Below are 57671 nucleotides of genomic sequence, written 5' to 3'. Positions count from 1 at the left end.
TGCGCTCCGCCAGCAGGGCGGTGTCGTAGGCGAGCTCGGCATCTTCAGGGTCCTGCTTTTGCAACTCGGCCTGCAGCGCGTAGGCCTGGGCATTTTGATTGGCATCGCGCAGCAGCTGCACTTCGGCCAGGCGCTTGAGCCGCTGCTGGCTGGGGCCGCTGGCGGGCACGGCCTCGATGAGGGCGCGGGCTTCCTTGAGCTTGCCCTGGCGCGCGAGCAGGGCGGCACGGCGCGCCTGCACGCTCAGCAGGTTGGGCGCGTCGTCGATGCGGCGCAGCAGGGCGTCGGCCTCGGCGAACTTGCCCCGCTTTTCTGCAATCTGGGACTGCAGCAGGTAGTACTGGGACTGGGCCGCACTGCGCGCCACACCGGCGGGAATCTGCGGCACGAGCTTGCCAAAGCGCTCGGTGGACGCCTGGGCTGCATCCACGTCGTTGGACTGCAGCTGCAGCGCGGCCAGGGTGGCCCAGGCTTCGGCGTAGTCGGGGGAATCCACGGTGATGGAGACCAGCTGCTGGCGGGCCTCGTCCATGCGCTGCTGGCCCAGCAGCACGCGGGCATAGGCCATGCGCATCTGGGCTGAAGGGTTCTTGGCCAGGTAGCGTTTGACGATGGGCTCCGCCTCGGGCATGCCGGCTTCCAGCAGCTCCATGGACAGCAGGGCCACGGGGCCGGTATCGGGTGTCAGTGCCTGTGCCTTTTGCACGGCCTGCATGGCGGCAGCCTTCTGCCCGGCGCCCAGGCGCATGTGGCCGATGGTGGCCCAGGCCAGGGGGCCGCTGGCGGGGTTGTCGGTCTCGCCAGCCATGGCCTGCTCGACCACATCGGCGGCCAGGGCCTTGTCGCTGGCGTTGTTGTAGAGCTGGGTGATGCCCAGGTAGGTGGCGGGCTTGGAGGGCGCAGGCGTGGCCTCGATCTCGCGCTTGAGATAGCTGCCGGTATCGGCGATGCGGTTCAGTGCCACCAAGATCTGGAGCACGAAGCGGTTGGCGTCGCGGGACTGGGGAAAGGCGTCCAGCCAGGCGCGGGCATTGGCCAGTGCGCGTTCACCTGAGCGCGACTGCAGCGCCAGCTCGGTGCCGCGCCGGTACAACTGCTCGCTGCCGCTGGTGCGTGCGGCCTCCATCATCATGGCCTGGGCGTCGCCCAGCGCACCTTCGCTGGCGGCGATCTCGCCGACCAGGATCTCGTAGAACAGCTCGGCGTTGAGGGCGGCGCGATCGTCCTCCGCAGAGGCGGCGGCGGACGAGGGAGGTTCGGGGGATTCCGTCTCGATGGTGGCTGCGGTCTTGCCTGGGAGTGCCCAGGCAGTGGCGGAACCCATGGCCAGGGCTGCTGCCACGGCAAGTCCCTGAAGGCGAAGGCGATGATCCATCGAACCATAATAATCGAAGCCCAGACCACATTTCGCACAACTACAGCACAACCCGGATCGCATGCCTGAATTGCCAGAAGTAGAAGTCACGCGGCGCGCTTTTGCCGCGCAGATCGCCGGAGCGCGCATTGAATCCGTGGCCTTGGGCAAGCCCTTGCGCTGGCCGTTGGGCATTGCCCCCGAGCTGCTGGCCGGGCGCGATGTGCACGGCGTGCGTCGGCGCGGCAAGTATCTGCTGATGGAGCTGAGCGAGGGCCTGCTGATGCTGCACCTGGGCATGTCGGGCAGCCTGCGTTTCGTGGCCCCCCATGAAGCACCGCTGGGGCCTGCAGGGACGCATGACCATTTCGACCTGCAGACCAGCAAGGGCCTGCTGCGGCTGCACGATCCGCGGCGCTTTGGTGCGGTGATGTATGTGGCGGCCGAGAGCGATCCCTGGGCGCGCAGGCTGCTGGACCATCTGGGGATGGAGCCGCTGGATGACAGTTTCTCGTTCGAGACCTTCCGGGCCGGCCTGAAGGCCAGCCGCACGCCCATCAAGCAATTGCTGCTGAACGGCAGCGTGGTCGTGGGCGTGGGCAATATCTATGCGTCCGAGGTGCTGTTCATGGCGCGCATCGCGCCCACGCAGCCGGCCTGCGAGGTCGGGCCGCGCAAGGTGCGCCGGTTGTTCGAGGAGATCCGCCGCGTGCTGGCCCTCGCGGTGGAGCAGGGCGGCACGACGCTGCGCGATTTCTCCGCGCCCGACGGCATGGCCGGCCACTTCCAGCTGCAGGCCAAGGTCTATGGCCGCGAAGGCCTGCCCTGCACGCACTGCGGCTCGCCCGTGCAAATGCTGCGCCAGGGGCAGCGCAGCACCTACTTCTGCGCGCGGTGCCAGAAGGCGGGATGATCGCTTCAAAAAACGGAGCGAATGCTCAACGTCTCGTAACGCCTGTTGCGGCTGCATTGCAGCAGGTCTCGCGAAGCATTTGCAGAAAACGCCTGTTTCTTCAAATTTCAGGCACCAGCCACCGCAGATTGATGGTGAAATATTGTTTCATTTGTAAATAAACGATATTTTGCCCTTAATCCCCCCGCTCCAGGGGCCGGCCTTGGGGCGCCGCAGCAGGCAAAACGGGGCGACGGTGCTATATTTTGAAGAGAACAGGCATCACGCTTGCGGCGCAATGTCGAGGCGATCACTAGGCATCGGCAGACATTGGCGATGCAATGGCGGGGGAAACACGTGGGACCATCATTCAACGAGCAATTCGACCAGCACGGCGCATGGCGCCGCGGCTTTGCGCAGCAATTGCATGCGCTGCGCGAATGGCTGCAGTCCCAGGAGCTGCTGGATGTCGCAGTGCAGGAGCGGCTGCAGCGGCTGGAAGCCCAGGTGCGTGGCGACAAGGTCATGGTGGCCTTCGTGGCCGAGTTCTCGCGCGGCAAGTCCGAGCTGATCAATGCGGTCTTCTTCGCCCACTATGGCCGCCGCCTCATGCCGGCCAGCGCAGGGCGCACGACCATGTGCCCCGCCGAGCTGGGCTGGGAAGCCGAGCTGCAGCCCAGCCTGCGCCTGCTGCCCATCGATACGCGCGAATCGCTGGAAAGCCTGGGCCAGTGGCGCGCCCGTCCCGAGGCCTGGCTGCAGCTGCCGCTCGACGTGAACAATGCCCAGCAGATCGCCGACACGCTGGCCAAGGTGGCCGAAGTGCGCAAGGTTTCCGTGGAACTGGCGCGGACCTGGGGTTTCTGGCATGACGAGGACCAGGGCGGCAATCCCTTCGTGGATGAGCAGGGCCTGGTGGAGGTGCCCATGTGGCGCCATGCGCTGATCAACATGCCCCATCCCCTGCTCAAGCAGGGTCTGGTCATTCTGGATACGCCCGGCCTGAATGCCGTGGGCGCCGAGCCCGAGCTGACCGTCAACCTGATCCCCCAGGCCCATGCCGTGGTCTTCGTTCTGGCGGCCGATACCGGCGTGACCAAGTCCGATCTGGCCATCTGGCGCGACCATGTGCTGCCGCCCGATGTGGCTTCGGGCCAGCATGCGCTGGCCGACTCCCGCCTCGTGGTGCTCAACAAGATAGACACGCTCTGGGACAGCCTGAGTTCCGCGTCGCAGGTGCAGGCCCAACTGCAGCGCCAGCGCCAGGAGTCGGCACAGATGCTGGGCCTGCCCATGGAGCGGGTGCTGCCCGTGTCGGCGCAAAAGGGTCTGGTGGCCAAGGTCTCCAGCAACGATGCGCTGCTGCAGGCCAGCGGACTGCCCGTTTTCGAGAACATGCTGGCCGAGGGCATCATGGGCCAGCGCCAGAAGGTGCTGCAGACGGCCGTCAGGGCCAATGTGCAGCAGTTGCAGGTCGAGGTGGAGCGCGTGCTCAACATCCGCCGCCGCGACCTGGACGACCAGATGGCCGAGCTGCGCAGCCTGCGCGGCAAGAATGCCAGCGTCATCGCCTCCATGCGCCACCGCATCGAGAGCGAGCAGCAGGATTTCGATGCCAGCGCCGCCAGGATCCAGGCCGTGCGGCTGGTGCACATGCGCATGCTGCGCGACATCTTCCGCCAGTTGGGTTCCAGCGCGCTCAAGCAGGAACTGGTCGATCTCAAGGATGCGCTGGAGCAGCGCGGCCTGAAGCTGGGCGCCCGCAAGGTCTATGCCGAAACCTTCGAGCGCCTGCGCACCGTGGCGACCCGCGCCCAGGCGCAGGCCGGAGAGATCCAGTCCATGCTGGGCGCGACCTTCAAGGAACTCAATGCCGAGTTCGGCTTCTCGCTGCAGGCTCCGGCCCAGCTGGAACTGGCCGAGTTCGGCGGCGACCTGCAGCGCATCGAGGCCAGCTACACCCAGTACCTGGGCCTGGGCCACGCGCTCAGGCGCAGCAATCCTGCGTTTGCGCAGCGCCTGATCAAGGCGCTGGCGATGCGGTTGCGCACGGTGTTCGAGTCTGCGGCCAACGACGTGGACATGTGGAGCAAATCCGCCACGGCCCAGCTCGATGCCCAATTGAAGGAGCGCAAGCGCAGCTTTGCCCGCCGCATCGAAGCGGTGGACCGCATACAGAATGCGGCCTCGGGCCTGGTGGAGCGCATTGCCGAGATCGAGACCGCCGACGAACAGCTCACGGCCTTGCAGCTGCAGCTGGGGCAGGCCACCATGGAACTGCTGCAACCCCTGTCCCCGACGCCCGCCTTCCCCGGCCTGGCAAAGGCTGCGCAGGAAACTTCACTGACTGCTTGATATCTTGACCTTTCCCTCGATTGCCACGCCCATCGTGCAGTGGCAGGCGTCGCATGGACGCAATCACCTGCCCTGGCAGCAGACGCGCGATCCCTACCGTGTCTGGCTCTCCGAAATCATGCTGCAGCAGACCCAGGTGAGTACCGTGCTGGGCTACTACCAGCGCTTTCTCGATGCCTTCCCCGATGTCGCCAGCCTGGCGGCTGCACCGCAGGACGCGGTGCTGGCGCTGTGGAGCGGCCTGGGCTACTACAGCCGCGCGCGCAACCTGCACCGCTGTGCCCAGGCCGTGGTCGAGGACTGGGGTGGTGCCTTTCCCGGCAGGGCCGAGGATCTGGCCACGCTGCCCGGCATAGGCCGGTCCACGGCGGGCGCCATCGCCTCCTTTTGCTTTTCCGAGCGTGTGCCCATCCTCGATGCCAACGTGCGGCGCGTGCTCACGCGCGTGCTGGCCTTCGATGCCGATCTGGCTGTTGCGAGGAATGAGCGCGAACTGTGGGACCTGGCCCAGCAGCTGTGCCCCACCGAGGACCTGCAGCAGGCCATGCCCCGTTATACCCAGGGCCTGATGGACCTGGGTGCCACCATCTGCACGCCGCGCAAGCCCAGCTGCCTGGTCTGTCCGCTGCAGCCGCAGTGCCGGGCAGCCCGCTTTGGCAATCCCGAAAACTATCCCGTGCGAACGCGCAAGCTCAAGCGCAGTTCCGAGGCCTGGTGGCTGCTGATCGCCGTGGACGGGCAGGGCCGCGTCTGGCTGGAGCGCCGTCCGCAGCAGGGCATCTGGGCGGGGCTTTATGCGCCACCCGTGTTCAACGGGCGCGAGGCACTGGAGCAGGCGGTGGCACAGCATTGGCCAGGAACGGCGCCCCTGGACTGGACCGATCTGCCCGCCTTCCTGCATGTGCTCACCCACCGCGATCTGCACCTGCATCCGGTGCGCGTGCGCGTGCAGGGCGGCGGCATCGATGCCGCCCCGCCGGACGGCCAGGGCTGCTGGGCCGATGCCGGAGCCTGGGCCGACATGGGCCTGCCAGCCCCCGTGCGCAAGCTGCTGGATGCGCAATTTGCGGGCTGAGGCCACGGCCGGCCCGGCTGGCTAGAACCTGCGGCGCGGCAGCAGCAGGGCGCATCGCAGCAGCATCCAGGCCAGCCACTGTTCCCGTGCGCCGGGCGTGCGCCTGGCGCGTGCGGTGGCGTCGGCAATGTGCAGGCGCAGGGAGCCAAGGGCATGGCGGTCCCCGCTTTGCACGGCCTGTTGCCAGGCCTGTTCGCAGCGCTGGCGCTCCAGCGCCTGATTGTCCGGGCTGCGGATATCGCTGATGGCGGTGATGGTGCTCATGGCTGCAGCGCTCCCACGGTGGGTGGGGTGCCCGCGTCTTCACTGGAGCGGTCGCCATCCTGCCGGCCGAAGGCATACCAGTCCACATGCCGCGTGCAGACCATGATCAGGGCCAGCACCGCGAACAGCGCGATCGATCCCACGATGAGCGCGCTTTGCTCCAGTTGCAGCAGCACGTACAGCAGGCCGTAGAGTGCGGCGATGCCCGCCGCAAACGGCAGGCCGCGGCGCAGGCTGCCCAGGATGTGGCTGGCGTAGTAGGCCAGCAGCAGCACGCAGGCCGAGGCGGCAATGCCGTAGGCGCTGGCAAATCCCATGTGCTCCGACAGGCTGATCAGCAGCAGGAAGAAGCTGCACAGCGCCGATCCCACCAGCAGGTACTGGATGGGATGCACGCGCAGCTGCTTGAGCACCTCGAACAGGCCGACGGCCACGAAGGTCAGCACCACGAAGAGCAGGCCGTACTTGGTGGCGCGGTCGCTCAACGAGTAGGCGTTGATGGGGTCCACGAAGTCGGTGTCCAGCGATTCCAGGCAAGGGCCGCTGTTGGGGGCATGGGCGGTGGCCGCGTATTCCTCCATGTCGCGGCGGCCGGGCTGGCACAGCGGCTGCTGGTCGGTGAAGGCCTGGCGTGCGGACGAGGCCAGGGCCGAGAGGTTCCAGCTGGCTTCGAAGCCCTTGTCGCTGATCTCCCGCCGGTTGGGCAGAAAGCTGCCACCGAACGAGGGATGGGGCCAGTCGGCCGACAACTGGACCTGGCTGTGGCTGCCTAGCGGCACGAAGGCCAGCTTTTCGGTGCCCACCAGTTCCAGGGCAATCTTCAGTTCAAGGGGCCCGTCCTTCTTGAGCAGGGCCGGCGCCAGTTCCGCCTGCAGGCCCTGCGAGTAGCGCTCCAGTGATGTGCCGGGGCCCACGTCCAGGCTCTTGCCATCGGCTTCGATGGTGGCCGAGCGTATGCCGCGCGGATCGGTGAGCGACAGCGCCACGCGCAGTGCGCCGCAGCGCACGGTCTGGTTGGCCGCCGTGTCGATGGAGGGCTTTTCCAGGTACTGGGCGGCGTTCGTGAAGCTGGCGCTGATGCTGTCCTGCATGGCATAGGTGCTGACCTGGTGCAGGCCGCGCGAGCGCTCCTCCATGCGCGCCGTGGCCTGGTGGCGCAGTTGGTCGGGCAGCAGCATGCGCTGGAACTGGCGCGTGGTCCATTCGGTCTTGCTGCCTTTTTCCAAGCCCGTGGTCTCGGTGCAGTTTTGCACCAGCACCGGGCCCATCAGCGTCTGGCGGCCAGCCAGGCTGGCGACCACGCCCTGCACGGCGTTGTCGCGGTTGCGTATGCGGTCCCGCACCACGTCGTGTATCAGGCCCAGGCCCAGCATCAAAAGGCCCAGCATGACCAGCAGGGCCACGCCTTTGGCAAGCAGTCGGTTCTTCATTCCACATCCCGTTCGTTGATCGTGGATGCAGTCTGGGCGGGGGCTGTGTGGCCGGAATGAAGTGTGTGAAGCGGGTGTGAAGTCGGATTCGCAGGGCCGATATGGGGGCGTCAGTGTGCCCGCAGTGGCCAGTTCAGCGTGACACGCAGCCCGGGCTGGGCGTTGGTGGCCTGCATGCTGCCGCCGTGCAGCAGCATGATGCGCAGCACGATGGACAGGCCCAGTCCCGTGCCACTGCGCTCCCCGTTGGGGCGGGGGGTGGTGAAAAAGCGCTCGCCCAGCCGGCCGAGTAGCGCCTCGGGCACGCCGGGGCCGTGGTCACGCACGCTGACGCGGCCGGGCTCCAGGTCCACGTGGATGCTGCTGCCCTCTGGGGCGAAGTCGATGGCGTTGCTCAGCAGGTTGCTCAGGGCCAGCACCACCAGGTCCTGCTCCCAGGGGCCGCTGCTGTCCTGGCCTCGCAGTACCAGCTGGATGCGGCGCTGGTGCGCTGCGCTGTGGACTTGCGCCATGGCCTGTTCGGCACAGGCCTGCAGGCTGCAGGCCGTGTGCGGGTGCAGGGCGCGGCGCTGCTCCAGCTGGCTCAGGCGCAGCAACTGGTCCACGAGGTTTTGCAGGCGCTGGCATTGGTCCACCACCTGGCGCGCGAACAGTTCGCGGTCGGCCGATGGCAGGTCTTCCTGCAGCAGCTCGCCTGCGCCCCGGATGGCAGCCACGGGGCTCTTGAGCTCGTGCGTGAGGGCGCGCACATAGCCTTCGATGTAGTCGCGCCCTTCCAGGCGGCTGCGCATGTTTTCCATGGCGCGGGCCAGTTCGCCCAGCTCGCCGGGCATGCGCGGGGCTTCGGGCATGGGCGGGGCGGTGGTGGGCGAGGCGGCCTCGTTGAGCGTGGGCGCCTGTACCTGCTGGGCATAGCTGCGCAGGCGCCGCACATGGATGACCAGCCACCAGGTGACGGCAAATCCCACGCCGGCCGACAGCAGCAGGAACAGCAGGCCGCCGCGCAGCATCTTGCTTTCCGCGCTGTCCACGATCTTCTGCACCGAGTGGGCAGGCTTGGAGGCGGTGAGCACGCCCGCCACGCGGCCATCGACCACGATGGGTGCCGAGACATACATGACGCTGCTGGCCTCGTCGCTCTGCACCTCGCGCGTGGTGCGTGCGCCGTATTCGCCGCGCAGCGTGCGGTACACGTCGCGCCAGCGCGAGTAGTCGGCGCCCTGGTCCAGCCCGGCGGAGTCGAACAGCACCAGGCCCTTCTGGTCCGTGACGGTGACGCGCATGTCCAGGCTGGTCTTGCGTGTGTCCCAGATCCAGACCTTGACGGTCTGGTTGGCATAGGCCTGCATGTGGTGCGCGAAGCGGCTGTCCGCGGGGCTTTGCTGCAGCACGCCGCTGGCCATGTCGTCGCTGGCCAGCGCGGCCAGGGCGTAGGCGGTCTCGACCAGCGTGTCCTCGGTCACCTTGCGCACGCTGGGCTTGACTTCGACCATGAAGACGCGCAGCACGAAGAATGCGGCCAGGCCGTTGATGACGAAAAAAGCGAAGAACAGCCGCAGTCCGAGGCGCATGGCGTGCTGCGGTGGCTCAGCCCGGCAGCGTCAGGCTGTAGCCCATGCCGCGGTGGGTGGTGATGAAGTCCTGCTGCGGCGCCTGGGCGCGCAGCTTGGCGCGCAGGGTCTTGACGTGCGTATCCACGGTGCGGTCCGTGCTGTCGCTGTCCTGGCCCCAGATGCTGTCGAGCAGGAACTCGCGGCTGAGGATGCGCCCGGGGCGCTCCAGCAGGCAGCGCAGCAACTGGTACTCGCGCCGCGTCAGCTCCAGGGGCACGCCCTGCATGCGCACGCGCTGGCCTTGCGTATCGACGCTGAACAGGGCATCGGCCGGCGCTGCGCTGGCCGTTGGCGCGGGCTGCAGGCGCTGCGCACGGCGCAGCAGGGCGCGGGTGCGGGCCACCAGCTCGCGCGGGCTGAAAGGCTTGGTCAGGTAGTCATCGGCGCCCAGTTCCAGACCCAGCACGCGGTCCATTTCCTCGCCGCGTGCGCTGAGCACCAGCAGCGGCACGGCGGCACCGGCCTGGCGCAGCTCGCGGCACCAGTCCAGGCCGTTGCCATCGGGCAGGCCCACGTCCAGCAGCAGGGCATCGGGCGGCTGCGCCTGCCATTGCGCGCGTGCATCGGCCAGCTGCAGGCAGTGGCGCACGGCGATGCCGTCGCGCTCCAGCGCATAGCAGACGGTGCGCGCGATGGCGGGGTCGTCCTCCACCAGCAACACACGCGGGGCGTTCGTCATCGGCAAGCCTTGCATCGCAGTGTTCCGGAGGCGGGGCCTGGCGCTCAGACGTCGTGCGCAAGCAAGTCGGCAGGCTTGAGCGTGGGCCGGCTGTCCAGCGAGCGGTGCCGGCACAGCGTGGGCCAGCGCGGGGCAAAGTGCCGCGCCAGTTCCTCGACCAGGAAGACCGAGCGGTGCTGGCCCCCCGTGCAGCCGATGGCCACGGTGACATAGCTGCGGTGGTTGCTGGCCATCATGTCCAGCCAGGACTCCAGGAACTGCTGGATGTCTCGGCGCATCTGGTCCACGCCGGGCTGCTGGCGCAGGAACTCGGCCACGGGCGCGTCCATGCCGGTCAGCGGGCGCAGCTGGGGTTCGTAGTGCGGGTTGGGCAGCATGCGCACATCGAACACATAGTCGGAATCCGAGGGCAGGCCGTGCTTGAAGCCGAAGGACTGGAAGACCAGCGTCATCTGGCCCACCGGGGCCGCAATCAGCTCCTTGATATAGCTTTGCAGCTGGGACGAGCGCAGGTGGCTGGTGTCGATGACATGCGACTTCTCGCGCAGGTCGCCCAGCAGCTCGCGCTCGGTTTCTATGTCCTGGACCAGGGCGCGGCGGCCTTCGGCGACCGGCCCCTGCGACAGCGGATGGCGGCGCCGGGTTTCGGAGAAGCGCCGCACCAGGGTGCCCGTGGTGGCGTCCAGAAAGACCAGATGGGGCACGACGCCCTGGCGCTGCAGCCGTTCCAGCTGGCCGGGCAGGTGGGGCAGTCCGCCGGCGCTGCGCGCATCCATGGCAATGGCCACCTTGTTGCTGTGGCGGCCGTGCTCCAGTTCGACGAAGGCGGACAGCAGCTCGGGGGGCAGGTTGTCCACGCAGTAGTAGCCGGCATCCTCCAGCGCATGCAGGGCGACGGATTTGCCCGATCCGGACATCCCGGTGATCAGCACGATCTCAAGCGACATGGCATCAGCCTCCATTGGTATTGCGCGCGCCGTTGGCCGCGCGTCCCGGCTTGGACCGTGTGCGGTCGGCATCGGCCTGGGGCCGCTGCCGGCCGGCCCGTCGCGGGGGTGGGCGGGGTGCAGGTGCCTGGCGCGCCATGGCCAGCATTTCGCGGGCATGGGCCATCGTGGTTTCGGACTGGCGCTCGCCACCCAGCATGCGCGCCAGCTCTGCCTCGCGTGCGGCGCTATCCAGCGGCTGCACGGTGCTGAGCGTGCCTTGCCTTGCGCGCTGCTTGGCCACCAGATAGTGCTGGTCGGCGCAGGCGGCAACCTGCGGCAGATGGGTGACGGACAGCACCTGCCGCGATCGGCCCAGTGCGTGCATGAGGCGGCCCACGGTTTCGGCGACGGCGCCGCCCACGCCCGAGTCCACCTCGTCGAAGATCAGCGTGCCGGCCTCGCCGAGCTCGCTGGTGGTCACGGCAATCGCCAGCGAAATGCGCGACAGCTCGCCGCCCGATGCCACCTTGGCAATCGGCTTGGGACTGGCCCCAGGATGGCCGGCGACCAGGAAGGCCACGCTGTCCACGCCAAAGGCACCGGGGGAGTCGGCCGTGGACAGGGCGGCCTCGAACAGGCCGCCTTCCATGCCCAGGCCCTGCATGGCCTGGGTGATGGCGCGCGACAGGCGCGGCGCGGCCAGGGCGCGCTGCTGCGACAGCACCCGGGCGCTGGCCTGGTAATGCTGCTGCGCGGATTGCTCGGCAGCATGCAGGGCCTCGATGTCCACGGCGGCGTCCAGCTGCTGCAGCTCCTGGCGCCAGCCGGCCAGCAGTGCCGGCAGTTCATCGGGCGTGCGGCGGTAGCGGCGCGCCAGCTGCATCCACAGCGACAGGCGTTCATCGAGCTCGGCCAGGCGCTCGGGGTCCAGGTCGGCGCGGCGCAGATAGCTTTGCAGCGAATGGCGCGCATCCTGCGCCTGGGCCATGCATGAGGCCAGCACGTCGGCAATGTTCTGGAAGTCGGGCTCCAGGTGCTCCTGGTTCTGGATCAGGTGGCTGGCGCGGCCCAGCGGAGTGATCACGCCGGCCTCGTCGTCCTCCAGCATCTGCAGCGTGGTCTGGGCGGTGTCGATCAGGGTCTGGGCGTGCGACAGGCGCGTGTGCTGGGCATTGAGCTCGTCCCACTCGTCGGCCTGCGGGGCCAGCTTGTCGAGTTCGGTGATCTGCCACTGCAGCCGCTCGCGCTCGCGCTGCAGGCTGTCCTGAGCGGATTGCGCATGCTGCAGCGCCTGCCGGGCCTGGGACCAACGGCTCCAGCAGCCCTGGACCTCGCGGCTGTCGATGCCCGCATAGGCGTCCAGCAGCGCGCGCGCCGCATCGGGCCGCGTGAGGCTTTGCCAGGCATGCTGGCCGTGGATGTCGATCAATTGCTCACCCAGGGCGCGCAGCTGCGTGGCCGTGGCTGGTGTGCCGTTGATCCAGGCGCGGCTGCGGCCCTGGGTGTCCACCGTGCGCCGCAGCAGCAGGCCGCTGTCCTCGCAGGCCAGGCCTGCGGCCTCCAGCCAGGGGCGCAGCCGCGCGCAGCCGTCGAACTCCACGCAGATGTCGGCCTGGGTGCAGCCTTCGCGCACCACGTCGGCGTCGGCGCGGGCGCCCAGGGCCAGCTGCAATGCGTCGATCAGGATGGATTTGCCGGCGCCGGTCTCGCCGGTCAGCACGGTGAAGCCCGCATGCCAGTCCAGATCCAGGGCCTGCACGATCACGAAGTCGCGCAGCACGATGCGCTTGAGCGCCATGGTCAGGCGCCTCCCTCGTTCCAGCCCAGTTTCTTGCGCAGCGTGGCGAAGTAGTTCCAGCCCTTGGGATGCAGAAAGCGCACGCTGTGGTGGGCGCGGCTCACGAGGATGCGGTCGCCGTGCTGCAGCGAGGCCAGGGACTGCATGTCGAAATTGGCGCTGACATCGCGCCCGGCCACGACCTCGATCGTGACCTCGTTGGCATCGGACAGCACGATGGGGCGGTTGGACAGGTTGTGCGGCGCAATGGGTGCCATGACCCAGGCGGGGATGGAGGGGTGCATCATCGGCCCGCCGGCGGACAGCGCATAGGCCGTGGAGCCCGTGGGCGTGGCCACGATCAGGCCGTCGGCGCGCTGGTTGGAGACAAAGCGGCCGCCCACCTCGATGCGCAGCTCCACCATGCCCGAGGTGCCGCCGCGGTTGACCACCACGTCGTTCATGGCCAGGGCCTCGAACACGCACTGGCCGTCGCGGATCACGCGGGCGCACATCAGAGGACGCAGGTCCTCCTCGTATTCGCCCTGCAGCATGGGCGTGAGCGTGGCCTCGAAGTCCTCCAGCGCGATGTCGGTGACAAAGCCCAGGCGGCCCTGGTTCACCCCGATCAGGGGCGTTCCGTATTGCGCCAGGTGCCGGCTCACGCCGAGCATGGTGCCGTCGCCGCCGACGACCAGGCCCAGGTCGCAATGCCTGCCCAGGCCATCGACATCGAGGGTGGGGTAGTCTGTGAGCCCTGCGTGCAGGGCCGATTGGGTATCAAGCACGACTTCGCAGCCCTGGCGCCTGAGGAAGTCCGCAATGCGCTCAAGCGCGTTGCTGGCATTCTCGGACGGGGCGCTTGCGCTGGGAGCGTGGTACTTCCCGATCAAGGCAACGTGGCGAAACGTGGACGTCATTTCTGGAAATTACATCATTAAAATCATCACATGCTCGACGAACGTGCCAAGTTGTTGCTCAAAGCGCTGATCGAGCGTTATATCGCTGACGGCCAGCCTGTGGGCTCGCGAACCCTGTCGCGTGCGTCGGGGCTTGAATTGTCGCCTGCCACGATACGCAATGTGATGGCTGACCTCGAAGACCTGGGGTTGATCATCAGCCCGCACACCTCGGCGGGCCGCATTCCGACCGCCCGGGGCTACCGGCTGTTCGTGGACACCATGCTCACTGCAGACCGTGCCGATATCGTGACGCCCGAGCTCGCGCCCGAGCAGCCGCAGAAAGTCATCGCCAACGCCGCCAACCTGCTGTCCAGCCTTTCCCAGTTCGTGGGCGTGGTGCTGGTGCCGCGCCGCACCTCGGTGTTCAAGCACATCGAATTCGTGCGGCTGTCGGAGCGGCGCTTTCTGGTCATCATCGTATCGCCCGACGGTGACGTGCAAAACCGCGTCATCTTCACCGACGTGGACTACTCGTCCTCGCAGCTGATCGAAGCCTCCAACTTCCTCAACAGCCACTACGCGGGCCTGGCCATGGAAGAGGTGCGCGAGCGCCTCAAGGGCGAGGTGGAGCTGCTGCGCGGCGAGGTGGCCACGCTCATGCAGGCGGCCGTCAACATCGGCACGGAGGCCATGACCAGCGCCCAGGAGGACGTGGTCATCGCGGGCGAGCGCAACCTGCTGTCGGTCAGCGATTTCTCCAGCGACATGGGCAATCTGCGCCGCGCCTTCGACCTGTTCGAGCAAAAGACCCAGATCCTCAGGCTGCTGGATTTTTCCAGCCAGGCGGAAGGCGTGCGCATCTACATCGGCGGTGAAAGCCAGGTCGTGCCTTTCGAGGAGCTGTCCGTGGTCAGCGCGCCCTACGAGCTCGACGGCAAGGTGGTGGGTACGCTGGGCGTGATCGGGCCCACCCGCATGCACTACGACCGCATGATCCAGATCGTGGACATCACCTCCAAGCTCGTCAGCAATGCGCTGAGTCACAAGCGCTGAGTCCTGCGGGTTAGGCTCTACAATAGTTGTTTGCCATGGCCTGCATCCGTGCTGCCTTGGTGAATCAGGGGCCTTAGCTCATGCTTGGTTAGAGCAGCGGACTCATAATCCGTTGGTGCCCAGTTCGACTCTGGGAGGCCCTACCATCCATTGGTATGAAAAGCCTGCCGCCTTTCCGGGCGGCAGGCTTTTTTGCTGGGTGCACGGCGCTGCATGGCGATGCCATCGCCCGGTTGCCAGGGAATGCGGTCGCCGGGTTTTTTGCAGAAATATGGCGCTTTTGTCCGGGAGCCCCAAAACCCGCTGCTACAATGCGAAGCGTTGCGGCTGTAGCTCAGCTGGATAGAGTACTTGGCTACGAACCAAGGGGTCGTGGGTTCGATTCCTGCCAGCCGCACCAAAAAACGCAAAGCCCTGAAGTTGAAAGACTTCAGGGCTTTTTCGTTTTCTGCATCTGCATCCGCATCCCTGGGATGCCAGTCAGGCCTGTTCCGCTTTCGGCAGCACGATGCTGAAGGCGCTGCCCTGGCCGGGCGTGCTTTCTATCTCAAGCTGCCCGCCATGTCGGGCGGCCACGGTGCGCACGAAGGCCAGGCCCAGGCCCACGCCGTCGAGGTGCTGGTGGTGGTCCAGGCGCTCGAACGGCTGGCTCAGCCGGGCGACGGCCTTACCATCCATGCCGGGCCCGTGGTCCCGGATGGTGATGCGGCAATGGCCTGCGTCCTGCTGCAGCAGGCATTGCACCGTGGCGGGGTTTGCCTGATCTGCGCGCGCTCCGTATTTGATGGCGTTGCCGATCAGGTTGACGGCCGCGCGGTGGAGCATGCCCGCATCGCCCAGCACGGGGCATTCCTGTTCGGGCAGGTGGAACTCCAGCTGCACGTGGGCCGCAGAGGCCTGGGCCCAGCAGCTTTCCACGGCCTGGTCCAGCACCAGGCCCAGGTCCAGCCGTTCCCGGCGCAGCGCCTGCTGCTGGGCGCGTGCCAGGTGCACGAAATCGTCGGCCAGCTGCAGGGAGGCCTGGGCATAGCCTTCGATGCGCGGCAGCAGGAGGCCGAGGTCGGGCGCCTGTACGGCGCCGCGCTGCATCTCCAGCAAGGTGATGATGGATGCCACGGGCGCACGGATGTCGTGCGAGATGAACTGCATGGCCAGGTCGCGCTGGGCCTGGGCGCTGCGCAGATCGCTGATATCGACCAGGGTGATCAGCCAGCCCGTGGTCGGCGGTGCCTCGAAGGTCTGGGTCAGCAGCATCAGGCTGCGTCCCATGGGGTCGCGCCCCTCGCTGCTGGGCGGCAGGCCGTGGGTGGCAAGTGCCTCGGGCGTGAGCAAGGGCTGGCCGGCGGATGCGCCGGCTGCCGTCTCCAGTGCCCGCAGACCATCGAGCAGCCGGGGCAGGGCATCGCCGGCCCTGAGGCCATGCCCCAGGCTGCGTGCATAGGCGTGGGCTGCGGCATTGGCCAGCAGCACATGGCCCTGCCGGTCGCAGACAAAGGTGGGCGAGGGCAGCTGGCGCAGGCTTTCGCTGACGAAATGGTGCAGGGCGCGCAGTTGGCGCGAAGCCTGCTCCACGGCCGCGATGCGCTGGTCCAGCAGGTCGCCGCCCAGGCGCAGCGCGGTGGGCAGGCCCTGCCCCTGCAGGTCGCGCAGTTCCAGCGCCAGAAAGCGCGCGGCGGCGCGCAGGCGCAGCCAGCTCCATAGCGGATAGGCCAGGGCCAGGCCCAGCAGGCCGGCTGCAGGCGCCGTCTGCACCTGCCACAGGCGCGGTGCAAGCCCGGCCAGCGAAAGGCAGGCCAGGGCCAGCAGCGCGCAGGCCAGCATGCCGCCCGACGGGCCCAGCCAGGCCAGGGCCAGCAGGGCCAGCAGCACGGCTGCCGCATTGAGCGCGCGGTTGAGCGTGGCCGACGCGGGATGCACATGCGAGCCCTGCAGGCTGCCGTTGAGCACATGGGCCAGCATCTCCACGCTGGAGATGGGCCGCGCGCTGGTGCCCAGCGGTGCGGTGAAGCGGCTGCCCAGGCCGGTGGCCGTCGTGCCGATGAGCACGTATTTGCCGCGGAATGCCGCTGCAGGAATGCGGCCGCGCAGCACGTCGATGTAGGAATAGGTGGTGAAGGGCGAGCGGTCCCTGGCGCCTTGCTCCGGCCTGGCCTGTGCAAAGGCAATGATCTCCTGCTGGCGGCGTTGCCAGGAGGGCGAGTCGGGGTCCATGGGCGGCACGGGCTCCGGGCGGGCGCATGCGCGGCCGTTCTCGCCCACGCAGTGCAGGGCCAGCGCCATGTGCCACCAGGGCTGCTGCGCACTGCCTTCTATGGCATGGAAGCCGCGCACCGCGCCATCGGCGTCCACGGGCAGCTGGGTATGGCCCAGCGCCGCTGCGGCCTGTGCGAAGGCCGGCAGCGGGCCGCTGCCTGGCGCCACGGGCAAGACGGTGCGGCCGCTGCGCTGCAGAACGCGCGCCAGCAGCAGGTCGTCGCCGGGGTAGTCCAGGTCTTCCTCGCTGAGCATCACGTCCAGGCCTATGGCGCGCGGCGGTGCCTGGCTGATGCGTTCCAGCAGGCCGGCGTGCAATGCGCGGCGCCAGGGCCAGCGGCCAATGGCGTCGATGCTGGCATCGTCGATGGCGACGATGACGATGTCCTGCGATGCCTTGGGGCGGTGCAGCCAGCTGGCCGTGTCCTGTACGAAGCCGTTGATGCGGTCGAGCTGCCCGTCGCCGCTGAGCCAGAACACCAGGGACAGCAGGCCCGCCGCTAGCAGCAGCCAGTCTCGCCGCAGTCCACGGCCACGCGCAGGCGCTGGCTGCGCCGGCGTGGCGGGGCTGTCAGGCAGAGGCGGCTGGGTGGACAAGCGCGGTCAGGGAATGAACGGGCACGGCTACTGGCGCTGCAGGCGCTCTCCGTTGCCCGAATGCATCATCTCGCCGCTGGCATCGACGATCCAGCTGCCGGTGCGGAACTGGCGCGCGGCCGAGAAATCGCTGCGCAGGCCGTTGGCATCCTCGATCTGCAGGCGCAGGTAGTAGCTGCCTGCGGGCAGCTCCTCGGTGCTCCACTGCGGCTGGTCGGTCCAGAGGTCCACCAGCGGCGCGGTGAACTCCTGGTCGCGAGCCACCATGACGTGGTAGCGCTGGCCGGGCTCGCCGCTCCAGCGGATCTGGCGGCTGCCTTCGGCCGGGCCGTCGCCCATCTGCAGCGCGCTGGCCGAGGGCTGGGGAGGAACGGCCGCCAGTTGCATGGCCTGGGCGGCGGCAAATGGGCCCTGGTCGGGCTGTCCATCGGCCAGCGTGCGAATGCTGGCGGCACGCCAGAGATAGCGTCCGGCCGGCAGGCGGGCCAGCGTGGTGGCGGGCAGTGTGCAGTCTTTCAGGTCGCGTGCATCGATGGCGGGTTCGGCAAAGCCGGCCTGCACATCGGTAGAGACGACCTGGATGCGGTAGCGCGCGGCGCCCACGACCTGGGTGCATTGCAGGCTGGCGCGGCCCAGGCCCACGGTGGCGTCGGCCTGGGGGGATTCATACAGCGGCGGCACGGGATGGGCCTTGACGCGCAGGGCGCGGCGGCTGGCGGCGCCCGGAATGCCCTGGGCATCGATGCCGCGCAGGGACAGCACGTAATCGCCGTCCTCCACGCCCGCCAGGCGCAGCGGCGATGCCGTGGCCTGGAAGCTGGCGCTGCGCAGCACCTGGGTCATGTCCGCATCGCGCGACAGCTGTAGCTGGTAGCGCACGGCGCCCGGCAAGCCAGGCAGGGGCAGGCTTATCCAGTTGGCGTCTTCCGCCAGCGCGGGCCACGCCGTGATGTCGGGCGCACCCAGCATGGGGCGGGGCTCGCCTACGCGGCCATTGGCGGCCACGGCCACGCCCTGGCCCGGGCGCAGCAGCGCATCGCCAGTGTTCGCGCTTGAAGCGTCGGAGCCCACGGCGACGGTGCCTTCATCGACGGCCGCCGCCGTGCTGCCGGCGGCATCGGCCTGGACCAGGAAGCGGGTGCCGCGCACGCTGGTCGATGCAGCGGGCGTGCGGATCTCGAAGCGGCGCTGTGCGTTGCCGGGCTCGGGCGGCACCGAGGCCTCGACGCCGCCCTCGCGCAGGTCCAGCACGGACTGCAGGCTGCCGGCACGGCCCTTGCGGCGCATCTGGCGCAGCACCACATCGGACTGCGACTGCACGCGCACCAGGGAGCCATCGGCCAGGCGCACGGCGACGAATGCGTCCGGGGCCAGCTGCAGGCGCTCGCCTTCCTGCAGCGTCTGTCCCTTGCGCAAGGGCTGGCCCGCATCGTCTCCGGCCACGCCCTGCGTATCGGCCAGATGGTCCAGCGGGCGCGTGCTGCGTGCATCGCCCTGCACGAATTCCACGGAGGCCACTGCGGCGCGCAGCAGGCGCACGGGAATCTCCAGCACGGAGCCGGGCCGCAGGCGGTAGGGATTGGACACGCCGTTGTGCTGCTGCAGGTCGGTCCACTGGCGGGCATCACCCAGGTAGCGGGCCGCCAGCTGCTCCAGCGTGTCGCCGGCGACGACCCGGTGTGCCATCGTGTCGCCGTTGCGGCCCACGGGTTTGATCTGGGCCTGTGCGCCGCCCAGGCCAAGCAGGCCGAGAGCGGCCAGCATGCAGGCCCGCGATACGGGCCTGCCCAGGGCGGCAGGCATGTGTACGGTCATGATGCCTGCTGCAGCGCCTGCAGCGCTGCGTCGGGCACATCGAGGCGATAGCCATAGCCGTACACGGCACTGATGGCGTAGGGCTGTCCGGCGCGCAGGTTCAGCAGGGCGCGCAGGCGCGAGATATGCGTGTCCAGCGAGCGCGACTGCACTTCGGCGTTGTGTCCCCACACGGCTTCGCGCAGGTGCTCGCGCGACAGCAGCCGGCCCTGGTTCTGGAACAGGGTCAGGGCCAGCGTGTACTCGCGGTGCGTCACCTCGATGGGCTGGCCATGCATTTCCAGGCTGTTGGTGGTGGTGAGGAAACGGTAGGGGCCGAACTCCAGCACGCTTTGCGTGTTCACCGGATAGGCGCGGCGCAACAGGGCGGCCATGCGCGCGCGCAGCTCGGCATGGCGCACGGGCTTGACCATGAAGTCGTCGGCGCCGCAGGACAGGCCCTCGACGATGTCGGCCTCTTCGCTGCGGTGGGTGATGATGAGGATGGGCAGCTCGCGGCTGACATGGCCACGCGCCCATCGCACCAGGTCCGTTCCTTCCATGTCCGGGAGGTGCCAGTCCACGATCAGCAGGTCGAAGCTCTCGCGGCGAAGCTCCAGTTGCAGGGCCGAGCCCGTCTGGTAGGTGTGGCAGCTGTGGCCCGTCTCCAGCGCGACCTGACGCAGCATCTCCAGTTGCAGCGGATCATCGTCCAGAGCAGCTATACGCATCCAAATGTCCTTTCACGCACGCGCCGCAATCCCGGCGCCGAGCCCGCGGGCAAGACTGCCCGCAAATAGGCGGTTTCTCAAGCGAAGCTTACCCTTACTCTGCGGCATCGCGCAGTTGCTGCAGGGCGGCCAGCACCAACTGGGGGTCTGCGGGCTGCAGCCGGGGCTGCAGTGCGGACAGGGCCGCCTCGCCTTCCTTTTGGAGCTGGCCAATGGCCTGGCCGGCTTCCTTGGGGGCGTCGAAGCCCAGGCTTTGCAGCAGCAACTGGCCGTCGGCGGCGACGAGCTTGAAGTAGAACTTGCCGTCGGCTTCGCGGTATTGCTTGAACTGGGGCAGGGCCTGCCTGGCGGCCTTGGCCTTGGCGGCCACGGGCGCCTGTGCCAGGCTGCGCAGGCCGACGGCCGAGCGCAGTTCGCGGATCAGGGGCAGGGTCTCGCGGCGGGCCTTGGCGGCGCCGGCCTGCAGGATGTCCTCCAGCTCGGCAGGGTGGGCCACCAGGTGCTCGTAGCGCTCGCGCATGGGCGCCAGCTCGCGGTCGATGCGCTCGAACAGCTGCTGCTTGGCGTCGCCCCAGGCAATGCCTTCGGCGTATTGGCGGCGCAGTGCCTCGGTTTCCTCTTCGGTGGCAAAGCCCTGGTAGATCTGGAACAGGGCCGAGCCCTCGACTTCCTTGGGCTCGCCGGGCGTGCGCGAGTCGGTGGTGATGCTGCCGATGAGCTTGCGCAGCTGCTCGCGCGAGGAGAACAGCGGGATGGTGTTGTTGTAGCTCTTGCTCATCTTGCGGCCATCCAGGCCGGGCAGCGTGGCCACGTTCTCCTCGACCTGCGCCTCGGGCAGCGTGAAGAACTCGCCGCCGTAGATGTGGTTGAAGCTGGAGGCCATGTCGCGCGTCATCTCGATGTGCTGGACCTGGTCGCGGCCCACAGGCACCTTGTGCGCATTGAAGGCGAGGATGTCGGCCGCCATGAGCACGGGGTACATGAACAGGCCGGCGGTCACGCCGTCATCGGTCTCGGTGCCGTCCGCGTGGTTCTTGTCCACGGCCGCCTTGTACGCGTGGGCACGGTTGAGCAGGCCCTTGCCGGTCACGCAGGTCAGCAGCCAGCACAGCTCGGGGATCTCGGGAATGTCGGACTGGCGGTAGAAGGTCACATGCTCGGGGTCCAGCCCGGCCGCCAGCCAGCTGGCCGCGATCTCGATGGTGGAGCGCTGCACGCGTGCCGGGTCCTGGCATTTGATCAGGGCGTGGTAGTCGGCCAGGAAGTAGAAGTTCTCGACCTCGCGCGAGCGGCTGGCCGCGATGGCCGGGCGCAGCATGCCGGCATAGTTGCCGAGGTGCGGGGTTCCGCTGGGAGTGATGCCGGTGAGGAAACGGATGGTGCTCATGACGGGAGGCTTCGACAGGCAAGAAAGAAAAACAGGGAGCCGCAGAGACAGCCGGTGGGCCGTTCTGCAGCGCGTTCAGCGCAGCAGCGCGATCAGCGGGGTCAGCGCGAAGTCGATCACGGCGTAGCCCAGGTCCATCAGCGGGCGCAGCCACAGGCTGCCGACCACGCCGGCGATGACCAGGCCCATGACGATGAAAAAGCCCCAGGGCTCGATGCGCGCCACCCACTGCGCCTGACGCCAGGGCAGCAGGCCGACAAGGATGCGGCCACCGTCCAGCGGCGGCAGCGGAAACAGGTTGAAGGCCCACATCACCAGATTGACCAGGATGCCGGCGCGGCACATTTCTATGAAAAAGCGCTCGCCCACGCCCGATCCCACCAGAACCACCAGCAGCACGCCCCACAGCAGGGCCTGCACGAAATTGGAGGCCGGGCCTGCCAGGGCCACCCAGATCATGTCGCGCTTGGGGTTGCGCAACTGGTCGAAGCGCACGGGCACGGGCTTGGCGTAGCCGAACAGAAAGGCGCCCGAGGTGGCGAAGTACAGCAGCAGCGGCATCAGGATGGTGCCGATGGGGTCGATGTGCTTGATGGGGTTGAGCGTGATGCGTCCCATCATGGCGGCCGTGTTGTCGCCGAAGTGGCGCGCGGCATAGCCATGGGCTGCCTCGTGCACCGTGATCGCGAAGAGCACGGGCAGGGCATAGATGAGTACGGTCTGGATGAGGTTGGAGATGTCCACGGCGGGCATTGTCTCAGACGCTGGCCACCCTTGCCGCTGGCAGCCGCCAGAGCCCGTGCGCTGCGCTCTGGCCGCGTGGATATGGTGGTTTCCCGCAGATTGGCAATGCCCCATTCTGTGTTGCAAAATGAAACACCGATGAGATGGTTCCCTCAACAGGTTTTTCACCAAGGCCCTCGGGCCATATGTACAAGAGGTGGCACGTGGGCGTACTGGGCTTGGGCAGGCTGCCGATAGGCTGGCGGCTGGTGATTGCGTTCGGCGGTATCAATCTGCTGGTCTTCACGATGATGACGGTCACGGTGTTTTCACTGGGGCAGGCCGAACAGGCGCTGGCGGCCGGGGGAGCGACCACGGTGGCCGAGCAGGCGCTGGTGCATACGCGCTGGTGGGTGCTGGGGCTGGGGGCCGCCGTTTGCGTGCTGGCCCTGGTGGCCTGGTTCAGCCTGCGGCGGGGAATCGTTCAGCCGCTGGGCCAGGCCATCCTGATTGCCGAGACCGTGGCGGCCGGTGATTTGAGCCAGGAGTTCTCGACCGAACTGCAGGGCGACTTCGGCCGCCTGCTGGGCGCGCTGGGCACCATGGAGGACACGCTGACCGAGCTGGTCGGCCGCATCAAGCAGTCCACGGATTCCATCGGCCTGTCGGCTGGCGAGATCGACGCCGGCAACTCCGACCTGTCGCGCCGCACCGAGGCCCAGGTCTCGGCGCTGGCCCAGACGGCCGCCAGCATGGAGCAGCTCACCGCCACCGTGCGCCAGAACGCCGACCGCGCGCATTCGGCCAGCGGCCTGGCCGTCGATGCCTCGTCCACCGCCAAGCGCGGCGGGGCCGTGGTGAGCGAGGTGGTGCAGACCATGGAGGCCATCAGCGGCAGCTCGCGCAAGATCGTGGACATCATCCAGGTCATCGAAGGCATCGCCTTCCAGACCAATATCCTGGCGCTCAATGCGGCCGTGGAGGCGGCGCGTGCGGGCGAGCAGGGCCGGGGCTTTGCCGTCGTGGCCAGCGAGGTGCGCAGCCTGGCCGGGCGCTCGGCCGAGGCCGCCAAGCAGATCAAGGAACTGATCACCACCAGCGTGCGCCAGGTGGAAAGCGGAGCCGGCCTGGTCAACCAGGCGGGCGCCACCATGCAGGAAATCGTGGGCGCCGTGGGCCAGGTATCGGGCCTGCTGGGCGAAATGTCGCAGGCGCTGCGCGAGCAAAGCGAGGGCATCGCCCAGGTCAACGCGGCCGTGGGCCACATGGACAGCGCCACCCAGGAGAACGCAGCCCTGGTGCAGCAGGCCTCGCGCGCGGCCTCGGCGTTGAGCGAGCGCGCCCAGGATCTGGAGCAGGCGGTGGGCGCCTTCAAGCTCGATGACGAGCCCGAGTCTGCGGCGGGCGCGGGGTTCTCGGCAGCGCAGGCCAGGCCCGCGCTGGCCCCGTCCGTTGCCGTGGCGCCCACAGTAAGTTTGCCAAGTTCGCCAAGGCCGCCGCAGCGTACGCCGACGCCTGCGGCCCGGTCGCTGCGGTCGCTGGAATTGGCGCAGCACTGATCTGCATCTCTCTCGTCAGCGTCCCTTCACAACACAAACGCCGGGCTTGCCCGGCGTTTGTCTTTCATGCGGTGCGGAGCATGGCCCCTGCCCGGGCCATCTTCATCAGGCCATCTCAAGGCCCAGGGCGTCCAGGCTGCCCCTTCCCTGGCGCACCACGGTCGGCGGATTGCCCAGGGCCATGGGAACCAGGTCGATCACGGTGGTCGGCTCCGAAGGGCAGGCGCCTGCATCGACGATGGCGTCAAGCTCGTGGGGAAAGCGCTCCAGGATGGCGTCCGCGTCGTGCAGGGCCTCGGTCTCGCCCGGCGGGATCAGCGTGGTGGCGATCAGCGGCTCGCCCAGTTGCTCCAGCAGCAGCTGCGTGCCCTTGCGGTCCGGCACGCGCAGGCCGATGGTCTTGCGCGAGGGATGGCTCAGGCGCTTGGGCACTTCCTTGGAGGCTTCCAGGATGAAGGTGTACGGCCCCGGCGTGGCCAGCTTGAGCAGGCGGTACTGGCGGTTGTCCACGCGCGCATAGCTGGACAGCTCCGACAGGTCGCGGCACAGCAGCGTGAGATGGTGCTTGTCGTTGATCTGCCGGATGCGGCGAAGCCGCTCCACCGCAGGGCGGTCGTCCAGATGGCAGACCAGCGCGTAGCTGGAGTCCGTGGGAATGGCCAGGATGGCGCCCTGGCGCAGCATGTCGGCGGCCTGCTTGATGAGACGGGGCTGGGGATTGTCGGGGTGGGCTTCGAAGCGTAGGACCATGGTGTGCGTTGTTGGCGGGAGGAGCTCAGGCCAGCTGTATGCGCTCGCTCAGCAGTTCCCATACCGGCGTCAGCTGGCCCGGCAGGTAGGGCAGGTCGCCCAGATCGGTGTGCGATTCCTCGGGGCTGTGGAAGTCGCTGCCGCGCGATGCGGCCAGGCCGAATTCGCGCGCCATGTCGGCATAGATGGTGTATTCGCTGGGCCGGTGGCTGCCGGTGACGACCTCGACGCCCTGGCCGCCATGGGCCTTGAATTCGGAAAACAGCGCGTATTCCTCGTTGGCGGTGAGCGCGTAGCGGGCCGGATGGGCGATCACCGCCACACCGCCGGCCTGCGTGATCCAGCGCACGGCATCGGCCAGGCGGGCCCAGGTGTGGGGCACGTAGCCGGGATGGCCTTCGGTCAGGTAGTGGCGGAACACCTCGCCCGTGTCGCGGCAGCGGCCGGATTCCACGAGAAAGCGTGCGAAATGGGTGCGTGAGATCAGGCCGGGATTGCCGGCGAAGCGCAGCGCGCCTTCGTAGCTGCCTTCGATGCCGGCCAGCTCCAGCTGGCGGGCCATCTCGCGGGCGCGTGGGCCGCGCCCGTCGCGCGTGGCGTGCAGCCCTTCGAGCAGGGCGGGGTCGTCCGCGTCAAAGCCCAGTCCCACGATGTGCACGGTGGCACCTGCAAAGCTCACCGAGATCTCGGCGCCCGTCAGGTAGTCCATGCCGCAGGCGCGTGCGGCGGCGGCGGCGCGGTGCTGGCCGCCGACTTCGTCATGGTCGGTCAGCGCCCACAGCTGCACGCCCCGGGAGGCGGCGCGTTCGGCCAGTTGCTCCGGCGTCAGCGTTCCATCCGAGACCACGGAGTGGCTATGCAGATCGGCGTTCAGATAAGACTTGGGCACCGGTCCATTGTAGGTGTCGGTGCTTTTCCGAGCCGGGCAGTGCGGCTGGGGGACTTCCCTGAGTGCGGGTTAACAGGCCTCAATAGTGACGGATGCATGACGATGATCAGCCAGGCGCCGTCAAGGGTGGACAAGAATGGTTTCCGGAGCGATGGGCGGCAGGGGCGCCATGGCCTGGCTCCGGCATTGTTATAAAAAAGATCGGTTTTTCCATGAATCTGAATCAAATCACGGTCGCCCAGAAGCTGTGGGCCCTGGTGCTGGGACTGCTGGTGAGCATGCTGGTGGTCAACGGCGGCATCCTGGTCTATCTGCACGGGGTCAACGAGAAGATCAACACCGATGTGATGACCGCGCAAAGCGGCGCCACGCTGGCGCGCGAGTGGCGGCATCTGACGCAGATGAGCGTGGAGCGCTCCATCGTCGCGGCCATGTCGCCCGACGAGACGCTGGCCGCGCAGCAGCGCGCGTTGATGAGCAAGGGCATAGAGCGCATCAACGTGCTGCAAAAGCAGGTGGGCGACCTGCAGCTGGGCACGCAGTCCAAGCAGGCGCTGGACGCCGTGGCGGCCGAGCGCCGCGAGACGCTCAAGGCCAACTCGGCGGCCCAGGAGGCGCGCAAGGCCAGCGATTTCGCCACCACGTTCGATATCGTTGAAAAGCAGCTGCGCCCGGCGGCCGAGCGCTACAACAGCGCGCAGGAAGCCTTCGTGCAGCAACTGGAGCGCCAAAGCGAGCTGGCGCGCGAGGAAGGCGTGGCCCATCGGCGCCAGGCGTACTGGATCGGTGCGCTGGCCAGTGCGGTCATCGTGGCCCTGGGCCTGTTCATGGGGGTGGCCATCATGCGGTCGATCACGCGGCCGCTGGACCAGGCCGTGGCCCTGGCCGACGGCATTGCCGCAGGCGACCTCACGGGCTCGGTGCAAAGCAACCGGGGCGATGAGCTGGGCCATCTGCTGGGCGCACTCAACGGCATGGCGCAGCGGCTGCGCGGCGTGGTGGGCGAAGTGCGCTCTGGCGTGGAGTCCGTGTCCACGGCCTCCAACCAGATCGCCAGCGGCAACCAGGACCTGTCCTCGCGCACCGAGCAGACAGCGGCCAACCTGGAGGAGACGGCGGCCAGCATGGAAGAGCTGACGGCCACCGTCACCCAGTCGGCTGACACGGCGCGCCAGGCCAACCAGCTGGCGGCCACGGCCGCGCAGGCGGCCGAGCAGGGCGGTGCCGTGGTGGCCCAGGTGGTCACCAGCATGCAGCAGATCACGGACAGCAGCCGCAAGATCGCCGACATCATCGGCGTGATCGACGGCATTGCCTTCCAGACCAATATCCTGGCGCTGAACGCCGCCGTGGAAGCGGCCCGCGCAGGCGAGCAGGGCCGGGGCTTTGCCGTGGTGGCGGGCGAGGTGCGCTCACTGGCCCAGCGCAGCGCCGAGGCCGCCAAGGAAATCAAGCTGCTGATCACCACCAGCGTGGACAACGTGCAGTCGGGCTCGAAGCAGGTGGAGCAGGCGGGGCGTTCCATGGAGGAAATCGTCTCCAGCGTGCGCCGCGTCAGCGACCTCATCGGCGAGATCACGGCCTCGTCCACCGAGCAGCGCGACGGCATCGGCCAGGTCAACCAGGCCGTGACCCAGCTCGACCAGATGACCCAGCAGAACGCGGCCCTGGTCGAGGAATCCAGCGCAGCTGCGCTGGCCATGCAGGACCAGGCGCGGCGCCTGTCCGAGGTGGTGGCGGTGTTCAAGCTGGGACAGGAGGGCAGCGCACTGGCGCCGGCCAGGGCACACGTGCCAGCCACCGCGGCGGCACGCCGGCCGGCATCTATCGGCGCAACCGGTGCAACTGCTGCGGTGCGCCCTGCGCCTGCGGCACCCGTACGTCCAGCGCCCGCCGTGCGCAATGCACCGGCGCCCCAGAAGATCCAGCAGCCCGTGGCGAAGGCCCTCGCCAGAACAGCGGCCAAGGCCGGGGCGGACGACGACTGGGAGACCTTCTGAGCGGGAGGAGCGAGGATGCAGGCCGGCGTGCAAGTCAGCGCCGGCCTGCAGGCCTTCGTCAGTTGCGCGGCTTGCCGTAGTCGGGCGAGCGCGGGCCTGGCAGCAGTCCGCGCCGCGCCATGGGCGACAGCAGGCGCTGGTTGGCGATGGAGGCGATCTGCACGCTGCGGTCGTTCATGGTGTCCAGGATCTGGTTGAGCAGTGCCGTCACCAGGATGCCGACCAGTCCGCCGCCTGAGCTTTGTCCTTCGGCGCTGGAGGCCGTGGCACTGCCATCCCACAGCTGGGTGCCGGTGCGCAGGTCCACCAGCCTGGCCTCCAGCGTGACCACCGAGGCGCTGCTGATCACCGCATAGCTGGTGCCGTAATTGCGGATGTTCAGGTACAGGGCCGCATCGGCGCCAAAGATTTCACGGAGCTTGGCCACGGGCAGTTCCTGGGCGTCGTCGGCGCTGACGATGCCGTTCTGGCGGAACATTTCCTCGGTGACAGCCACGGGCAGAACGTAGTAGCCGGCCTCGGCCAGCGGCAGCGTGATCTGGGACAGCACGCCCGCCGGCGCATTCACTTCCGGGGACTGGTTCAGCGCAGGCATGACCAGGATGGAGGCAGGCTTGGATGCCCGCAGCGCCGAATAGTCATAGGGCGCGGTGGTGGCGCACCCGGTCAGCGCCACGGTCATGGCAAGAGCCAGGGTCTTGATGTGATCGGTCAGGCGCATGTCAATTCTTGCGGGCCGTGAAGGTTTGCAGCAGCGTGTCCATGAAGGTGGCGGACTCGGGGAAATGCTGTTTTTCCTCGGCCAATTGCTCCACCGTCTTTTCGTTGTTGCCGGTTCGGGAATAGAGCATGGCCATATGGGCGCGGTAGCCGGGCGGCAGCGCCTTTCCCTCGGCCTGCACCTTCAGGCGGGCTTCTTCCAGCTTGAGCAATTGGTCCTCGGCGCCGGTACTGCCGTCGTCCTTGAGGTATTGGTAGACCTGGGGTTGGTAGTCATTCCAGGCATACAGCGGCTGGCGCGGCGCAGCGCAGCCGGCCAAGGTGGCGCAGATGGCCAGCGCGGCCAGTGCCGTTGCCGAATGGACGGGGCGCTTCATTGCGCGGGCTTCCATGCGCCGCTGTCAATGCCGGCTGCCAGCTTGTCCACGGCTTCGCGGATGGCCAGATCCAGTACCTTGCCGTTGAGCGTGGAGTCATAGCCGGCCGTGCTGCCGAATCCCACGATTTCGCGGTTCGACAGGCTGTATTCGCCCGCACCCTGCACCGAATAGACGACTTCGGAGGTCTGCACCCGGACGATGTTCAGGCTGACCTTGGCATAGGCCACCTGCTCCTTGCCACGGCCGAGCACGCCGAAGAACTGGCGATCCCCGACCACCTTGCGGCCGAACTCGCTCACGTCGCCGGTCACGACATAGGTGGCGCCCTTGATCGACTGCTCCTGCTTGTTGAAGCCCGCTTCCTGGCGGGTCTCGGACATGTTGTCGCGGTCCAGCACGCTGAATCGGCCGCTTTGCTGCAGATGGGTCACCAAGATGGTTCTGGCCTGGCCACCGAGGCGATCGACGCCGTCCGAGAAAATGCCGCGCTGAAAGCTGGAGCGGTTGTCGAATTTGCCCACGGAAATGGGGCTGCGCGGGCCTTGATAGGCGCTGGATGCAGAAGCGGGCTTGGCTGTTTCAAGCGTGCGCGATTGCTCGGTGGTGGAGCAGCCGGAAAGGCCGGCGGCCAGGGTGATGGCAATGGCCGTGCAAGGCCACAGGCGAGAGGTCATGAGTATTTCCCCGGTTTTCTTGGAATGAATTTGCAATAATTTGTTGCAAAAACCGGGGATATTAACCGAGGGGCACCGTGAATGGCGCCCCGGGTCTCTAGGACGCGTCCGAATGCACTCCCTCGATCAGGAATTGCACCTTGCGCTCTCCGCGCCATTCATTGATGTCCATGCGAAAGGCAATGCAGGCCGATGGCGGCAGCGGGTCGGTATGGCCGAACCAGATTCCGTCCACGGTTTCGCCCTGATGGCGCAATTGCAGTTTCAGGTGCTTTTCACCGACCAGGCGCTGTGAGAGCACTTCCAGCTGTTCGCTGAAGGTGGGCGGGGCAAAGCCCTGGCCCCAGACCGCGAGATTGAGCTGCTCGACCATTTCGGGCTTGCGGAAATCCGGGTCCAGCGGTCCGTCGGTCTCTATGCGGCGCGTCAGCGTGGCCGCGTCCAGCCATTCCTGTGCCACCTGGGCCAGGGCCTTCTCGAACACCGCGAAACCGGCCTCGGCAATGGTGCAGCCGGCCGCCATGGCGTGGCCGCCAAAGCGCAGCAGCAGGCCGGGGTGGCGCTTGGATACGAGGTCCAGCGCGTCGCGCAGGTGAAAGCCGGGAATGGAGCGGCCCGAGCCCTTGAGTTCATGCTCGTGCCCCGGCGCGCCGCTGGCGGCGAAGACGAAGCTGGGCCGGTGCATGCGGTCCTTGATGCGCGAGGCCACGATGCCGACCACGCCCTCGTGGAAGTCGGGGTCGAACACGCTGATGGCGGCCGGCGGCGTCATGCCGTCCTCGCACAGGCCTTCGGCCATGAGCAGGGCCTGCTCGCGCATGCCGCCTTCCAGTTCGCGGCGTTCGCGGTTGATGGCGTCCAGCATCTGCGCCAGGTTGGCGGCGCGGCCCGCATCGTCCGTGGTCAGGCACTCGATGCCGATGGTCATGTCGGACAGCCGGCCTGCGGCATTGATGCGCGGACCCAGGGCAAAGCCGAAGTCGAACGTGGTGGCCGCAAAGGCCTTGCGGCCAGCGGCTTCGAACAGGGCCAGCAGGCCCGGCTGCATCTGGCCACGGCGAATCTGCTTCAGGCCCAGGGCGACCAGGCGGCGGTTGTTGGCGTCCAGCCGCACCACGTCGGCCACCGTGCCCAGGGCGACCAGGGGCAGCAGGGCCTCCAGACGGGGCTGGCTGGCCTTGTCGAAGCGGCCGCGCGCGCGCAGCTCGGCACGCAGGGCCAGCAGCACGTAGAACATCACGCCGACACCGGCCATGGACTTGCTCTCGAAGCTGCAGCCGGGCTGGTTGGGGTTGACGATGGCATCGGCCAGCGGCAGGTGGTTGCCGGGCAGGTGGTGGTCGGTGACGACCACCTGCAGGCCCAGGGCCTTGGCCTCGGCCACGCCTTCGACGCTGGCAATGCCGTTGTCCACGGTGACCATCACCTCGGCGCCGGTTTCCTTGACGCGGCGTGCGATGGGCGGCGTCAGGCCGTAGCCGTCCACCACGCGGTCGGGCACCAGGTAGCTGACCTCGGTCGCGCCCAGCATGCGCAGGCCGCGCCAGCCCACGGCGCAGGCGGTGGCGCCGTCGCAGTCGTAGTCGGCCACGATGCACAGGCGCAGGCCGCGCTCTATGGCATCGGCCAGCAGCCGCACGGCGGCCTCCATGCCCAGCAGGCCGGAGGGGGCCAGCAGGCGTGCAGGCGTGTCGTCCAGTTCGTCGGCGGAGCACACGCCGCGTGCGGCGTAGAGCTGGGCCAGCAGAGGGTGGACGCCGGCCTGGCGCAGTGCCGAGGCCTGCTGCGCAGGGATCTCGCGGGGGATGATTTTCATGGGCAATGTGTCAGAGCATGCGGCCCAGGTCGGGCAGGGCGCGGGGGCCGAAAAGGCCCGTCAGCCTGTCCAGCCAGCGCGGCGGGCGGCTGCTCCATGCGATGGCATGGCGTTCGCCGCACAGCGTCAGCGTGAGCGGGTGGCCTGCGCGCACGCGCTCCAGCAGGCGGGCGATGAGCCCGGCGTCCAGCGCCTTCCAGGCCTCGCGCCACGCAGCGGGGTTGCCCTGCAGGGCTGCGGCGTGAAGGTCGTCCAGGCATTGCACGGCGGCCTTGGCGCCGGTGGCCGTGCCGGGCTGCAGGCGCCCGGCGCCGTGGACCCAGAAGGCGTTGATGGGCACCTGGCCGCGCGCGGCGCGGGCGTCGTTGAAGACATGGGTGTAGAGCAGCATCTGCACCTCGCTTTGCAGGCGGTGCAGGGCGCGCGCCTGCTGCGCGTCGGGCAGCCAGGGCCGCACGTCGCGGCCGATGACGCGGTCCATGGAGGCCGTGGCCAGGTCATCGAACAGCGCACCGCGCGCCAGCCAGCGCTGCGGCTGCTGGTACTCCAGCACGATGCCGTCGTCAGCGAACCAGGGCGCCAGCAGGGCCAGCAGCTGGCGGGATTCCTCATCGCTGAGGGGGGTGGTGGCGGGATCGCTCTGGTGGACCTGGTCTGCGCCTATGTGCCAGTGGCAGGGCGTGACATAGGCGCAGGCCTGCGCCGTCTCACCGGCCTGCCAGGCGGCCCAGGCAATCAGGCCCGGCGCATCGGGCAGGCCCAGCGAGCGCGCCAGGGCGCGTTCGTGGGGGGGAGAAAAATCCATCTCCGTGCCGGTCTGTGCGGGCGCGGGCTGCATCAGCGCCAGCAGGGATTGGAGATGGGGCAGCTCCAGTCCGCCCCAGACGGCCGCGACGGCAGCGTCATCCGCTGCATCCGAGGACGGACCGCCGGCATAGGGGATGATCCATTCGGTCTTTTCCTCCAGCGGGGCTTGGGTGGAGGACACCAGGGGCGCGGTCAAAAGCATGGCCGCTATTGTCGGGCATGGGGTGCCGCAGTGCCGGCGCCTTCGTTTTTCCCCTTGGAGCGCGGTTCAGCGCTGGGGCATGTCCCGGGCCGAAGAGACCAGGCTGACCGTGGCGTCCTCGGGGATGGGCGGCATGCCCTGGTTCCAGTCTTCCCAGGCGCTGCGCATGGCGGCCAGACGCTCGGGCGCGCGCGCTGCCTGGTTGGCGCGCTCGCGCTCATCGGCCGCAAGGTCGAACAGGTAGTCGATGCCGTCCACGCGCAGGTATTTCCAGTCGCCATCGCGCAGGGCACGTTGGCCGCGGTGCTTCATGCGCCAGTGCAGGGTGCGCGGGAATTCGGCATCTTCGGCGCGCAGCACGGGCAGCAGCGAGATGCCGTCCAGCGCATGGTCCTCTGGCGCCTGCACGCCGGCGGCATCCAGCACCGTGGCCGACCAGTCCATGCTCATGCAGTGCTGGGGGCTGCTGCGGCCCGGTGCGATCACGGCCGGCCAGTGCGCGATCCAGGGCACGCGTATGCCGCCCTCGGTCAGGTCCATCTTGCCGCCGACCAGGGGCCAGTTGTCGGAGAAGCGTTCGCCGCCGTTGTCGCTGGTGAAGACGATGAGGGTGTTGTCCAGCTGCCCGTTGGCGCGCAGCGCCTCGACGATCCAGCCTATGCCTTCGTCCATGTGGTGGATCATGCGGCGGTACTGGTGGATGTTGCCGCCGTCCAGGTGGGCAATGCCTGCGCCCAGCGCCTCGGCCGTGCTGCGGTCCTCGCGCGTTTCCCAGGGCCAGTGCGGCGCCGTGTAGTGCAGGCTCAGGAAGAAGGGCGCATCGCCTTGGGCCATGCGGTGGACGAAGTCCACGCTGCGCTGCGACAGCAGGTCGGTCAGGTAGCCCTCGTCATGGTGTTCCTCCTCGCCCACCCACAGGTCGTGCTGGCCCGAGCTGCTCAGGTGGGTGAAGTAGTCCACGCCGCCCGACATGGGGCCGAAATATTCCTCGTAGCCCGAGCGCAGCGGGCCGAAGTGCGGCGGGTAGCCCAGGTGCCATTTGCCGATCAGCGCCGTGCGGTAGCCCGCATCCCTGAGCATGGAGGCGACGGTGGGCATGTCCGGCGGCAGGCCCAGCTTCTCGCCCAGCGGCGTGCCGCGTGTCTTGCTGTTGATGGGCTCCTCGGCCGCACCGCGCAGGCGGTACTGGTAGCGCGCCGTGGCCAGGGCAAAGCGCGTGGGAGAGCACACGGGCGAGTTGGCATAGCCCTGGGTGAGCCTGAGGCCGCCGGCGGCCAGGCGGTCGAGCATGGGAGACACCGGGCCGAAGTCGGCCGCGCGGCCTCCGTAGCAGCCGAGGTCGGCATAGCCGAGGTCGTCGGCCACGATGAAGAGGATATTGGGACGGGACATGGAAATGCGCTCTGTGCAGGGTTGTGGGCGGAAAGCGGCGGCGCTCATTCCATCTTCATTCCGGTGGACTGGATCACGGTCCGGTAGCGGTCGGCCAGCGCCTGTATGCGTTCGGCGGCGGCCGGGCCGGTCAGGCCTTCGTAGAACAGGTCGTTGGCGCGCATGCGCTCACGCAGGGCCGCATCCTTCATGGCCTTTTCCAGCGCGGACTGGATTCTTGCGACCAGGGGCTCGGGCGTGGCGGCAGGCACCCACAGGGCGAACAGCACTTCCTGCTCCAGGTCCTTGTGGCCCAGCTCGCCCACGGTGGGCACGCCGGGCACCAGCGGGTTGCGCTGGCGCGTGGTCACGGCCAGCGGCACGACCTTGCCGGCCGCCACCTGGCCCAGCATGGCCGAGGAGCTGATGATGCCGCCGTCCACCTCGCCGGCGAGCACGGCCGTGCTGGCCGGGGCGTTGCCCTTGTAGGGCACGTGGCTGACCTTGGCGCCCGTGGCATGGGTCAGGATGGCCGAGGCCAGGTGGCCCGGCGTGCCGTAGCCGGCCGAGCCCAGCGTCAGGCCGCTTCTCTTGCCCTGGGCGATGAACTGGTCCAGGGTCCTGAGGCCGGTGCGCGGGTTGACGGCCACCATCATTCCCTGCGAGGCGATCATCATCACGGGACGCAGGTCCGTGCCCTTGAAGGGCATGCTCTTGTAGATGAAGGGATTGACGGTGAAGGTCGTGTCTATGCCGACCAGCAGCGTATAGCCGTCGCCGGGCGCCTTGGCCGCGTTGTCGGTGCCGATGTTGCCGCCCGCGCCGGGCCGGTTGTCCACGACGAAGGGCTGTTTGAGTTCACGCTGCAGTACCTCGCCCAGGCTGCGCGCCAGGATATCGGCGGCGCCGGCGGGCGCGAAGGCGACGACGATGCGCACGGGTTTGGCGGGCCAGGCCGCGGCATCGGCGGCCGCATCGGCCCGGGCGCCAGCGCCGGAGCCCAGGCCCAGCAGAAGGGCCAGGCCGGCCCGCAGCAGAGGGCTGCGCAAGGCATGGGTGGCATGGGTGGCTTGGAACAGGGAAAACATGGTGGCGAACTTTCTGCGCTGCGGGGGCGCCGGGCTTTGCGAGAATCCCCAGGCCGGCTCCGGACGGTGGCTCCCGTTGTCTCCTTTCCGGACGGGGCCACTGTAGAAGTCCCCGCAGCAATTGATCTAATCAACTGTTCCCCGTGAATACCCGTCCCGCTCCCACCTCCATCCAGCAGATGCTGCTGTTTCGCATCAACCGCTACTTCGGTGCAGCGGGCGGCGTGGCCATGCGCATGTGCGAGGCGCATTTCGGCATCACGCGCCGCGAGTGGGGCGTGATGGCCACGGTGGCTGCCAACGAGGGCCTGCTGTCGTCGGAGCTGGCCGAACGCGCGCAGCTGGACCGCGCACGCACCTCGCGCGCCCTCAGCGGGCTGGAGGAAAAGGGCTGGGTGCAGCGCAGCCCCATGCCGGGCGACCGCCGCCGCGTGGCCGTGTCGCTGACGGCCGAGGGGCGGCGCATGTATGGCCTGATCCTGCCGCGCATGGCCCAGATCCACCTGGACCTGGTGTCCGTGCTCAGCGACGAGGAACTCGCACAATTCGATACCTTGCTGGCCAGGCTGCAGCGCCATGCGCTGACGCTGGAAGCAGAGGGCCGCTACGACGCCCTGCCGCGTGTGGACCGCGGACGGCACCGGCGCTGACACGCCGACGGCAAAGCCTGCCGCCATGCAGGGCCTGTGGGCGATGACACAATGCATGCCCATGCAATTTCCCTACGAACTGGCCGTCGGCTGGCGCTACACCCGGGCGGGGCGTGCCACGCGCCGCAACGGCTTCATCTCGTTCATCTCCGGCGTCTCCATGCTGGGCATCGCCCTCGGTGTGGCGGCGCTGATCATCGTGCTCAGCGTGATGAACGGCTTCCAGAAGGAAGTGCGCGACCGCATGCTCAGCGTGGTCTCGCACATCGAGATCTTCGCGCCCCAGGGTGCGGCGCTGCCCGATCTGGAGCGCACCATGCGCGAGGCGCGCGCCAACCCCGACGTGCTGGGCGCCGCCCCGTTCGTCGCGGCCCAGGCGCTGCTGGCGCGTGGCGAGGACATGAAGGGCACCCTGGTGCGCGGCATCGATCCGGCGCGCGAGGGCGAGGTCACCGATGTGGCCGCCACCAATGCCGAAGTGCTCAAGCGCCTGGTGCCCGGCGAATTCAACGTGGTGCTGGGTGTGGAGCTGGCGCGCTCGCTGGGCGTGCGCCAGGGCGACATGGTCACGCTGATCGCCCCGGGCGGCCAGGTCACGCCGGCCGGCGTGGTGCCGCGCCTCAAGCAGATGCATGTGGTCGGCACCTTCGACTCCGGCCACTACGAATACGACTCGGCCCTGGTGATGATGCATTACGAGGACGCGCAGCGCCTGTTCCGCCTGGAAGGGCCGACTGGCATCCGCCTGAAGCTCAAGGACCTGCACGAGGCGCCGCGCGTGGCCATGGAGCTGGCCCACACCATCACCGACCGCCTGCTGATCCGCGACTGGACCCAGCAGAACCGCACCTGGTTCGCGGCCGTGCAGCTGGAAAAACGCATGATGTTCATCATCCTCACGCTCATCGTCGCCGTGGCCGCGTTCAACCTGGTGTCCACGCTGGTGATGACGGTGACCGACAAGCGCGCCGACATCGCCATCCTGCGCACGCTGGGCGCCTCGCCGTCCAGCATCATGGGCATCTTCATGGTGCAGGGCGCCATGGTGGGCGTCATCGGCACCTTCGCAGGCCTGCTGCTGGGCCTGGGCATCGCCTTCAACATCGATGTCATCGTGCCGGCCATCGAGCGCCTGCTGCACGCCAACTTCCTGCCCAAGGACATCTACCTGATCAGCAAGATGCCCAGCGATCCGCAGTACAGCGACATCATGCCCATCGCCGTGATCTCCCTGGTCCTGGCCTTTGTCGCCACCATCTATCCCAGCTGGCGCGCCAGCCGCGTGAACCCCGCCGAGGCGCTGCGCTATGAATGAAGTGAATGTGATGCCCGGTTTCGAAGTGTCCCAGCAGGGCGCTGTGGTCCTGGATGCGCGCGGCCTGACCAAGCGCTTTGCCGAAGGACGGCTCAACGTGCAGGTGCTGGCAGGTGTCGACCTGCAGGTGCGCGCGGGCGAGACGCTGGCCATTGTCGGCGCCTCGGGTTCGGGCAAGAGCACGCTGCTGCACCTGCTGGGCGGGCTGGACGCTCCCACCAGCGGCAGCGTCACCCTCAAGGGCGAGCCCCTGCATGAACTCAGCGCCCAGAAGCAGGGCGCGCTGCGCAACCGGCACCTGGGCTTCATCTACCAGTTCCACCATCTGCTGCCCGAATTCAGCGCCCAGGACAACGTGGCCATGCCGCTGCGCATACGCCGCGACGACAGGGCCGAGTGCATGGAGCGCGCGGCGCGCATGCTGGCGGCCGTGGGCCTGGGCGAACGCATGCTGCACCGTCCGGCCGAACTGTCGGGGGGCGAGCGCCAGCGCGTGGCCATTGCCCGCGCCCTGGTCACCCAGCCGGCCTGCGTGCTGGCCGACGAGCCCACGGGCAACCTGGACCGCAGCACGGCCGACACCGTGTTCCGTCTGATGCTGGAGCTGGCGCGCAGCCATGGCACGGCCTTCGTCATGGTCACCCACGATGAGCAGCTGGCGGCGCGCTGCGACCGCATGGTGCGCCTGGTGCAGGGCCAATTGGCCTGACCGGCAGGCCTGACCGGCAGGCCTGAGTCTGGCCTCAGGCCATGCGCAGCAAGGTGCCCGGCAGGCGCTGGGCGCCTACGGGAAGCACGGCCGCTGCCGGGGCCGACTTGATCTGCGGCGCAGCGGGAACGATGGATGCCGGCAGCGGCTTGCGCTGCACCTGTTCCCTGGATGCATCCGCGACGGCCGCGCTCTGTGCCGTCAGGTCGGCCGTCACCTCGCGCAGGCGTGCCGACTGGGCCATGGACGCCTGCACCACATCGCCCATGATGGCCGTGACCTGGTGCGAGGAGTCCACGATCTCTTGCATGGTGCCGCCGGCCTGGCGCACCTGATTGGCGCCCAGTGCCACCTGCTCCACCGAGGTGTGGATGAGCTGCTTGATTTCCTTGGCGGCGGCGGCGCTGTTCTGTGCCAGTGCCCGTACCTCGCCCGCCACCACGGCAAAGCCCCGGCCCTGCTCGCCTGCGCGGGCCGCCTCCACGGCAGCGTTGAGCGCGAGGATATTGGTCTGGAAGGCGATGCCGTCCATCACGCCGATGATGTCGCTGATCTTGCGCGAGCTGGCGCTGATGGACTCCATGGTGCCCATCACCTCGTGCACCGTGCGCCCGCCCTGCTCGGCCACCAGGCAGGCCTGGCGGGCCAGTTCGTTGGCCTGGCCTGCGTGCTCGGCGCTTTCGCTCAGGCCCTGCATGGCCTCGCCCAGGGTCTGCGCAGCCGTGAAGCGGCGCGTGATATCGCGGGCGTACTTGACCACCTTGAACGGCCGGCCATCGGCGTCGAGGATGGGGTTGTAGCTGGCCTCGATCCAGACCTGGCGGCCGTGCTTGCCGATGCGCAGGTACTGGCCCGCATCGTGCTGGCCGCTGGCCAGCTTGCGCCAGAACTGCGCGTATTCTGGGCTGTGGCGTTCATGGGGCTGGACGAACATGCTGTGGTGCCGCCCGACGACCTCGTCCAGCGTGTAGCCCATGGCCTGCAGGAACAGGCGGTTGGCATGCAGGATGTTGCCCTGCAGGTCGAACTCGATGATGGCCTGCACCTTGGAGATGGCGGCCAACTGGCCTTCGGCGTCGGCGTTGCGGCGCTGCTGCTCGGTGATGTCGGTGGCGTACTTCACCACCTTGAAGGGCCTGCCATGGCGATCGAAGATGGGGTTGTAGCTTGCCTGCAGCCAGACATCGCGCCCGTCCTTGGCAATGCGGCGGTAGCGCCCCGCGTCGTGGATGCCGCTGCCCAGGCGCTGCCAGAACGCGGTGTATTCAGGCGACTCGCTCATCTGGTGGTCCACGAACATGCGGTGGTGCTGGCCGATGACCTCGTCCTCCTCATAGCCCATGGTGTCCAGGAAGTTCTGGTTGGCGGCCAGCACATGGCCTTGCAGGTCGAACTCGATCACCGCCTGGGACTTGTGTATGGCGGCCAATTGCCCGTCAAGCTCCGCCTTGCGGCGTGCGCCACCGAGGTCCAGGATTCGACTCCATGCTGAGCGCTTCATGGGAATTCCTCTCTCCAAAGCATGCCGGCCGGTGATGCGGGAGCCCGATGCGGGGTGTAAGTGTTACTTTATGTATTTTTATGGAGGCGCAAGCCATTCGTGTATTGATTTTGTCAAACGGAGCCGACTCGCAATAAGCCAAGGGTTTGCCCTTGCTCCGGGCCTCGTCTGCCCCTTGGACGGGCGCCGCCCGGGCCGGTGGCATGATGCGGCCATGCCCGCCTGGATAGACACCCACTGCCACCTCGATGCTCCCGAATTCGACGCCGACCGCGATGCCGTGCGCGCGCAGGCGGCCGAGGCAGGCGTTGCGCATCTGGTGATTCCGGCCGTGGCGCGCGAGCACTGGGACACGGTGGTGGCGCTGGCGCGGCGCCATGGCGACAGCTATGCGCTGGGCATCCATCCGCTGTACACGCCCAATGCCCGCGAGCAGGACATTGCCGCATTGCGCGAGACGCTGGCGCGGTTGCGCGGCGATGCGCAACTGGTGGCCGTGGGCGAGATCGGCCTGGACTTCTTCGTGCCCGGGCTGGATGCGGACCGGCAGATCTGGTTCTACGAGCAGCAGATCGCGCTGGCGCGCGAGTTCGACCTGCCCGTCATCCTGCATGTGCGCAAATCCAGCGACCGGCTGCTCAAGACCCTGCGCGCGCGGCCTGTGGCGGGCGGCATTGCCCATGCCTTCAACGGCAGCGTGCAGCAGGCCCAGGCCTTCATCGACCTGGGCTTCAAGCTGGGCTTTGGCGGGGCAGTGACCTATGACCGGGCGCTCAAGCTGCGCGAGCTGGCAGCCGCCCTGCCGCTGGATGCGCTGGTGCTGGAAACCGATGCCCCCGACATTCCGCCGCACTGGCTCTACACCACGGCCGGGCAGCGTGCCCAGGGCCAGGCCCAGGGCCGCAACACGCCGGCCGAGCTGGCACGCATTGCGGACGTGATTGCGCAGTTGCGCGGCATCACGCCCCAGGCCCTGGCCGAGGCCACGGGCCGCAACGCGCGTGCCGCGCTGCGAGGCCTGCCCGCCATGGCCTGAACCAGGCTTGAGCGGAACCTGAACCTGAGCGGTCTTGCCGCCCGCTGCCAGCAGCCCGGCGACCGCTGGGCGACAATGCCGGCCATGTCCTTGACCGTTCCCGACCTGCCGCCCCCCGGCGCCCCGCGCTGGCAGGGCCTGGCGCCGGTGGCCGATGCGCGGACCCGGGCCCTTGTGCTGGGCAGCTTTCCGGGCCTGCGATCGCTGCAATTGCAGCAGTACTATGCCCATCCGCAAAACCAGTTCTGGCCCTTGCTCCAGGCCCTGTGGCCCGGGCATCCGCAGCCCGGCCGCGACGACTATGCGGGCCGCTGCGAATGGCTGCTGGCCCGCGGCCTGGGCCTGTGGGACGTGTATGCCAGCTGCGAGCGCGAAGGCAGCCTGGACAGCGCCATCCGCGCGGCCGAGGTGAATGATTTCGTGGCGCTGCGCACGCATTGCCCGCAGCTGGCGCTGGCCCTGCACAACGGTGGCGAGAGCTACAAGCATGCCGGCCGCACGCAGGCCCTGGGCCTGGCCGCCGTGAAGCTGCCATCGACCAGCCCGGCCAACGCGAGCTGGAGTTTCGCGCGCAAGCTCCAGGCCTGGCGCGAGGCGCTGGCTGCCCATCAATTGCTCTGATTTTTTGACTGTTCCCGACGTGATACGCAAGACCCGCGGCGCCGCCAAGGCAGCCCCATCCTCTTCCTCCAGCGCCACCACCGCCGCAGACATCGAACTGCCCGAAGTCAGCGTCTCCGACGATGGCGATGTGCGCCACCTGCACCTGGGCACGCCCTGGATCCAGGGCTCCATGCGCATACGCGAGCCGTTCGAGATCGAGCTCGAATACGTACAGCGCATGATGGGCTGGCTGCTGTTCATGGAGCCCGCCAGCGTGGCCGGCCGCCATGCCATGCAGCTGGGCCTAGGCGCGGCCGCCATCACCAAGTTCTGCCACAAGAAGCTGCGCATGCGCACCACGGCCATCGAGCTGAACCCGCAGGTGCTGGCCGTGTGCCGCAGCTGGTTCAAGCTGCCGCCCGACAGCGACACGCTGCGCGTGGTGCTGGCCGATGCGGCTCAGGAAATCCGCAAGAGCCAGTGGCTGGGCACGGTCGATGCGCTGGCCGTTGATCTCTATGACCACGATGCGGCCGCGCCCGTGCTGGACAGCGCCGAGTTCTATGCCGACTGCCGCAATCTGCTGACCGAGGACGGCATCATGACCGTCAACCTGTTCGGCCGTACCTCCAGCTACGAGCGCAGCCTGGCGCGCATGGCCGAAGCCTTTGGCGAAGATGCCATGTGGGCCTTCCGCCCCACGCGCGAGGGCAACACCGTGGTGCTGGCCCAGCGCACGCCGCGCGCTCTCGACCCCGCCGCGCTGCAGGCTGCCAGCGCCCAGGTGCAGGCCCGCTGGGACCTGCCCACGACGCGCTGGCCCAAGATCTTCGTGCGGCCCTGGTAGAACGGCCCTGGTAGAGCGGGGCTGGCCGGGCAGGGCGGCCGGCAGGCTTACCATAGGGCGCAGTTCAGCTTCCGGCCCAACGCCATGTCCGATCCGACCTCCACCACGCAGCCCAAACCCGCCGTTGTTCCAAGCAATCCTTCGGGGCCCCTGGACTGGCGCAGGCTGGTGCAGTGGCTGCTGGCCGATGGCGTGATCACGGCCGAAGAGGCCCAGCGCACCGTGGCGCGCTGCTCGCAGGCCGAGAGCACCCAGCATCCGCTGGTCCGGCTGGCCAACGTGGGCGTGGCCCGCGCCGGCGACGGGCGCGCGCTGGACATTGAGGAGCTGACCCAGTACCTGGCAACCCGCAGCGGCATGGCCTACCTGCGCATCGACCCGCTGCGCGTGGACGCGGGCCGCGTCGGCGAAATCATGAGCGCCAGCTATGCCGAGCGCCACAAGGTGCTGCCCGTGCAGGTATCGCCGCAGGAAGTGGTGGTGGCCACGGCCGAGCCCTTCATCGACGACTGGGTGGCCGAGGTCGAGCGCCAGGCGCGCCGCAAGGTGCGCCGCGTGCTGGCCAGTCCGCTGGACCTCAAGCGCTACACGGGCGAATTCTTTGCGCTGGCCAAATCGGTGCGCGCAGCCGAGAAGGCGGGCGGCGCCGCCAGCGCGGCCAGCTTCGAGCAGCTGGTGGAGCTGGGCAACAGCAGCAAGCAGCTCGACGCCAACGACCAGGGCGTGGTGCGCGTGGTGGACTGGCTGTGGCAATACGCCTTCGACCAGCGCGCCAGCGACATCCACATGGAGCCCCGGCGCGAGCAGGGCGTGATCCGTTTTCGCATCGACGGCGTGCTCCACCCGGTCTACCAGGTGCCCATGGGCGTGCTCAATGCCATGGTCTCGCGCGTGAAGCTGCTGGGGCGCATGGACGTGGTGGAAAAGCGCCGCCCGCAGGATGGCCGCATCAAGACCCGCAACCCGCGCGGTGACGAGGTGGAAATGCGCCTGTCCACGCTGCCCACGGCCTTTGGCGAGAAGCTGGTGATGCGGATCTTCGATCCCGACAACACGGTCAAGGACCTGGATGCACTGGGCTTCACCAGCCATGACGCCCAGCGCTGGAACGAGCTGGTGCGCCGCCCGCACGGCATCATCCTCGTGACCGGGCCCACGGGCTCGGGCAAGACCACCACGCTGTACTCCACGCTCAAGCGCGTGGCCACGGAGGCGGTCAATGTCAGCACCGTGGAAGACCCGATCGAAATGATCGAGCCCAGCTTCAACCAGACCCAGGTGCAGCCTCAGCTGGACTTCGGCTTCACCGAGGGACTGCGCTCGCTGATGCGCCAGGACCCGGACATCATCATGGTGGGCGAAATCCGCGACCTGGCCACCGCCGAAATGGCCGTGCAGGCCGCGCTGACCGGCCACCTGGTGTTCTCCACGCTGCACACCAACGATGCGCCCAGCGCCGTGAGCCGGCTGATGGAGCTGGGCGTGCCGCCCTATCTGATCAATGCCACGCTGCTCGGTGTGCTGGCCCAGCGCCTGGTGCGCACGCTGTGCCCGCAGTGCAAGCAGCGCGACGAGGAGACCTCGGCCGCCACGCTGGCCGAGGCCGTGCGGCCCTGGAAACTGTCAGGCAGCTACCAGCCCTACAAGCCCGTGGGCTGCGTGGAGTGCCGCATGACGGGCTTTCGCGGGCGCATGGGCCTGTACGAGCTGCTGACCGTGAGCGAGGCGCTCAAGCAGCAGGTCCACACCTCGCCTTCCATGGATGCGCTGCGCCGCCAGGCCGTGCAGGATGGCATGCGCCCGCTGCGCCTGGCAGGTGCCCTGCGCGTGGCCGAAGGCGTGACCACGCTGGACGAGGTCATGGCCAGCACGCCCTTGCTGGGATGACGGGCAGGCGATTGGTGGGTTGGAGCGTGAGTGCCTGCTCTGGCGCAGGCCTTTGACATGGATGGATCGGGTGCCCCCTGCTGGCACCCTTTTTCATTCATGCGGGTAGGACATGAGGGTATGCCCTTTGTAGGTGGAATCCACATCCAGACACAGTTTTTCTGAACGCAAAATCGCCGGGTCGTGATTCCGTAAGGAGACATTCTCGTGAAAATCAAGAGTCAGAAAGACTTTTTTTCGGGCGTGATGTTTTTGGTTATCGGCCTCGCTTTTGCGATCGGCGCTACCAACTACACCGTCGGCACCGGTGCCCGCATGGGCCCGGGCTACTTCCCGCTGATCCTGGGTGTGCTGATGTCCATTCTGGGCACGGCCATCTGCTTCACCGGCCTGACCAAGGGTCCTTCGGGCGGTGACAAGATCGGTAAGTGGGCGTGGAAGCAAGTGTTCTTCGTCCTGGCTGCGAACTTCGCGTTCGGCGTACTGCTGGTCGGCGTTCCCAATCTGGGCATTCCCCAGTTCGGTCTGATCGTCGCCATCTACGCGCTGGTGTTCATCGCCAGCCTGGGCGGTCATAGCTTCAAGTTCAAGGAAGTGGCAATTCTGTCCACCGTCCTTGCTGTGGGCAGCTATGTGGCCTTCGTGTGGGCACTGAATCTTCAGTTCCCCGTCTGGCCCAGCTTCATCACCGGTTAAGCAGGAGCATCGTCCGTGGAACTTTTTCAGAACCTGGCGACCGGCTTCGGCGTCGCCTTCACTTTCCAGAACCTGATCTACTGCTTCGTCGGCTGTCTGCTCGGTACGCTCATCGGCGTGCTTCCAGGCATCGGCCCCGTGGCAACGATCGCCATGCTGCTGCCAGCAACCTACGCCCTGCCTCCGGTGGCGGCGCTGATCATGCTGGCCGGTATCTACTACGGTGCGCAGTACGGTGGCTCGACCACCGCCATTTTGGTGAACCTGCCTGGTGAATCCTCGTCCGTGGTGACCGTGATCGACGGCTACCAGATGGCAAGAAAGGGGCGAGCGGGACCCGCTCTCGCTGCCGCAGGCATAGGCTCGTTCTTCGCAGGTTGCGTGGGCACCGTGATCCTGGCCGCCTTCGCGCCTCCGCTGACGGAAGTCGCCTTCAAGTTCGGCCCTGCCGAGTACTTCTCGCTGATGACCCTGGGCCTGATCGGCGCCGTGGTGCTGGCTTCGGGCTCGCTGCTCAAGGCCATTGCCATGATCGTGCTGGGCCTGCTGCTGGGCATGGTCGGCACCGACGTGAACTCCGGCGTTGCCCGCTACAGCTTCGACATTCCCGAGCTGACCGACGGTATCGACTTCGTCGTGATCGCCATGGGTGTGTTCGGCTACGGTGAAATCATTGCCAACCTGTCCAAGCCTGAAGACGAGCGCGAAGTGTTCGCCGCCAAGGTGACGGGCCTGATGCCCACGAAGGAAGACTTCAAGCACATGATTCCGGCCATGCTGCGCGGCACGGCCCTGGGTTCTGCCCTGGGTATCCTGCCCGGTGGCGGTGCCATGCTGTCGGCCTTTGCTGCCTACACGATCGAGAAGAAGACCAAGCTCAAGCCGGGCGAAGTCCCCTTCGGTCAAGGCAACATCCGCGGCGTGTGCGCTCCCGAGTCGGCCAACAACGCCGGTTCGCAGACCTCCTTCATCCCGCTGCTGACGCTGGGCATTCCGCCCAACGCCGTGATGGCGCTGATGGTGGGCGCGATGACCATCCACAACATCCAGCCGGGCCCGCAGGTGATGACCAGCAACCCCGAGCTGTTCTGGGGTCTGATCGCCTCGATGTGGATCGGCAACCTGATGCTGATCGTGCTGAACCTGCCGCTGATCGGCATCTGGATCAAGCTGCTGACCGTGCCCTACCGCTGGCTGTTCCCGTCCATCGTGCTGTTCTGCGCGATCGGCGTGTACGGTACCAACAACAACACCTGGGACGTGTGGATGGTGGGTATCTTCGGCTTCGTGGGCTATGTGTTCCACAAGCTGGGCACCGAACCGGCTCCCTTGCTGCTGGGCTTCATCCTGGGCCCGATGATGGAAGAGAATCTGCGCCGGGCGCTGCTGCTGTCGCGTGGCGACTGGAGCGTGTTCGTGACCCGTCCGATCTCGGCCGGCCTGCTGCTCGCCGCCGTGGTGCTGCTGGTGGTGGTGCTGATGCCTGCAGTGAAGAACAAGCGCGAAGAAGCATTCGTAGAGGATTGATCGCCTCAGCGTTGCAACCATGTTGCTTGACGGCCCTTCGGGGCCGTTTTTTTTGGTCAACAAGCGACGCCGGTGGAAAGCTGTTGATCCCGGATGCCTGGGAGCCGACGCGCCCGTGACTGCACAATAGCGCGCAGTCTTTCGAGGTCACGATGTCCCCACTACTGTCATCCCAGCACCCGCAGCGCGTGCTGCTGCACAACGAGATCCACGCCCGCCCGGCCGAGGAGATGCAGGCGCCGCTGGCCATCACCCACGTGGTGATGCTCACCGATGCGGCCCAGCGCGAGGCCAGCCGCGCCCATGTGGCCACCCTGCTGCGCAACCACCATCTGCCGCCGCCCGATGCGGCGACCACCCATGTGCTGATCGACCTGGGCGCCTTTCACCTGCGCTGGGAACTGCACACGGAGTTCGTCTGCTGGACCTTCAGCAAGCCCATGTCGCAGGCCGGCATGGACGATGTGCGCGAGCCCGAAGCCGCCATCGACTACGTGCCGCGCGACTGGCTGGCGGCCTTGCCCGGCCAGTGCCTGAGCGGCCTGCACCTGTGGGCCTTGCAGGAGCAGGCAATCAATGAGCCGCATCTGGTGCGCCACCTGCTGCAGGAAGACACGCTGGTGGGTGCGCGCGTGGCCGGCGATGCGGGCAAGGTCTACACCGACTTCGCCATCCATGCCGATGGCTTCTCGCGCATGCTGCTGCTGGCCGGCGAGTCATTGTCGCCACGCCGCCTGGGGCGGCTGGTGCAGCGGCTGCTGGAGATCGAGACCTACCGCATGGCGGCCCTGCTGGGCCTGCCGGCAGCCCGCCAGGCCGCTGCCGTACTGGCCACGGCCGAGCGCGATCTTGCGGCCCTGGCCCATTCCATCCGTCTTGCCGACCGCGATGCCGAGCCGGCACTGCTGGACCGGCTGACACGCCTGGCCGGGCAGGTGGAGAGCGAGTACGCCACCACGCATTCGCGCTTTTCCGCCAGCGCGGCCTATTTCGAACTGGTGGACAAGCGCATTCAGGACATCCAGGAATCGCGCATCGACGGCATACAGACCATCCGCGAGTTCATGGACCGGCGCCTGACGCCGGCGCGCAGCACCTGCGAATGGGCAGCGCGGCGGCAGAACGCGCTGTCCGAGCGCGTCTCGCGCGTCAGCAGCCTGCTGCGCACGCGGGTGGAGATCGAGCAGCAGCAAAGCAGCCAGCAGTTGCTGGGCGCCATGAACCAGCGCCAGGACATGCAGTTGAAGTTGCAGTCCACGGTGGAAGGCCTGTCCGTGGCCGCCATCACCTACTACTTCACGGGCCTGATCAGCTATCTGGCCAAGGGCGCCAAGACGCTGGGCTGGCCCTGGTCGCCGGAGAGCACGGCGGCCGTCGCCATTCCCGTGGTGGCACTGGGCGTATGGTGGTCGCTGCGCAGGCTGCACCACAGATTGTTCCGTGGCCAGCACGGGTCCGGCACGCACTGAAGGGAGCTCCCGCAGCCCCGCCCCTGCGCCTGTGTTCCCTTGCACCGGCGTTTTCGCGTTTTCACACGTTTGGCGTGAAAGCATCGAAGCCTCGCGCACAATGTGCGCTGCCGTTCTGCAAGGATCGAGCAAGGTTTTTTTTGTTCAGGAGTGAGACATGGATCTGGGAATCGCGGGCAAGTGGGCCCTGGTATGTGGCGCCAGCAAGGGACTGGGCTTTGGCTGTGCCAAGGCGCTGGCGCAAGAGGGCGTGAACCTGGTGATCAATGCGCGCAATCCCGAGGCCCTGCAGGAGGCTGCGTCCAGCCTCGCCGCCCTGGCGCCGCAGGTGAAGGTGCTGGCCGTGGCGGCCGACATCACCACCGAGGAAGGCCGCGCCGCCGTGCTGTCGGCAGCCGGCGGCCCGGGCGTGGATTTCGACATCGTCGTCACCAATGCCGGCGGCCCGCCGCCCGGTGATTTCCGCGACTGGGACCGCGCGGCCTGGCTCAAGGCCGTGGACGCCAACATGCTCACGCCCATCGAGCTGATCAAGGCCACGGTGGACGGCATGGCGGCGCGCGGATTCGGCCGCATCGTCAACATCACCTCCAGCGCCGTGAAGGCGCCCATCGACATCCTGGGCCTGTCCAATGGCGCGCGCAGCGGCCTCACGGGCTTTGTGGCGGGCCTGGCGCGCAGCGGCATCGCGGCCAAGGGCGTGACCATCAACAACCTGCTGCCCGGCAAGTTCGACACCGATCGCCTGCGCACCACCTTCACGGCCGCCGCCAACAAGAGCGGCAAGAGCCTGGACGATGTGCGCCTGGTGCAGCAATCCCAGGTGCCGGCCCGCCGCTTCGGCACGCCCGATGAATTCGGCGCCATCTGCGCCTTCCTGTGCAGCGCGCACGCAGGCTACATGACGGGTCAGAACATCCTGCCCGACGGCGGCCTGTACGCAGGAACCTTCTGATGCGCCGGTGCACTGCCTCCATGAACGGGTCCAGGGCCGGCAAGGCCCGGGAAATGGTCCCTTGCATGGTTGCGCAGTGCCGAGCGGTCCATGGGCAGGTGCAGCCTTGACAGTCCCGTTCCTGCATCGTGGCCAGCGGCCTTGCCGCAGCCTGCCCATTCCAAACGCCATGCAGGGAGCCCGGAGATGACGGGCCAGCCCCATCAGACGGACTGGGCGGCGGCCGACCCCGTCCGCGGGCCCGGCCCGGCAGCGGCCGCAAGCCCTGCGGGCATGCGCCATACCCTGGCGCTGATGCTGGTGCTGCTGACGGTGGCCCTGGCGGCCGCCATGGTCTGGCTGCTCAGCGGCATGCGGACCACGGCGCAGGAAGAGGCTTCGCTGCGCCTGGTGCGCTTTGTGCTGGGTACCGAGGCGGCCATCAGCCGCAGCCTGGAATCCCTGGACGCCCTGGCGCTGGGCGTGGATGAACTGCTGGGTTCGCGCAACCCCGCATCGGCATCGCAGCCGCAACTGCAGGAAATGCTGCACACCATGGTGCGGCAGAACACGCTGGCGCAGCGCGCCTCGGTGCACGATATCCAGGGCCGGGAACTGGCCGCTTCGGGCGATGGCCCGGTCATCGACCTGCCTGCGCAGGCCTGGGAGCGCCTGGCGGGCCAAAGCCGCTCCGAATTGCTGGCAAGTCCACCCTCCGTCGCGCCGCAGGTGCCGGGTGGCGAGCGCATGCTGTACCTTGTGCGGCCCCTGAGCCGGGCGGAGCAGGGCGGCTATGTGCTGATGCAGGTGCCGGCTGCGGCGCTGGGTGCCGTGCTGGCACAGGGCGGTGTGTTGGACGGCCTGGAGGTCACGCTGGAGCAGGGCAGCGGCGAGCTGCTGCTGTCCATGCCCCAGTATGGCGATGTCGCCGCTGTGCGGCTGCTGCCGACGACGTCGCAGCTGCCGTCCAGCGGCGTCATGCACATGGCCGCACGCCTGAGCCGCGTGCCCGCCCTGGTGGCTGCGCATCCGCTGCCCAAGGGACATCTGTGGGTCACGGCCAGCCTGCCCATGTCCTCCGTGCTGGCCGGCTGGCGCGTGGCTGCCTGGCTGATGGTGCTGGCCGTGATGATCTTCGGCGTGCTGCTGGCCGTGCTGGGCTGGACCGTGCACCGCTACATGGACCGCCTGCATGCCGCGCGGCGCCAGGCCCAGCGGTCCGAGCAGTGGCTGGACCAGGCGCTGGACAGCATGGTCAGCGGCTTTCTGCTGCTGGATTCGCAGCAGCGCGTGCTGCGCTGGAACCGCTGCTACGAGGAAATGTTCCCCTGGCACGCGGACCAGCTGGAGCCTGGACGGCCCCTGCAATCGCTGCTCGATTCCTGCCCCAGCGCCGTGGGTCTGGCGGCGGCGCCGGCGCAGGCCGACGAGGCCAAGGACCTGCACCGCCAACTGGTGCTGCGGCCTGGCGTGCCCTTTGAGCAGCAACTGCCCAGCGGCCGCTTTGTCCAGATGACGGCACGGCTGGCCGCCGAGGACGGCGTGGTCATCACCTACAACGATGTCACCGATATCCGGCTGGCCACGGCCGAGATCGAGAGCCTGGCCTTCTACGATCCGCTGACCAGCCTGCCCAATCGCCGCCTGCTGCTGGACCGCCTGGCCCAGGCCACGGTGCTGGCCGCACGCGAAGGCTGGACCGGGGCGCTGCTGTTCCTGGACCTGGACCAGTTCAAGATGCTCAACGACACGCTGGGCCACGAAGTGGGCGACCAGCTGCTGCAGCAGGTGGCACACCGCCTGCGCAGCGCCGTGCGATCTTCGGACACGGTGGCGCGCCTTGGGGGGGATGAGTTCGTGGTCATGCTCTGCGAGCTGTCGCACGAGCCTGCCGAGGCGGCCACGCTGGCCCAGCGCATTGGCGAGAAAATCCTGGCGCGGCTCAACCAGTCCTATGTGCTGGGCGCCCACCTGCACCGCAGCGCCTGCAGCATTGGCGCCACGCTGTTCGGCCGCCAGCCGCAGTCGGCGGCCGAGCTGCTCAAGCAGGCCGACATCGCCATGTACCAGATCAAGGCGCGCAACGGCAGCGGCCTGTGCTTCTTCGATCCGCAGATGCAGGTGGAAATCCACCAGCGCGTGCGCATGGAAGGCGACCTGCGCCAGGCGCTGGCGCAGTCCCAGTTCGAGCTGCACTACCAGCCCCAGTTCACGCTGGCCGGCGAGGTCATAGGCGCCGAAGCCCTGCTGCGCTGGCGCCACCCCGAACGCGGCCTGGTGCCGCCCGGCATGTTCATTGCCGTGGCCGAGGAAAGCGAGATCATCGTGCCGCTGGGCATGTGGGTGATCCGCACGGCCTGCGAGCAACTGGCGATCTGGCAAAAGGATGCGCGGCTGCGCCATCTGCAGGTGGCCGTGAATGTCAGTGCCCGCCAGTTCCGGCACCAGGACTTTGCCTCCCAGGTCATCGAGCAGGTGCGCAATGCCGGCATTGCGCCCCATCTGCTCAAGCTGGAGCTGACCGAGTCGCTGGTGATCGAGAACGTGCAGGAGTCCATCGACAAGATGAAGCAGCTGCGCAGCCATGGCGTGTGCTTTTCCATGGATGACTTCGGCACTGGTCACTCCTCGCTGACCTATCTCACCCAGCTGCCGCTGAACCAGCTCAAGATCGACCAGTCCTTCGTGCGCCACCTGGGCTTGCGCCATACCGATGACGTGATCGTGCAGACCATCATCGGCATGGCGCGCAACCTGAACCTGGATGTGATCGCCGAAGGCGTGGAGACCCTGGAGCAGCGCGCCCTGCTCGCGCATTACGGCTGCGAGTATTTCCAGGGCTACCTGTTCAGCCCGCCCGTGCCCATACGCGCGTTCGAGCAGCTGCTGGCCAAGGTGCCCGTGCGCACCGTGGCGCATGGCCTGCCAAAGGCTATGCCCGGCGCGAAGACACCATGATGCCGCCCACGATGAGCGCGAAGGCCAGCCCGTGGTACAGCTGCGGCGTCTGGCCCAGCAGCGGAATGGACAGCAAGGCGGTGAACAGGGGCATCAGATTGCCGAAGAAGCCCGCCACCGCAGGGCTGCTGCGCTGCACGCCCAGGCCCCAGAAGCGATAGGCCAGGATGGCCGGCCCGATGGCGATGAACAGCAGGGCGCCCAGCAGCGGCCACCCTGCCTGAAGGTGAAACCGCCCCGATGCGGCCTCCAGCCCCGTGAACAGGCCGGACCACATCAGGCCGAAGACCATCTGTGCCAGCAGAAAGCCCGACCAGTCCGCGCGCAGCTGTCCTGACACGCTGGTCCTGGACAGCAGCCACGTATAGAAGGCCCACAGGATCGTGGCCAGCACCATGAACAGGTCGCCCGGCACCAGCTGCAGCTGGCGCAGCACCTGCGGATCGCCGCGCGACAGCACCACGGCCACGCCCAGCACCGACAGCCCGGCCCCCAGCAACTGGCGGCGGCTCACGGCAATGCCCCAGCAGATGCGGCCCACGGCCAGCATCCACACCGGCATGCTGGAGCCGACCAGGGTGGCATTCAGCGGCGTCGATGTTTTCAGCGCCAGGTACAGCAGGGCGTTGTAGCAGCCGATGCCCAGCAATCCCAGCAGCGCGAACTGGCGCCACTGCGGCCAGACGGCGCTGTCCCGGCGCAGCACCCATCCCGCCAGCGGCAGCAGCAGCATGAAGGCAATGGCCCAGCGCAGGAAATTCAGCGCGAAGGGCGAGATCAGGTCATGGACCATGCGGCCCACGATGGCATTGCCGGCCCACAGCAGCGGCGGCAGCGTCAGGATGGCGGCGGTGGAAGGCTTCAGCGGCTGGCTCATCGGGATCATCCGGCTTTCGGGCTCGCCACTATAGGCGTTGCGCGCTCTTTGCGCCGAGCATGCGTTGCCGTCTTCCGCGAGGCGGGCCGAAACATGGCACGATGCCGCTCTTGTCGCTTTTTGCAGGAGTGCTCCCATGGGTATTGCAGTGCAGATCCGCCACAACGGCGGCCCCGAAGTCCTGGAGCTGGTGCAGGTCGCCGTGGGCGAGCCCGGGCCAGGCGAGGTACGCATACGCCACCATGCGGTGGGCCTGAACTTCATCGATGTGTACCAGCGCTCGGGCCTGTACTCGCTGCCCATGCCCCTGAGCCTGGGCATGGAAGGCGCAGGCGTGGTCGAGGCCGTGGGGGCCGGCGTGGAGCACCTGGGCGTGGGCGACCGCGTGGCCTATGCGAGCAATCCGCCGGGCAGCTACAGCGAAGTGCGCGTCATGCCCGCCATGTGCGTGTGCCGCCTGCCCGATGCCATTGCGTTCGAGACGGCCGCCGCCATGATGCTCAAGGGCCTGACCGCCCAGTACCTGCTCAAGAAATGCATTCCGGTCGAGGGCCTGGCACCGGGTGATGCCGTGCTGTTCCATGCGGCGGCCGGTGGCGTGGGCCTGATCGCCTGCCAATGGGCCAGGGCCCTGGGCCTGCAGCTCATCGCCACTGCAGGCTCGGACGAGAAGTGCGCGCTGGCCCTGGCCAACGGTGCAGCCCATGCCATCAACTACCGCAGCGAGAACTTCGCCGAGCGCGTGCAGGAGATTACGGGCGGCCAGGGTGTGAAGGTGGTCTACGACAGCGTGGGCAAGGACACCTGGGAAGGCTCGCTGGCCTGCCTGCGGCGCTTCGGCCTGTTGGTGAGCTTCGGCAACGCCTCGGGCCCCGTGGCGCCTTTTGCTCCTGCCGTGCTGGCGGCCAAGTCGCTGTATGTGACGCGCCAGACCCTGTTCTCCCACATCACCAGCCGCGAGGCCACCCAGGCGATGGCCGACGATCTGTTCGCCGTGGTGGAAAGCGGTGCCGTGAAGATCCATATCGACCAGCGCTATCCGCTGGCCGAGGTGCGCCAGGCCCACCTGGACCTGGAGGCACGCAAGACCACCGGCTCGACCATCCTGCTGCCATGAGTGTGTCAAAGCACCTTGCCGACCCGGCCGTGAAGGCCTGGCTGGACCGCCTGCGCGCCGACACGCGCCAGCCCGCGCTGCAGCCGCGCCGGCCATTGCTGGTGGCGGGGCAGGAAACTGGTTCGCTGGAAGACGGCCTGGCCGCGCTGCTGCCGGACGATGTGATGCATGCCCACGGCGTGGCACTGCGCCTGCAGGCCGACCAATGGCATCTGCAAGGCCAGGGCGATGCCACGGTCCTGCTCAACGCCCTTGCCCGGGTGCTGCGTGCCACGGGCCACAGCGGCCCCTGGCGCGATGAGCAACTGGCCGTGTGCAACGTCCAGGGCCAGCGCATTGCCACCGTGGAGCGCGGCGCCGTGCGCCCGCTGGGCATTGCCACCCAGGCCGTGCATCTGGTGGGCGAGACGGCCGATGGCCGCATCTGGGTGCAGCAGCGCGCCGACAACAAGCCCACCAACCCCGGCATGTGGGACACGCTGATGGGCGGCATGGTGGCCGCGTGCGATACCGTGGCCGAGGCCGTGGAGCGTGAAACCTGGGAAGAGGCCGGCCTGCGCGTGGCCGAGCTGCAGGGCCTGCGCCATGGCGGCCATGTGCTGTTCGAGCGCCCCAGCGACGAGGCCGAGGGCCGGGGCTTCATGCGCGAGCGCATCGACTGGTTCGGCGCCACCGTGCCGCCGGCGCTGGAGCCCGGCAACCAGGATGGCGAGGTCCAGGCCTTTGCGCTGATCGAGCGCGGCCAGCTTGTCGAATGGCTGCTGCAGGGCCGCTTCACGCCCGAGGCCGCCCAGGTGCTGGCGGCCTGGCTGGGCTGGTGAAACGCGTCAGCGCGCCGTCTTGTTCAGTGCCGATTCCTTGAGCCGGCTGGGCGCCAGGGCGCCGGCCGATTCGAGGATGGGGTAGGCCACCGAGCACAGCAGCGAGTTGATGCGCTTGAGGTCGCTGATCAGGTCAATGTGCAGCGAGCTGGTCTCTATGCTGGAGACGGTGTTGTCGGACAGGCGCGCCAGGTGGGTGGCCGAGTAGGCCAGCTCCAGGTCGCGGAAACGCGCCTTTTCCTCCAGCAGCTTCTGCGCCTCGCGCACATTGCCGTTGAGGAACACGCTCATCGCCAGGCGCAGGTTGTCCAGCAGGTGGTGCAGCAGCTCGCGGATCTCCTGCGTGCCGGCCTCGGAGAACTGGCGGCCCTTCTTGATCTTCTTGTCCTCGATGTCCAGCAGCACGCGCTCGATGATGTCGCCGATCTGCTCCATGTTGATGGTGAAGCTGATGATTTCCGTCCAGCGCTGGCCCTCGCGCTCATCCAGTTCGGCGCGCGAGATCTTGGTCATGTAGTACTTGATGGCCGAGTACAGATCGTCCACCGTGCCTTCAAGCTCGCGCAGCTCCTGGGACAGCTTGAGGTCGTCGGTCTCCAGCACGCGCTGCATGCCGATCAGCATGGACTCGACCATGTCGGCCTGGTGCAGGGCCTCGCGCGCGGCGCAGGAAATGGCCAGCGACGGCGTGCTCAGCGCCGACGGGTCCAGGTGGCGGGGCCGCAGCAGGCTGGTGGAACTGGCCTCGGGCTTGGGCAGCAGGGCCGTCACCCAGCGCGCCACGGTCTGCGTCAGGCCGATGAAGCACAGGCTGTTGAAGATGTTGAAGGCCAGGTGGAACAGCACGATGTTCTGGCCCTTGCCGTCGATCATCGGCATCACGTAGGTGGCCCACAGCCCCAGGAAGGGCGCCACGATGGCCACCCCCATGATCTTGAACAGCATGTTGCCGATGGTGACCTGGCGCACTTCGGTGCTGGACTTGGCCGTGGTCAGCACGGCCACCAGGCCGCTGCCGATATTGGCACCCAGCGTCAGGCCCAGCGCCACTTCCATGGGAATCGCGCCCGAGCTGGCCATGGCCGCGATCAGCAGCACGATGGCCAGGCTGGAATAGGCCATCACGGCCAGCAGCGCACCCAGCAGCAACTCCATGAAGATATCGCTGGTGACCGAGCCCAGCAGGGTGCGCACGGCGGGGGCTTCCAGCAGCGGCTCGGTGGCCTCGACCACCAGGCGCAGGGCCAGCAGCATCACGCCCAGGCCGATCAGCACGCGGCCTATGCGCCCGGCCGTGGTGTCCTGGCGGGTGATGAACAGCACCACGCCCACGAAGATGAACAGCGGCGACAGCCAGGACAGGTCGGTGGAGAACAGCACGGCCATCAGCGCCGTGCCCACGTCGGCGCCGCGCATCACGGCCAGCGCGGCCGGCAGCGAGATCAGGCCCTGGCCCACGAAGGCCGAGGTCATCAGCGAGGTGGCCGTGCTCGACTGCACCAGCGCAGTCACGCCCAGGCCCGACAGCGCAGCCGAGAAACGGTTGCTCATGCTGTGGGCGAGCAGGTCGCGCAGATTGGCGCCGAACACCCGCAACACGCCGGTGCGGACCATGTGCGTGCCCCAGACCAGCAGGGCGATGGCGGCCAGTAGATTGAGTAAGTGCTTCATGTGCTGTGAGCGGAGAAGCGGACCAATATAACCCCGGTCCCGGCTTGCGCGCAGGAGAGTCGGCCGCATGAGCGCACAGTTTGGTGCGAAATAAAGAAAATTGTAGAAATAAAACGAATCAAAAAGAATTTCGGTTGACCAAAAACGCACTCAGGAAAACCCGAGGAGAAAGCCCGTCGGCACGCAGTTGGCGGCAGCCTCCATGAAAAAGCCCCTCGCAGGAGGGGCTGGGCTGGCTGTCGTGGCTTGCGCCGCGGCGGGGATCAGGTTCTTTTGGCCCGCCGTGCGCGCAGCACCTCGTCCAGGATCAGCAGGGCCGCGCCCACGCTGATGGCGATGTCGGCGGCATTGAAGGCCGGAAAGTGCGAACGGCCCCAGTAGAAGTCCAGGAAGTCCACCACGTAGCCGTGCTGCAGGCGGTCCACCACGTTGCCGATGGCGCCGCCCAGGATGCTGGCCAGCGAGAAGCAAAACAGCTTCTGCCCCGGATGCTTGCGCAACTGCCAGACGATGAGCAGCGTGGCCGCCACGCCGATGCCCACGAACAGCCAGCGCTGCCAGCCGCCCGCTCCGGCCAGGAACGAGAAGGCCGCGCCCGTGTTGTGGGCCCGCACGATGTTGAAGAAGCCCGTGATCGGCGTCCAGTCGCCCAGCTGGTAGGCACCAAGGATCCACTGCTTGGTGAGCTGGTCGATGGCGATGATCGCCAGCGACCAGGCCAGCCAGGGCCAGATGCGGCTGTTGCGGGATTCGGGGACCGCAGCAAAGGTAGGGGTCATGGCAGCGCCTCAGGGGTTGATTACGCCTTGTGGCGCTCTTCGCCAGCACCGTGCAGGTTGCTGTCGCAACGGCCGCACAGGCTGGGATGCTCGGGGTTGATGCCCACGTCGGCGCGGTAGTGCCAGCAGCGGTCGCACTTGGCGTGGCTGCTGGGTGTGACGGCGGCCTGCAGGGCCTCGCCTGCCAGGGCCTCGGCCGCCGAGGTGATGAAGACGAACTTCAGGTCGTCGCCCAGGCTTTGCAGCAGGGCCAGGTCTTCGGGCTGGGCCGAGACAGTGACTTCGGCCTGCAGCGAGGAGCCGACCCGGCCTTCGGTGCGCACGGCCTCGATGTCCTTGTTCACCACGTCGCGGATCTCGCGCAGGCGCGCCCACTTGGCCAGCAGGGCCTCGTCACCGGCCGGCAGGTCGGTGTAGGTCTCCAGGAAGATGGACTCGCTGTCGCCGAAGACCTTCCAGGCCTCTTCGGCCGTGAAGGACAGGAAGGGCGCCATCCAGCGCAGCATGGCATGCGTGATCTGGTGCAGGGCGGTCTGGGCGCTGCGGCGGGCCAGGCTCTTGGGCGCGCTGGTGTACAGGCGGTCCTTGAGCACGTCCAGGTAGAAGCCGCCCAGGTCTTCCGAGCAGAACAGCTGCAGCTTGGCCACCACGGGGTGGAATTCATAGACCTTGTAGTGGGCCAGCAGCTCAGCCTGGAACTGGGCCGCGCGGGCCAGGGCCCAGCGGTCGATTTCCAGCAGCTCTTCGGTGGGAACCGAGTCCTGCGCAGCATCGAAGTCGCTGACGTTGGCCAGCAGGAAGCGCAGCGTGTTGCGGATGCGGCGGTAGGCGTCCACCACGCGGGCCAGGATCTTGTCGTCGATGCCCAGGTCGCCCGAGTAGTCGGTCGAGGCCACCCACAGGCGGATGATCTCGGCGCCCATCTTGTTGCTCACGTCCTGCGGGGCGACGGTGTTGCCCAGCGACTTGGACATCTTCTTGCCCTGGCCGTCCACGGTGAAGCCGTGCGTCAGCAGGCCGCGGTAGGGCGCGCGCCCGAAGATGGCCGAGGCCAGCAGCAGCGACGAATGGAACCAGCCGCGGTGCTGGTCATGGCCTTCCAGGTAGAGGTCGGCCTCGGGGCCCTGGTCGTGGTGCATTTCGGCGTGCGTGCCGCGCATCACGTGCCAGAAGGTGGAGCCGGAGTCGAACCAGACTTCGAGGATGTCGGTGCTCTTGGTGTAGTGCACGGCCTCCTCGGCGCCCAGGATGTCCTCGGCCGTCATGCGACTCCAGGCCTCGATGCCACCCTGCTCGACCATGGCGGCCGCCTGGTCGATGATCTCCATGGTGCGCGGGTGCAGCTCGCCGCTGTCCTTGTGCAGGAAGAAGGGCAGGGGCACGCCCCAGCTGCGCTGGCGCGAGATGCACCAGTCGGGGCGGCCGGCGATCATGTCGCGCAGGCGGGTCTTGCCGTTCTCCGGGTAGAACTGGGTGTGCTCGATGGCCTCCAGCGCGATCTGGCGCAGCGTCTGCGCGGGCTTGTCGCCGGGCTTGGTGAACACGCCCTCGCCCTCGTCCATGCGAATGAACCACTGGGCTGCGGCGCGGTAGATCACGGGCGTCTTGTGGCGCCAGCAGTGCGGGTAGCTGTGGCTGATGGTCTTGGTGTCCATCAGGCGGCCGGCCAGCTTGAGCGCGTCGATGATGGCGGGCGTGGCCTTCCAGATGTGCTGGCCGCCGAACAGCGGCAGCTCGGGCGCGTAGACGCCGTTGCCCTGCACGGGGCTCAGGATGTCTTCGCGCGTCATGCCGTTGTTCATGCAGCTGTTGAAGTCGTCCACGCCATAGGCGGGGGCCGAGTGCACGATGCCGGTGCCGTCATCGGCCGTGGCGTAGTCGGCCAGGAACACGGGCGAGACGCGGTCGAAGCCCTTGTCCATATCGGCCAGCGGGTGCTTGAACTGCAGGTGGTCCAGCTTCCTGCCCACGGCGGTGGCGACGACCTGGCCTTCGAGCTTCCAACGTGCCAGGCACTTCTCGACCAGGGCCGAGGCCACGATCAGCAGGCCGCGCTCGGTGTCCACCAGGCTGTATTCCAGCTCGGGGTTGACGTTGAGCGCCTGGTTGGCGGGGATGGTCCAGGCCGTCGTCGTCCAGATGACGATGAAGGCTGGCTTGACCAGCGAGGGCAGGCCGAAGGCGGCAGCCAGCCTGTCGGGCTCGGCCGT

The 57671-nt window shown here is 67.8% G+C and carries 47 protein-coding genes and 2 tRNA genes (2 of these 49 only partly in view); 22 read left to right on the top strand and 27 right to left on the bottom strand.

Features of this window, described 5'->3' with window-relative positions; translation table 11 throughout:
* Positions 1-1375, bottom strand: the 5' portion of a protein-coding gene (locus tag IAE24_RS11565) for a tetratricopeptide repeat protein (protein ID WP_199960332.1). 413 nt of this gene lie to the left of the window's left edge; 1375 of the gene's 1788 nt are visible here — the first part of the coding sequence; its start codon is at positions 1373-1375; the stop codon falls past the left edge of the window.
* A gap of 61 nt (positions 1376-1436) precedes the next feature.
* Here IAE24_RS11565 and mutM point away from each other — a divergent pair, with 61 nt between their 5' ends.
* From mutM to mutY, 3 genes are all read left to right on the top strand, one after another.
* On the top strand, positions 1437-2267 hold the full coding sequence (gene mutM / locus IAE24_RS11560) for a bifunctional DNA-formamidopyrimidine glycosylase/DNA-(apurinic or apyrimidinic site) lyase (protein WP_012207227.1): 831 nt from the start codon (positions 1437-1439) through the stop codon (positions 2265-2267).
* Between the two features lie 336 nt (positions 2268-2603).
* Complete coding sequence (locus IAE24_RS11555; RefSeq protein ID WP_013800863.1) at positions 2604-4601, top strand: dynamin family protein; 1998 nt, start codon at positions 2604-2606, stop codon at positions 4599-4601.
* A gap of 4 nt (positions 4602-4605) precedes the next feature.
* Positions 4606-5676 carry an A/G-specific adenine glycosylase gene (gene mutY / locus IAE24_RS11550; RefSeq protein ID WP_200016369.1) on the top strand — a complete coding sequence of 357 codons (1071 nt, stop codon included), beginning with the start codon at positions 4606-4608 and terminating at the stop codon, positions 5674-5676.
* 21 nt (positions 5677-5697) lie between these two features.
* Here the strand turns inward: mutY and IAE24_RS11545 are convergent, their stop codons facing one another.
* The 7 genes from IAE24_RS11545 to IAE24_RS11515 form a co-directional block, all read right to left on the bottom strand.
* Positions 5698-5940 (bottom strand): hypothetical protein, encoded by a 243-nt coding sequence (locus IAE24_RS11545; RefSeq protein ID WP_012207224.1) that lies wholly within the window; start codon positions 5938-5940, stop codon positions 5698-5700.
* Positions 5937-7370 (bottom strand): cell envelope integrity protein CreD, encoded by a 1434-nt coding sequence (gene creD, locus IAE24_RS11540; protein ID WP_013800865.1) that lies wholly within the window; start codon positions 7368-7370, stop codon positions 5937-5939. The genes IAE24_RS11545 and creD overlap by 4 nt, the downstream gene beginning before the upstream one ends.
* A 110-nt stretch (positions 7371-7480) precedes the next feature.
* Entirely contained in the window at positions 7481-8941 is a 1461-nt protein-coding gene (gene creC / locus IAE24_RS11535) for a two-component system sensor histidine kinase CreC (protein WP_199960330.1), read from the bottom strand.
* Positions 8942-8957: 16 nt separating this feature from the next.
* Entirely contained in the window at positions 8958-9677 is a 720-nt protein-coding gene (gene creB, locus IAE24_RS11530; protein ID WP_199960329.1) for a two-component system response regulator CreB, read from the bottom strand.
* 29 nt (positions 9678-9706) lie between these two features.
* Entirely contained in the window at positions 9707-10609 is a 903-nt protein-coding gene (gene rapZ / locus IAE24_RS11525) for an RNase adapter RapZ (RefSeq protein ID WP_012207220.1), read from the bottom strand.
* 4 nt (positions 10610-10613) lie between these two features.
* Positions 10614-12389, bottom strand: a complete 1776-nt coding sequence (gene recN / locus IAE24_RS11520; protein ID WP_096913887.1) for a DNA repair protein RecN — start codon at positions 12387-12389, stop codon at positions 10614-10616.
* 2 nt (positions 12390-12391) lie between these two features.
* Complete coding sequence (locus IAE24_RS11515; RefSeq protein ID WP_012207218.1) at positions 12392-13288, bottom strand: NAD kinase; 897 nt, start codon at positions 13286-13288, stop codon at positions 12392-12394.
* Between the two features lie 30 nt (positions 13289-13318).
* Between IAE24_RS11515 and hrcA the strand changes: the two genes are divergently transcribed.
* From hrcA to IAE24_RS11500, 3 genes are all read left to right on the top strand, one after another.
* Positions 13319-14323, top strand: a complete 1005-nt coding sequence (gene hrcA, locus IAE24_RS11510) for a heat-inducible transcriptional repressor HrcA (RefSeq protein ID WP_034396851.1) — start codon at positions 13319-13321, stop codon at positions 14321-14323.
* A 67-nt stretch (positions 14324-14390) separates the two neighbouring features.
* Positions 14391-14469, top strand: a tRNA-Ile gene (locus IAE24_RS11505).
* Between the two features lie 177 nt (positions 14470-14646).
* Positions 14647-14723, top strand: a tRNA-Arg gene (locus tag IAE24_RS11500).
* A gap of 80 nt (positions 14724-14803) precedes the next feature.
* Here the strand turns inward: IAE24_RS11500 and IAE24_RS11495 are convergent.
* From IAE24_RS11495 to IAE24_RS11475, 5 genes are all read right to left on the bottom strand, one after another.
* Positions 14804-17173 (bottom strand): CHASE2 domain-containing protein, encoded by a 2370-nt coding sequence (locus IAE24_RS11495; protein ID WP_199960328.1) that lies wholly within the window; start codon positions 17171-17173, stop codon positions 14804-14806.
* A 27-nt stretch (positions 17174-17200) separates the two neighbouring features.
* Entirely contained in the window at positions 17201-18988 is a 1788-nt protein-coding gene (locus IAE24_RS11490; protein ID WP_233626163.1) for a FecR domain-containing protein, read from the bottom strand.
* On the bottom strand, positions 18985-19698 hold the full coding sequence (locus IAE24_RS11485; RefSeq protein ID WP_012207214.1) for a response regulator transcription factor: 714 nt from the start codon (positions 19696-19698) through the stop codon (positions 18985-18987). Before IAE24_RS11485 ends, IAE24_RS11490 begins: the two co-directional genes overlap by 4 nt.
* Before the next feature lie 94 nt (positions 19699-19792).
* Positions 19793-21085 carry a tryptophan--tRNA ligase gene (locus IAE24_RS11480; protein WP_199960327.1) on the bottom strand — a complete coding sequence of 431 codons (1293 nt, stop codon included), beginning with the start codon at positions 21083-21085 and terminating at the stop codon, positions 19793-19795.
* A gap of 75 nt (positions 21086-21160) precedes the next feature.
* The gene (locus IAE24_RS11475; RefSeq protein WP_013800873.1) at positions 21161-21838 is read right to left on the bottom strand and encodes a site-2 protease family protein; all 678 of its coding nucleotides are present in this window, start codon (positions 21836-21838) and stop codon (positions 21161-21163) included.
* 176 nt (positions 21839-22014) lie between these two features.
* On the opposite strand from IAE24_RS11475, the gene IAE24_RS11470 reads away from it, so the two are divergent.
* Complete coding sequence (locus IAE24_RS11470) at positions 22015-23367, top strand: methyl-accepting chemotaxis protein (protein WP_199960326.1); 1353 nt, start codon at positions 22015-22017, stop codon at positions 23365-23367.
* A gap of 105 nt (positions 23368-23472) precedes the next feature.
* Here the strand turns inward: IAE24_RS11470 and IAE24_RS11465 are convergent, their stop codons facing one another.
* On the bottom strand, positions 23473-24117 hold the full coding sequence (locus IAE24_RS11465; protein ID WP_012207210.1) for an L-threonylcarbamoyladenylate synthase: 645 nt from the start codon (positions 24115-24117) through the stop codon (positions 23473-23475).
* 25 nt (positions 24118-24142) lie between these two features.
* Positions 24143-25006, bottom strand: coding sequence for a 3',5'-nucleoside bisphosphate phosphatase (locus IAE24_RS11460; protein ID WP_013800875.1), 864 nt, complete (start codon positions 25004-25006; stop codon positions 24143-24145).
* A 212-nt stretch (positions 25007-25218) separates the two neighbouring features.
* On the opposite strand from IAE24_RS11460, the gene IAE24_RS11455 reads away from it, so the two are divergent.
* Positions 25219-27006 carry a methyl-accepting chemotaxis protein gene (locus tag IAE24_RS11455; RefSeq protein ID WP_199960325.1) on the top strand — a complete coding sequence of 596 codons (1788 nt, stop codon included), beginning with the start codon at positions 25219-25221 and terminating at the stop codon, positions 27004-27006.
* Positions 27007-27064: 58 nt separating this feature from the next.
* On the opposite strand, the gene IAE24_RS11450 is transcribed toward IAE24_RS11455, so the two are convergent.
* The 7 genes from IAE24_RS11450 to IAE24_RS11420 all read right to left on the bottom strand — a co-directional run bounded on the left by IAE24_RS11450 (position 27065) and on the right by IAE24_RS11420 (position 34064).
* Positions 27065-27727: a DUF799 domain-containing protein gene (locus IAE24_RS11450; RefSeq protein ID WP_199960324.1), complete on the bottom strand. Its 663-nt coding sequence runs from the start codon at positions 27725-27727 to the stop codon at positions 27065-27067.
* A gap of 1 nt (position 27728) precedes the next feature.
* Positions 27729-28103, bottom strand: coding sequence for a DUF4810 domain-containing protein (locus IAE24_RS11445; protein WP_012207206.1), 375 nt, complete (start codon positions 28101-28103; stop codon positions 27729-27731).
* Positions 28100-28780 (bottom strand): CsgG/HfaB family protein, encoded by a 681-nt coding sequence (locus tag IAE24_RS11440; protein ID WP_199960323.1) that lies wholly within the window; start codon positions 28778-28780, stop codon positions 28100-28102. The genes IAE24_RS11445 and IAE24_RS11440 overlap by 4 nt, the downstream gene beginning before the upstream one ends.
* A 97-nt stretch (positions 28781-28877) precedes the next feature.
* Positions 28878-30596: a single-stranded-DNA-specific exonuclease RecJ gene (gene recJ / locus IAE24_RS11435; protein WP_043825009.1), complete on the bottom strand. Its 1719-nt coding sequence runs from the start codon at positions 30594-30596 to the stop codon at positions 28878-28880.
* Positions 30597-30606: 10 nt separating this feature from the next.
* The gene (locus IAE24_RS11430; protein WP_199960322.1) at positions 30607-31605 is read right to left on the bottom strand and encodes a phosphoglycerate mutase; all 999 of its coding nucleotides are present in this window, start codon (positions 31603-31605) and stop codon (positions 30607-30609) included.
* Positions 31606-31671: 66 nt separating this feature from the next.
* Positions 31672-32997, bottom strand: coding sequence for a sulfatase family protein (locus IAE24_RS11425; protein ID WP_199960321.1), 1326 nt, complete (start codon positions 32995-32997; stop codon positions 31672-31674).
* A 44-nt stretch (positions 32998-33041) separates the two neighbouring features.
* Complete coding sequence (locus tag IAE24_RS11420; protein ID WP_199960320.1) at positions 33042-34064, bottom strand: tripartite tricarboxylate transporter substrate binding protein; 1023 nt, start codon at positions 34062-34064, stop codon at positions 33042-33044.
* Positions 34065-34243: 179 nt separating this feature from the next.
* Here IAE24_RS11420 and IAE24_RS11415 point away from each other — a divergent pair, with 179 nt between their 5' ends.
* The 3 genes from IAE24_RS11415 (at position 34244) to lolD (ending at position 36738) form a co-directional block, all read left to right on the top strand.
* Complete coding sequence (locus IAE24_RS11415) at positions 34244-34714, top strand: MarR family winged helix-turn-helix transcriptional regulator (RefSeq protein ID WP_034396824.1); 471 nt, start codon at positions 34244-34246, stop codon at positions 34712-34714.
* Between the two features lie 61 nt (positions 34715-34775).
* Positions 34776-36029: a lipoprotein-releasing ABC transporter permease subunit gene (locus IAE24_RS11410; RefSeq protein WP_063328596.1), complete on the top strand. Its 1254-nt coding sequence runs from the start codon at positions 34776-34778 to the stop codon at positions 36027-36029.
* Positions 36022-36738: a lipoprotein-releasing ABC transporter ATP-binding protein LolD gene (gene lolD / locus IAE24_RS11405; protein WP_013800885.1), complete on the top strand. Its 717-nt coding sequence runs from the start codon at positions 36022-36024 to the stop codon at positions 36736-36738. Before IAE24_RS11410 ends, lolD begins: the two co-directional genes overlap by 8 nt.
* A 34-nt stretch (positions 36739-36772) precedes the next feature.
* Here the strand turns inward: lolD and IAE24_RS11400 are convergent, their stop codons facing one another.
* Positions 36773-38239, bottom strand: coding sequence for a methyl-accepting chemotaxis protein (locus IAE24_RS11400; protein ID WP_199960319.1), 1467 nt, complete (start codon positions 38237-38239; stop codon positions 36773-36775).
* Between the two features lie 214 nt (positions 38240-38453).
* Here IAE24_RS11400 and IAE24_RS11395 point away from each other — a divergent pair, with 214 nt between their 5' ends.
* The 9 genes from IAE24_RS11395 (at position 38454) to IAE24_RS11355 (ending at position 50196) form a co-directional block, all read left to right on the top strand.
* On the top strand, positions 38454-39275 hold the full coding sequence (locus IAE24_RS11395) for a TatD family hydrolase (RefSeq protein ID WP_199960318.1): 822 nt from the start codon (positions 38454-38456) through the stop codon (positions 39273-39275).
* Between the two features lie 75 nt (positions 39276-39350).
* Positions 39351-39896 (top strand): DNA-deoxyinosine glycosylase, encoded by a 546-nt coding sequence (locus IAE24_RS11390; protein WP_199960317.1) that lies wholly within the window; start codon positions 39351-39353, stop codon positions 39894-39896.
* Between the two features lie 19 nt (positions 39897-39915).
* Positions 39916-40725 carry a spermidine synthase gene (locus IAE24_RS11385; RefSeq protein WP_199960316.1) on the top strand — a complete coding sequence of 270 codons (810 nt, stop codon included), beginning with the start codon at positions 39916-39918 and terminating at the stop codon, positions 40723-40725.
* 84 nt (positions 40726-40809) lie between these two features.
* On the top strand, positions 40810-42612 hold the full coding sequence (locus tag IAE24_RS11380; RefSeq protein ID WP_065345789.1) for a GspE/PulE family protein: 1803 nt from the start codon (positions 40810-40812) through the stop codon (positions 42610-42612).
* A gap of 207 nt (positions 42613-42819) precedes the next feature.
* Positions 42820-43308 (top strand): tripartite tricarboxylate transporter TctB family protein, encoded by a 489-nt coding sequence (locus IAE24_RS11375; protein ID WP_013800891.1) that lies wholly within the window; start codon positions 42820-42822, stop codon positions 43306-43308.
* A 15-nt stretch (positions 43309-43323) separates the two neighbouring features.
* Entirely contained in the window at positions 43324-44835 is a 1512-nt protein-coding gene (locus IAE24_RS11370; RefSeq protein WP_012207191.1) for a tripartite tricarboxylate transporter permease, read from the top strand.
* Positions 44836-44987: 152 nt separating this feature from the next.
* On the top strand, positions 44988-46304 hold the full coding sequence (locus tag IAE24_RS11365; protein WP_097201498.1) for a DUF3422 family protein: 1317 nt from the start codon (positions 44988-44990) through the stop codon (positions 46302-46304).
* 157 nt (positions 46305-46461) lie between these two features.
* Positions 46462-47259, top strand: a complete 798-nt coding sequence (locus tag IAE24_RS11360; protein WP_199960315.1) for an SDR family oxidoreductase — start codon at positions 46462-46464, stop codon at positions 47257-47259.
* Between the two features lie 186 nt (positions 47260-47445).
* A complete protein-coding gene (locus tag IAE24_RS11355) occupies positions 47446-50196 on the top strand; it encodes a bifunctional diguanylate cyclase/phosphodiesterase (protein WP_199960314.1) in 2751 nt (916 codons plus the stop codon).
* Here IAE24_RS11355 and IAE24_RS11350 read toward each other — a convergent pair.
* Positions 50171-51073: a DMT family transporter gene (locus tag IAE24_RS11350; protein ID WP_063328192.1), complete on the bottom strand. Its 903-nt coding sequence runs from the start codon at positions 51071-51073 to the stop codon at positions 50171-50173. The genes IAE24_RS11355 and IAE24_RS11350 overlap by 26 nt on opposite strands.
* Before the next feature lie 136 nt (positions 51074-51209).
* Here IAE24_RS11350 and IAE24_RS11345 point away from each other — a divergent pair, with 136 nt between their 5' ends.
* Together IAE24_RS11345 and IAE24_RS11340 are read left to right on the top strand one after the other, a co-directional pair.
* Positions 51210-52190: a quinone oxidoreductase family protein gene (locus tag IAE24_RS11345; protein WP_034396808.1), complete on the top strand. Its 981-nt coding sequence runs from the start codon at positions 51210-51212 to the stop codon at positions 52188-52190.
* Positions 52187-53011, top strand: a complete 825-nt coding sequence (locus IAE24_RS11340) for an NUDIX hydrolase (RefSeq protein ID WP_199960313.1) — start codon at positions 52187-52189, stop codon at positions 53009-53011. The genes IAE24_RS11345 and IAE24_RS11340 overlap by 4 nt, the downstream gene beginning before the upstream one ends.
* A gap of 6 nt (positions 53012-53017) precedes the next feature.
* Here IAE24_RS11340 and IAE24_RS11335 read toward each other — a convergent pair whose 3' ends face one another.
* From IAE24_RS11335 to ileS, 3 genes are all read right to left on the bottom strand, one after another.
* A complete protein-coding gene (locus tag IAE24_RS11335; protein WP_013800898.1) occupies positions 53018-54682 on the bottom strand; it encodes a Na/Pi cotransporter family protein in 1665 nt (554 codons plus the stop codon).
* Between the two features lie 263 nt (positions 54683-54945).
* Positions 54946-55461 (bottom strand): signal peptidase II, encoded by a 516-nt coding sequence (gene lspA, locus IAE24_RS11330; RefSeq protein ID WP_012207183.1) that lies wholly within the window; start codon positions 55459-55461, stop codon positions 54946-54948.
* Positions 55462-55481: 20 nt separating this feature from the next.
* Positions 55482-57671, bottom strand: partial view of an isoleucine--tRNA ligase gene (gene ileS / locus IAE24_RS11325; protein ID WP_199960312.1) — the 3' portion only. It continues 666 nt past the right edge of the window; the window shows 2190 of its 2856 coding nt (coding positions 667-2856); its start codon lies beyond the right edge, outside the window; the stop codon is at positions 55482-55484.

Origin of the sequence: Delftia sp. S65, from assembly GCF_016516495.1 — a bacterium.
Taxonomy (GTDB): Bacteria; Pseudomonadota; Gammaproteobacteria; order Burkholderiales; family Burkholderiaceae_C; genus Comamonas; species Comamonas acidovorans.
The sequence above is the reverse complement of the archived record's forward strand: the minus strand, read 5'-3'. Positions and strand labels throughout refer to the sequence as shown.

Excerpts from the sequence above, each read along its gene's own strand:
- mutM (WP_012207227.1), top strand. The coding sequence starts at position 1,437 with ATGCCTGAATTGCCAGAAGTAGAAGTCACGCGGCGCGCTTTTGCCGCG.
- IAE24_RS11545 (WP_012207224.1), bottom strand. The coding sequence starts at position 5,940 with ATGAGCACCATCACCGCCATCAGCGATATCCGCAGCCCGGACAATCAG.
- creD (WP_013800865.1), bottom strand. The coding sequence starts at position 7,370 with ATGAAGAACCGACTGCTTGCCAAAGGCGTGGCCCTGCTGGTCATGCTG.
- creC (WP_199960330.1), bottom strand. The coding sequence starts at position 8,941 with ATGCGCCTCGGACTGCGGCTGTTCTTCGCTTTTTTCGTCATCAACGGC.
- creB (WP_199960329.1), bottom strand. The coding sequence starts at position 9,677 with ATGCAAGGCTTGCCGATGACGAACGCCCCGCGTGTGTTGCTGGTGGAG.
- rapZ (WP_012207220.1), bottom strand. The coding sequence starts at position 10,609 with ATGTCGCTTGAGATCGTGCTGATCACCGGGATGTCCGGATCGGGCAAA.
- recN (WP_096913887.1), bottom strand. The coding sequence starts at position 12,389 with ATGGCGCTCAAGCGCATCGTGCTGCGCGACTTCGTGATCGTGCAGGCC.
- IAE24_RS11515 (WP_012207218.1), bottom strand. The coding sequence starts at position 13,288 with ATGACGTCCACGTTTCGCCACGTTGCCTTGATCGGGAAGTACCACGCT.
- hrcA (WP_034396851.1), top strand. The coding sequence starts at position 13,319 with ATGCTCGACGAACGTGCCAAGTTGTTGCTCAAAGCGCTGATCGAGCGT.
- IAE24_RS11490 (WP_233626163.1), bottom strand. The coding sequence starts at position 18,988 with ATGACCGTACACATGCCTGCCGCCCTGGGCAGGCCCGTATCGCGGGCC.
- IAE24_RS11485 (WP_012207214.1), bottom strand. The coding sequence starts at position 19,698 with ATGCGTATAGCTGCTCTGGACGATGATCCGCTGCAACTGGAGATGCTG.
- IAE24_RS11480 (WP_199960327.1), bottom strand. The coding sequence starts at position 21,085 with ATGAGCACCATCCGTTTCCTCACCGGCATCACTCCCAGCGGAACCCCG.
- IAE24_RS11475 (WP_013800873.1), bottom strand. The coding sequence starts at position 21,838 with ATGCCCGCCGTGGACATCTCCAACCTCATCCAGACCGTACTCATCTAT.
- IAE24_RS11470 (WP_199960326.1), top strand. The coding sequence starts at position 22,015 with ATGTACAAGAGGTGGCACGTGGGCGTACTGGGCTTGGGCAGGCTGCCG.
- IAE24_RS11465 (WP_012207210.1), bottom strand. The coding sequence starts at position 24,117 with ATGGTCCTACGCTTCGAAGCCCACCCCGACAATCCCCAGCCCCGTCTC.
- IAE24_RS11455 (WP_199960325.1), top strand. The coding sequence starts at position 25,219 with ATGAATCTGAATCAAATCACGGTCGCCCAGAAGCTGTGGGCCCTGGTG.
- IAE24_RS11450 (WP_199960324.1), bottom strand. The coding sequence starts at position 27,727 with ATGCGCCTGACCGATCACATCAAGACCCTGGCTCTTGCCATGACCGTG.
- IAE24_RS11445 (WP_012207206.1), bottom strand. The coding sequence starts at position 28,103 with ATGAAGCGCCCCGTCCATTCGGCAACGGCACTGGCCGCGCTGGCCATC.
- IAE24_RS11440 (WP_199960323.1), bottom strand. The coding sequence starts at position 28,780 with ATGACCTCTCGCCTGTGGCCTTGCACGGCCATTGCCATCACCCTGGCC.
- recJ (WP_043825009.1), bottom strand. The coding sequence starts at position 30,596 with ATGAAAATCATCCCCCGCGAGATCCCTGCGCAGCAGGCCTCGGCACTG.
- IAE24_RS11430 (WP_199960322.1), bottom strand. The coding sequence starts at position 31,605 with ATGCTTTTGACCGCGCCCCTGGTGTCCTCCACCCAAGCCCCGCTGGAG.
- IAE24_RS11425 (WP_199960321.1), bottom strand. The coding sequence starts at position 32,997 with ATGTCCCGTCCCAATATCCTCTTCATCGTGGCCGACGACCTCGGCTAT.
- IAE24_RS11420 (WP_199960320.1), bottom strand. The coding sequence starts at position 34,064 with ATGTTTTCCCTGTTCCAAGCCACCCATGCCACCCATGCCTTGCGCAGC.
- IAE24_RS11415 (WP_034396824.1), top strand. The coding sequence starts at position 34,244 with ATGCTGCTGTTTCGCATCAACCGCTACTTCGGTGCAGCGGGCGGCGTG.
- IAE24_RS11410 (WP_063328596.1), top strand. The coding sequence starts at position 34,776 with ATGCAATTTCCCTACGAACTGGCCGTCGGCTGGCGCTACACCCGGGCG.
- lolD (WP_013800885.1), top strand. The coding sequence starts at position 36,022 with ATGAATGAAGTGAATGTGATGCCCGGTTTCGAAGTGTCCCAGCAGGGC.
- IAE24_RS11400 (WP_199960319.1), bottom strand. The coding sequence starts at position 38,239 with ATGAAGCGCTCAGCATGGAGTCGAATCCTGGACCTCGGTGGCGCACGC.
- IAE24_RS11395 (WP_199960318.1), top strand. The coding sequence starts at position 38,454 with ATGCCCGCCTGGATAGACACCCACTGCCACCTCGATGCTCCCGAATTC.
- IAE24_RS11390 (WP_199960317.1), top strand. The coding sequence starts at position 39,351 with ATGCCGGCCATGTCCTTGACCGTTCCCGACCTGCCGCCCCCCGGCGCC.
- IAE24_RS11380 (WP_065345789.1), top strand. The coding sequence starts at position 40,810 with ATGTCCGATCCGACCTCCACCACGCAGCCCAAACCCGCCGTTGTTCCA.
- IAE24_RS11365 (WP_097201498.1), top strand. The coding sequence starts at position 44,988 with ATGTCCCCACTACTGTCATCCCAGCACCCGCAGCGCGTGCTGCTGCAC.
- IAE24_RS11360 (WP_199960315.1), top strand. The coding sequence starts at position 46,462 with ATGGATCTGGGAATCGCGGGCAAGTGGGCCCTGGTATGTGGCGCCAGC.
- IAE24_RS11355 (WP_199960314.1), top strand. The coding sequence starts at position 47,446 with ATGACGGGCCAGCCCCATCAGACGGACTGGGCGGCGGCCGACCCCGTC.
- IAE24_RS11350 (WP_063328192.1), bottom strand. The coding sequence starts at position 51,073 with ATGAGCCAGCCGCTGAAGCCTTCCACCGCCGCCATCCTGACGCTGCCG.
- IAE24_RS11345 (WP_034396808.1), top strand. The coding sequence starts at position 51,210 with ATGGGTATTGCAGTGCAGATCCGCCACAACGGCGGCCCCGAAGTCCTG.
- IAE24_RS11340 (WP_199960313.1), top strand. The coding sequence starts at position 52,187 with ATGAGTGTGTCAAAGCACCTTGCCGACCCGGCCGTGAAGGCCTGGCTG.
- IAE24_RS11335 (WP_013800898.1), bottom strand. The coding sequence starts at position 54,682 with ATGAAGCACTTACTCAATCTACTGGCCGCCATCGCCCTGCTGGTCTGG.
- lspA (WP_012207183.1), bottom strand. The coding sequence starts at position 55,461 with ATGACCCCTACCTTTGCTGCGGTCCCCGAATCCCGCAACAGCCGCATC.